The sequence below is a fragment of the Paenibacillus sp. J2R1T-4 genome, assembly GCF_059692235.1.
Map to the genome: position 1 here is coordinate 173,014 of NZ_JCAUBA010000012.1, position 57,671 is coordinate 230,684.

Below are 57,671 nucleotides of genomic sequence, written 5' to 3' on the forward strand. Positions count from 1 at the left end.
GAAATGTGGAACCGCAAATACTATTGGAAAGAACCCGACTCAAATGCGCGGGTTCTTTCCTGTTACAAGACAACCGTACAATCCCCTAGAATCATTTGAAAATATAATGATGAGGAATCCAGAAAGGATGATGGTGTGGTGAAGCCCAAAATATACTTAGTAAATTTCGCAACCTCCAAATTTCATAAATCGCAGGAGAAATTAACCCGCTCAGCTCTTCGGTTTGGAGTGAATAAGGTCATCTCTTATCGGGAGAAGGATCTGAAAGAAACAGCCTTTTACGATAAAAACCGAAAGATTTTGGATCAACCCAGAGGGGCTGGGTATTGGATTTGGAAGCCTTATTTTATTCTTGAAGTCATGTCGCAAGTTGAACCAAATGATATCATCATTTATTGCGATTCCGGAATTGAAATTATTGACCGATTAGATCCCCTTATGGAAATTTGCCTTCAGCAGGATGGGATCATGCTTTTCCAAACCCACAAGCAACGCAATAGAATGTGGACCAAAAGAGACTGCTTTGTTCTCATGAATTGTGATGCGCCCGCATTTTGGGATGCGGACCAGTTGATGGCTTCATTTTCTATCTACATGAATAATGTAAGAAACAGGGATTTTGTAAAGGAGTGGCTTCACTTTTGCAGAAATAAACACATTGTAACCGATACTCCCAATATATGCGGTTTGAAAAATTTGCCGGAATTTAGAGATCATCGGCATGATCAATCCGTTCTTTCCCTCTTGGCTGTGAAGCATGGCATAGAGATCTATAGGAATCCAAGCCAGAGAGGAGATAGCCACAAAAAGGCTTATTCTTCTAATTCGCCCTATGGTACACTATTGAATCACCATCGAGAAAAGGAGAGGAAGAGTTGATAACTCCTCCTCTTCCGACGATTGGTACGAGGATTTTCTAAGTTAAGTTCATAGCCAAACTTCCGCTTAAAGCGGTTTTTTTTATTTTCTCTTGCTTGACCTAAAATTCAATTTGACTGTGCTACCCCATGGATCATAGGGGACGATCTTTTGATCAGGGTGGGGGCGCAGGAAAGTATTACAGTTTTTGTTTAATAAACTGGCGGAAAAAGAGAAAGAGCTGTTGGAGATGGCTAACAAGTCGCATTGGGTCAATAGATAGAAGTCGGGGTAGAAGGAGGTGTCGGGCCGGTATGAGGTATCTTTTGGGAAATTGTTTATTACATCAGCGGATGTAATCGGATGAAAGGATTTGAAATCCGGCAAAACGCTGTCGAGATCATCGCTTGCTACGAATAATAGCGGTTTTTCCAAGGTTGGCCATACTTGATCGAGCCATTTCCTGTACCAGCTTGTGGGAATCGCAACAAAACGTGGATGGTTACGATGTTTTAGATAGTCTCCTCTTCGGATATGAATGCCAATGATCGTTCTCCCTCCGCTGCGCAGGTTGTCCACTCCAGCCTTCACTTTTAAAAGGATTTCTGGAGTTGGCTGGAATAAAGAACGGAAAAACGGCTTGTATGGTTTATAAAGTCCGGTATGAAACATATATTGCCCATAAAGATCTACATTGTAATACGGAGGATGATCATAAGAGAAAAGACGGTTTCGAACACTTCCTCTAAAGATAGTATCGGTTTCCAGGACGGGAAATTGGTGAGTCACCGGCGGATCCCGGTGGCCGAATAAGAATTGGCCAACCCATTTACCTGTTTCTATTCCAAGAGAATAGCGGGAAGCATATATTTTTAAAAAGGCGTATTGAAAGACCTGATTTCCAAACCGTCCATATTTCCCAAGGGCACTCATAGCGATCCACCGTTCGGGGGGATTGGGCATCTCATCTTCCTCCTACCGTATCATATTGTTTCTGAAACCAGTCAAATCGGATATCTCCTGAATTGCCTACGATCCGTTTGACCAACAAAGCCAATTCTTTAATAGTCAAAGAGCAAACCAAAATGGAATAAATCTTCTCGCATCAAAAGGTTCAATCTGCTGATAAGGCCATGTGCAAATAAACTGTACAACCCATCATGTCTTAATATTTATACTATGATCTTTTTTTAACTGTGTCATGAGCAAAAGACTATATTATTGAATATAGGCAAGAAAAAACCTGTCGTTGGGTAACAGCCACCAAAGGGGTAATTCGCCCTTTCGGTCTCATGAAAACTGGAACTTTGAATGGTGTCGGGCTTTTATCTAGATTCCTTTTTCTATCTATTGTTTATCCTGTGCCCCCTGAAAATAGTTTTGTTTCTCGTATATCTTATTAACAGCTGCAGCTAGAATACATAAATAAGGTGGTAACAATCTTGACATTCATGTTAACAAAAGAATCTAAATGGTCCAAGCTACTCGCCAAGAGTGCCTTGGTCAGCGTACTGGCTTTTAGCGCGGGGTCTGGCAGCGCGTTAGCTTCTGGGAGCACAACGACACCTGCGCCCGTAAGCGTCACCCAGAATACGACTTCGTCTTCTCAGGCAGTCACAACTTTGAATGTAACGGAGACGGAAACTCCGGAACTTTTACCAGGAGACTTCTTCTACTTTGTAAAGACCATTTTCGAAAACATCCAATTGGCCCTAACTGTCAAGGACGTGAAAGAGGCGAGACTGCTTACCGCATTTGCCCAAGAGCGTCTTGCCGAGGCGAACGCTTTATTAGCACAAGGAAAAATAGAAGAGGCCAAGCAATCGCTCCAGAAGTCGCTAGAAACTCAGCAAAAAGCGGTTATTAAAACAGATCAGGCTTCTGGAACGTCGCCAACAGCAACGCCAACAGCAACAGCAACACCGACAGCAACACCAACAACAACACCGACAGCAACAGCAACACCAACAGCAATACTTCAACTTAGCGGCGAGCAGACAGACGATCCTGAGCAATCCGAAGCTGAAGATGAGATTATCCCTGTAAATGAAGTGAAAAATCCAGAGAAGGTACTGAAGGTAAAGACCGATTTGCAGCACAACATTCTAGCCTTGTCCTCGGCATTGGAAAAGGTAAAAAATCCGAAAGCCCAATTAGCTTTAATGAAAAATATTGAAAAGTCGTTTGCTCATCTGGACAAAAAACTTTCCAAAATCGAAAGTAAAAACAAAGCAAAGCTTAAGCAGACGAATGAAAATGTAGCCGCTGAGGAAGAGCATGTCCCGAATGCATTGCTAGTTCCTGCTGTTCCAGCTCAAGTTCCAACACCAGCTCCAAGCGCGCCTGCCTCCGTTAAAGTTGAGCAGGAAGAATCGGTTGTGGTTGTGGAAAAGGAAAATCACACGAAGCAGAGTGAAGACAAACCGAACACGAATAAATCCGATAAAGTAAAAGAGGAAAAGAACGATAATCAACGCAACGGTGTTGGAAAAGAAAAGCATTACGGACAAATAAATAAAGGCAGCAAACAAGAATAATTCGCTGTCCCTAATACAGGGCACTAATAAGATCAGGCGATCATGCGATTGCCTGATTTTTATTTTGTTAGAATAGAAAAAAGGCTACTAGAAGGGGCTGTACTGGGGATGGCAGGCGAAGCCTTGAGCAACCATAACTGGATCCTGATTAAGGCAGGAGACCGACAGATGTCCGCGCAGTACAACAATAATCATGTGGCGGTCGGCGGAGCTAACAATGGTTTGAGCCATCTTGCTGGATTCGACCTGCTCGAATAACGGAATCATGGTAACGAGTTGTTGAAAACTCATGATGGTACAGTCCTCTCTCTTCAAGTCGTAAGCTTGGTTTCTTCTTACATATAGTGAAACCCTGATTGGCTCACCTTATCTTTATGTAAAACCAAGTATACCAAAGTGATCCTCTACCAAGCATTTTACAGTATAAAACAATGGAATGACTAATGACCCATTTCATATACTGCCGTACACTAATGTGAAATTTAAGATATGTCCTTCTCTATATAAAAAATGGCACACCACGCAGCCCCATTTATTTTAGAATGGGGATAGAACTGATTTGGAGGAGACGGCTGAATGCATAACCTATTGATTGAAGAATACCGCGGAGGCGTGTTGGAATGCTCGCACTCAGGACATATTTGCGGCGTGGACGAAACCGGGACCATCCGGTATACATCAGGCAATCCTCAGCATGTGACGTTTTTGCGGTCCGCCGCGAAACCTTTTCAAGCTATTCCGGCGCTTATGCATGGAATCGAGAACAAGTTCGGTTTCACCGACAAGGAAACCGCCATCATGGCCGGGTCGCACCGGGGGGAACCGTTCCATATCTAAGCAGTAGAATCGATGCTTCACAAAATTGGGATCAACGAAGAATCACTCGTATGCGCCTCGACTTACCCACTCAATGCTGGCGCGCGAGACGACGTCGTTCGGGTTAACAGCCCCAAGCGGCGTGTTTATCACAATTGTTCTGGCAAGCATACGGGTGTACTGGCGTTATGCAAAGGGCTGGGATACGACTTGGACTCTTACTTCGAGTCGGAGCATCCCGCTCAACGTGAAATATTGCGTGTACTTTCCATGCTTTCTGAAGTCAAGGAAGAGCATATACCGATCGGCGTAGACGGTTGCGGCTTCCCAGTGTTCGCACTCTCTCTAGACGCGATAGCAAGAGCATACCTTAAGCTCGCTTGTCCGGACTTGATACAGGATATGGAACTGAGATCGGCTGTAGAGAAGCTGGTCACGCTAATGAATAAACACGGTGAAATGGTCGCCGGCACCGACTTTGTATGCTCCGTGCTGCTGCGTGACCCGAACATCGTGGCCAAGGGAGGAGCGAAAGGGGTATACGGATTCGCTCTGAGGAAGGAACGCACGGCGTTTGCGCTTAAGGTGACGGACGGTTCGGAGGAGGAGTGGCCGCTTATTATTGCCGCTATTCTCGAACAGATCGGGTATTCGAACCGTGAAACGATAGAGGACTTATACCGGATCTCATTGGCGCAAATCCGCAACGACGCAAACCGGCCGGTCGGACACAGCCAGGCGGTATTCCATCTTGAAGAGGCGGGCGGATCACAAGTCGAGGGGATTCAAACGATTCAAGAGTAAAAACAATCGTTTTGAACAACTAAGTAGGTTTTATTTTACAAAGCATTTCGAATGTTGTGGAGTTATGATGAAAAAGAAAAACAAGAGAGATAGATAGAATAGAAAGGTGGAGCTTCGTTGATGAATTCAGGAAATGAGCGTTCGCTGCCGGATTTGAGCGTGAATTATCCGCTTAGCGAAGAGCAAACCCAATATTATAGGGAAAAAGGCCACATCTTGTTAAAGGGTGTAGCGGAGCCCGATGAAGTTGCGGCTTACCGGGAGCCAATCAAGGAATGGGTTCGGAAGCTGAACCCCCATACGAAATCTTTGGAAGACAGAGATACGTACGGCAAAGCATTCATTCAAGTTGGTAACCTGTGGAGGCACAGCAAGGAAGTGGAGCGGTTCGTACTGGCACGCCGTTTTGCCAAAATCGCCGCCGATTTGATGGGGGTGAGCGGTGTGCGTATTTATCATGATCAAGCATTATTCAAAGAACCAGGCGGCGGGCATACGCCGTGGCATCAGGACCAAATATATTGGCCGCTCGATACCAGAAATACGGTTACATTGTGGATGCCGCTAGTCCCGATCAACGAGGAAGTCGGCTCCATGACCTTCGCCTCGGGGACCCACAAGGAAGGATTTATAAGCAAACAGGTCATTTCGGACGAATCCCACAAAACGCTGCAACAGTACATCAATTCCAAAGGATTCGAACAGTTCCAGTATGGCGCGATGGCCGCCGGCGACGCTACGTTCCATTCCGGGTGGACCGCTCACTGCGCGCCAGGCAATCCTACCGATACGATGCGGGAAGTAATGACCATTATTTATATGGCGGATGGCATCCGTATCGCCGAACCAGAGAGCTCGGCCCAAAAAAATGATATGGAAGCCGTATTCCCTGGACTGAAACCAGGCGATCTTGCAGCAAGTGAAATTAACCCGTTGGTTTATAAAAAAGAGTAATGGGCTAATAAGCTCATCCCGTCCACACGTGAAATATGTTGTAATAAAGTCCTTGTGCATCAAGGGCTTTTTCGTTATGCACCGGCTTTGAATCCTTTCTAGCTTCCTCCATCTTTGCCACTGTCAACGCAAATTCCATTTAACAAATTATGCAATATATATCTTGTTTAATTATTTATTAACTGATATGATTCTAGTAGGAAATAAATTCTAAATACCTTCTTGTTATAAAGAAACAATGCAACGAAACCGTAATCAGGAGGAATTATAGTGAGCTTGAATGTAGAACAACTATCAGAAACTCGTCGGACGATTGTGCTTTCCCTTAAACGTAACGGTGCGGCAACGATTGCTGAACTAGCGTCCCGACTCGAGATGACGCGGGAGGCGATTAGACAACATCTTTTACAGCTTGAAGGTGAAGGGTGGATTGAAAAGCATACCAAACGTGATTCAGGCAATGGCGGAGGACGCCCGTCCATGCACTATACTATCACTTCAAAAGGCGAGCACTTATTCCCTAAGTATTATGATTCTCTTACTGTGGAAGTAATGGATACCGTTGCTGAGCAACTTGGAGCGGAGGCGTTAAACCAAATATTGATCACCATGACAGAGGCTCGGGTGCGTGAATGGGAACCGCGTCTACAGGGCTTAAACCTGGCTGAGCGTGTCGAGGCTTTGAAGGAAATATACATGGCGGATGATGCTTTTATGGATGTCGAACATTCAGGGGATCATCTCCGTTTAATCGAACGCAATTGCCCTTTTTTGAACGTAGCCAAACGGCGTCCAGTCCTTTGCAGTGTGACAGTTTCGATGCTAAGTCGATTGCTAGGGTATCGCGTGATTCGAGAGGAACGGTTTCAAAATGGAGATGGGCGCTGTGTCTTCCGCGTGCTGCTAGACCAACCGATGGATGGCAGTGCTTCTAATTTTGCTCTAGAGGCTTCGTGTTGAAGTGAAATGGGCACTTGATATACCGTTGTCTATACAGAATATAGGAGGCGAACAAATTGGCAGTTGATACTCAGACGTTAATCATTAGGAAATTTCCCGAAGTATCTGATATAAATAAAAAAAACAATCAGGCGAGTCGATTTATGGAGGGTGTAAAAGAACTGATTGAATTGTGCGGTGAAGATCCTGAACGTGATGGTCTGCAAGAAACTCCTTACCGGGTCCTAAAGGCATTCCTTGAGTATACAGAAGGTTATCGGGAAAATCCTAAAGCGCATCTTGAAAAAACCTTTGATGTCGACCATCAAGAACTTGTACTAGTGAAGGATATCGAATTTCATTCTTTATGTGAGCATCATTTTGCACCCTTTTTTGGTGTCGCTCACGTCGGATATATCCCAAATAAGAGAATCACTGGCCTGTCTAAAATTGCACGCATGGTAGAGGGGTACGCCAACAGATTTCAGGTTCAAGAACGCCTAACAACGCAGATTGTTGAGGCAATTGAAGAAGTTCTTGAGCCTCAAGGAACGATGATAGTCATCGAAGCGAAACATATGTGCATGTGTGGCAGAGGTGTCAAAAAATCAAGCGCCTCAACAACAACTTCATCCGTGCGTGGAGTTTTTGCTACTCAATCTGATGCACGCGCAGAGTTTCTCTCCTTGCTTAATAAATGATCCGGAAGCAACAGTCTGCACGTGATCAGACCCACCAAGAACAATAACGAAGCCGGTAATCTTTAACCTAGAGGATATCGGCTTTTTTTGTTGTGCCGCATAGATTGCAGAATAAAAATAAAAGGGGAATGAAGGAAAAGTAATAAACCCGATGAATTGTTTAATTATGTAAAATTGAAAGGGATCAGAGCCTATTCAAACGCGGTTAAATCCGAGCAGTCAATCTAATCTAAGGGAGTGTAATTATCAATGGAAGAGAACAGCAGCAAGAAAGCAACATTTTACGACGGCTTACAGGTAAGACTCGTATCAGACTTCGAGAAATCTCGTGCTTATTATCGGGATGTGCTTGGCTGCGAGACCAGCGGTTGGGGGCATGCGAATAGAGGCGGAATGAAATTAATTCTTCAGCAGGCAAAGGACAAGAGTGATATCAGGCCCAATCAAGCATCAGCGAAGCGTAATACTTATCCAACAGATTGGACAGGACCTGAATTGGGTTGGGATACCTTTGTTCATGTTGATTATAATGAGTTTGATTCGTTGGTAGAAGAAATGAGAGCGAATGGGGCTAATATTATATTGGGACCTCTAGAAGCCACTCATAGCAACGGTATGCATTTCAAAAATCTCTATATCCAAGACCCCGATGGTTACATAATTGTGTTTGGATGATGATTGTGCAGAGACAGAATTACGACGTGTAACGAGAGTTTTATATAATCAAGCAAAAGACAGCTGCCCCGATGGAATCAGCTGTCTTTGCTGCAAGCGGGCGGTAAGCGGTATTCATCCTTTTAATCGGCGTATTTAACAATCCCCTTTTTGACCAGATAATCCATCTCGGCATCCAAAATATTCTCAACCTTCAATTCGTCTAATTTCACATCGGGGCGGCTAAGCACATAGTCAACTACATCGTCGCCATCAATGCTCACTTCCCCTTTGGCTTCTTTGGTTGCTTTGTCGATAAATATTTGTTCATGTTTAAGCACTAGCATAATATGGTTGGCGTCAATCTTGGTCCGGTCTGCTATGTATTTCACTAGCTCTTGTTCGTTCACTTGGGCGCTCATCTATGGTCATCTCCTAATCGGTTTCGTACTGACATTGTACCATAAGCAACTCGAAAGACAATATTTACATAGGAACAAACGTGCGGTATGAGGTGGAGGTTCAGGATGGGACATGATGTTTTATGACCTTAGCGGGAACCGCTTCTGGGCGATCACGGATTCCAGGTAAGTCGGGAACGAGCTATCAGGTTGGAGGACTGTAGATTTATAAGCAGGAATGATTTATGATTCATTCATACTACATTTATTAGGAGGCGTGTGCTCGTGAGAGAAGAATATGTATTGGCAACGTTGGATAAGCATCGCAGTCGATTGCTTGTATTAGTAGAAGGATGTCCGGAGGATAAGCGTAATGTTGTGCCTACAGGGTTTAACAATAGTATTCATTGGCAGATCGGGCATGTGCTCACTGTTACTGAGCGTTTGATATTCGGTATTGCTGATCAGACTGTGTCGCTTCCAGAGAACTATGTAGCTCTATTCGGGAATGGGACGAAACCCGCGGATTGGAAGGATGAACCCCCAGCTTGGGACATCATAATTGCCCAGTTAAAGGATCAACCTAGTCGAATTCGCGAATCTTTGTCGGGTAAACTAGAAACTCTTGTAAAAGAGAACTTCCTGAAAGCTGAGAACATCGGGGAATTAATCAACTCCAGCACCATTCATGAGGCCAATCACGCGGGAACGATCTCTGCTATGTTGAAGGTACTGAAGTAGATGTATAAAATTTCGACACAGATGAGCAAAAATGGCTCTATCCGAGTGTCAGATGTCGAAGAAATGTACAACTACCACCCAGTATATGGAAAATATCGGGTTATTTGATGCCAATAAGCCCTACTAACCACCTTAGATGTCGAAATTTTATACAACTGGAGGCCAAATCACGATAAAAAAGCCCTTCTGTGTATAAAATTTCGACATCTGGTGTTTGTAGGAAGAAAAAGCTCTCAAGAAGAAGTAACCACACACTACAGCCAAGCTCAAGCCTTAGGCCAGCTTAGCTCCACACCGCGCGAGACCAGCTTGTGCTGGAAGCGTGCCAACTCTGCCTTATTGCTCCATACATCACGAGGCGAAAGCTCGTTCTCCACACAATAAGCCGCCAGAGCACCTGCGGACTCGCCGATGTTCCATTCTACAGGGTGAAGCCGATAACAGCCGTTCGTAATATGAGTGGTACCGATGTTCTTACAAGCAGGCAGCATATTCTTGAGACGCACAGGAATCATGGCCCCCAAAGGGATCTGGAACGGCAGAGAAGGGACGTCGATGTAGTTACGATTCTCCGTACTCGGGTGCAGATCGATATGATAGTAGCCTATTCCTACAGTATCTTCGAACTGCTCAGCACCAGCGTCTCCGCGCGTTGTAGGGCTAATATGCTGCTCCCGCACGGTGAACTCAGCACGAATGCGGCGGGACTCGCGAATATACGGCATCTTGGCTAGCCCATCCTCTGTGCCGACGACATCCTTGCGTAATCGAAGCCCCGGATATCCGATTCCTCCATCAGGGCGCGGAGCCTCAGTCTGCATCCAGTACAGCAGCGATAAGCTTAGTTGCTTGGCGCCTTCCAAATGCTTCTGGCGTTCTTCCGGACTTACATCGATGACTGGCCCTAGCCAATAGTCATTCTGCGGCCAATTCACAACAGTAATATCGCTCTTATAGAAACCAGGCGCATAATGTGCTTGATCAGCGATCCGGCGATAGTTCCACAAGGAGAACATTTGCCCGCGCGGGAATAAGGTGTATTCCACAGGCTGCAGCGTACGAGGACTCGGCGAGAACCAGCTGAGCTGAGGCGCCGGCCAGAAATCCGCCTGGTAGGAACGCCAGAACTCATATTGCTCGGGACGCTCAATCGTATGATCCTCACCCTCTATATAATCCATGGCGAAACAATAGGTGATAGCTTGCATATCGGATGGCATAGCATCCCCGTCAACCGCATTCGGCTCGCCTGTCTCGGCAATGGACTCGGCCCCGGTAACATATTCCGCTCCAACTAGCGGAAGAAGGTCGCCGCACTCCGTCGCGTCCAGGAAATAAGGTCCAGTCAGCGTCAGCTCATGACCGCTTTCCATATTCCTCACAGTCACAGCTACAACTGAATCGCTGCCGTCAGTTTCAGCCGATTCCAGCACGTAACCAGTCAGAATGTTCAGCTGTCCATTGCTCACATAAGGAGCCAGCATCCCTTGCAATACGGCCAACGCTACTCTCGGCTCGTGACTCACGCGGCTCACAATCGCGCTACCCGGATTGAAGAGAGGTTGAGTGGCGGCCGCTTCGGTCAAGGGAAAATGACGCTTGTAATAGCTGCGAACCCCTTCACGAAATTTACGATAAGACAGAGTGGAGCCGTGCTTCTCAATCATATGATGTTCATCCGGCGGAACCGCTTGACTGGTTAGTTGACCGCCAATCCAATCCGATTCCTCGGTCAAGATCACGGTACGTCCTGCCTCGGCAGCAGCCAGAGCAGCAGCACATCCTCCTACACCTCCGCCTATTATAATTACATCTGCTTTTAATGTTGACATTTCATATTCCGCCTTTCATATGTGTTGGAACATCTGTTATTTTTGGAAATCGGAAGGGCTTTTGCCGGTATACTTCTTGAAGATTCTAGCAAAATAACTAGGATCCTTATATCCTAACATATCCGTGACTTCATAGACCATGGCATCCTCTTCTTTCAGCAGTCGTATGGCTTTAATTCTCGATTCAATTCAGCAATTACATTCTAGAATGAATATAATAGAGAGTAATGATATAGCGAGGAAAGGCTACAAACTTTTCTACTCATCCGATACTGAAAGAAAGAATGCATCAGATGACGCTTTTAATATAGGTGACTATATTGAGTCTATTGACGGAAAAACTGGGAAATTTATAGATTACGTCGGTTTGGATATGATAGCTTTTCAAACTAAGGACGGAAATGTTGAAGTAGTAACGATGGATAGAGTGAAAAAATTAAGAAGAGTGGCCATAAAATTATAAAAAAAACCTTTTTATAGCTAGAGAAATCCGTAGTAACATCGTAAATTATTACTTAAAGAGAAAGCGTCAATTAGTCTTCGGACGGAGTTGACGCTTTTGTTTTGACATTCGGGGCATACATGGTTGTACCTTATGAGCATATTATGACACCTATGATTGAGAGTGTGGCGATAAAAAGATCATAAGATTCATTGGATATCCTGATATAAGGGGTAAAGTGAGCATAATATACAGAAGTTTATTCTAGTCCATGTTTGTCCCTTCCAACTCGCAATAGCATGAATAATATAAACTATAACCTCAAATATACGAAAAAGGTGACCTAAAGAATGTCCACTATTATATGTGCTCCGATAATACTAACGAACGTCAGCGGAACGGTAGTTTTCGGGGACGTAAAGAAGATCGCGCCTCAGTCATCAAGCACAACCATCAGTGGCCCAGAAGGCGGTGATTCCACTGCCAGCGCCTCCAATACTAAAGAAAAAAAGAAAAAACCAAGTCCCCCTCAACGTAAACGTTCCTCTAATAGGAGATAACGGTGGCTATCTGAAAGAATGAATGAAATGATGAAACATTTCAACTCACTCAATCCAGATGACGCTCTAGTCCATTGGGACAGTGTAAAGGTGGAATACCTAAAGGGTACTTCAGGTCCTATGGTAGATATCAAGAAATTGATCGACATCATTGATACTCAGATGGCCACATCACTTAAGATATTGCTTACCATCCTATCAAGGCACCAAGGATCAACTGAGACATATAGCTCCGTTAATACCCAGATGTGCAGCTCTAGTAGCATTGAAGTCCCTTAGATATTCAATGATAAATATTCTTTGCTTCGGTGTTAGCCCTTCATCATCAGGTATTTCAGGCTCCGGTTCTTCTACTTCAACTGGTTGTAGGTTAATCGGTACGACTTGATAAATTCGACTCCAGGATTCATATTTAAATACATGTATAAATATGAGAGATGGGCAGGAGGACTGGGGATCAGATGGAGCCATTTACAAAAAGGGTCGTTGAGATTATTAAAGGTATCCCTTCAGGATATGTCATGACATATGGACAGATTGCGGCGGAGGCAGGAAGTCCACGGGCTGCCAGACAAGTAGTGCGGATTCTTCACTCGTTAAGCCGCGCGCATGATTTGCCATGGCATAGAGTCGTGAACGCTCAGGGTGAAGTCGCGATTAAGGATGACGAATCCCGGTTTCTTCAGATCCAATCCCTCGAGGATGAGGGTGTAGAGTTAGTTGGCGCAGGCCGAGTAGATCTGGAGCTGTATCGGTTTCATCCAGAATAATAAAACATTGAAACATTTGAGAAAATTTGTAATTATGAAAAAGGCATGATGTATTAACGATAAAGGTTGTAAAGTGTTTAAGTATTACATTGGACATAAAGGCAGAAGAATCGGAGAGCCAATGACCAAAGAGGACGCACTCCGAGAGTTATTCGAACTTCGAAAAACCTTTAAGCATTTGTGTATCTTAATATATGATGAGAATGATCAATTGAAGGGACAAATTCCTAAGAAGCCTAAATAACTATCGTACTACCAAACCGAAAGGAAGAACTCCATGTATAAAGCGATCATCTTCGACTTGGACAATACGCTTATAAACTATACACAATGTGAATTAGAATCGATGAAGAGAACGTGTAATGATCATAGTCTTTTTAATCAGGATGCTGTGCAATGGGAGCTATTCTGGCAAACTTACTTGGTACATAACGAGCGTTATTGGATCGATTTCGTGACGGGCGGCAGTATTAAGACCATCAATGACGTCCTGAAGTTTTCCTTCCGGGACACCCTTAATTTGGAGGAGATTCTGCACAGCAAGCTATCGGATACGTATTGGAACTACTTTTGTAATACTTGTTTTTTCGAGAATGGGGCGGAGCAATTGCTTGAACATACAAGGGAGAAGTATCAGCTTGGGATTATTACCAACGGAATTAGTTCATCCCAACGAACGCGTCTACGAGCAGGCAATATTGACTCTCTGTTTCAGTCTATTGTCATTTCAGATGAAGTGGGGATAAGGAAACCGAAGAAAGAAATATTCGAAATGGCTTTGAATGAGCTTAACGTAAGTCATAAGGAAGCTTTGTTCGTAGGGGACTCCTTACAGGATGATTATCAGGGCTCTATTAATTCGGGCATTGACTTCTGTTATTACAATAGGCAGAATGTGTCGTTATCGGCGGATGTTAGGCCCAAATACGTAGTCAATGATCTGCTGGATCTGGTTCGGGTTATGGGATTGTAATCAAAACCATGAAAACTTGATTGTTATTCTAAGCTAAACATCATTTGCTCTTAGGAGGGCATATTCCATGGCAAGCTATAATCAGTTCGCAGAACAGTATCACAATATGGTCAAATCGGGAGCGCCGGACAATTCCTACCGTTATATTTTACAACAATTGCAGCAGAATAGTTCGGATCTTAATCATGCCCGAATACTTGATATCGGCTGCGGTCCAGGGGAACTAAGTTATCGGATATCTTTACATGGGGCAGAGGTAACAGGGATTGATCTCAGTTATAAATTGTTGGAATACGCGCGGGAACGTTCGGATCAAGTTACTTGGATACAAGACGATGCTATGCATCTGCATCACATACAGGATTCCACTTACGACTTCGTCGTGTCTAGTGTAATGTTGATGGATGTCCCCGACCACCGAGCTGTTTTCAACTCTGCCTATCGGGTATTGAAGCCTAACGGCATTATGATCTGGGTCATCATGCATCCTTGTTTCCAGTCTCCATTCAGCCATCCTCTGGGTGATGGTTCGAGAAAGGTGATGCAGTATGAAGCTCAATTCTGGAAATCTGAAGGAGTTGGCACGATTCGTTCTACGTTAGGTGCTTATCATCGCACTCTATCTCAATATTTGAATGACTTCATGACGGCGGGGTTCTCTCTGCTTCGGGTGGATGAGCCAGAACGGGATAACAAGACCGTTGATGGGTTACCCTCTCTATTCGCTGCTGTTGGAAGGAAAATTTGAACGGCACGTAGTGGATAAGGAGGACATGTACCGAGCAATCCCCGGGTTCTAATAAATTCCATCCTTTAGAATGGTTTATTATCGTGCAAGGTGGGTAATAACAGTCATGTAGGGAAGCAACATATGAATCTTAAATTAAACCTGAGAGGGGAAGTTGCAGATGGGATTGTTATGGACATTAATTATCGGTGGACTAATCGGTTGGGTAGCAGGAATGTTGATTGGACGTAACGTTCCTGGAGGTATTATCGGTAACATCATTGCCGGTATTGTCGGAGCGTGGCTGGGAACATGGATTCTTGGCGATTTTGGACCTAGCTTAGGCGGATTCTTCATAGTGCCTGCCCTACTCGGAGCTATTGTAGTCGTTCTTATCTTGAGTGCTTTAATGCGAGGCACCAGAAGAGCATAGATTATGGATCGTTTAAAAGACCTGTGAGTCTGCTTAAGAAGCAGACTTGCAGGTCTTTTTTACACTTCAGAGAGTTTAAGTTCTTTACCGTAAGTTTTCTATAAGGGTTCCTCAGTCTGGTGATGGAGGAATGCTTCTTTTATCAAAACCTTTTTCATGACATTTGACAATACCTGGAGCCTACCCTTAGAATAAATGTGTAACCGATACCACAGAGGAATGACCAAACAATTTTACACACAATTATCGCGGAATAAGGGTGGACTAATGGCAACGATTAGGGACGTGGCAAAGCTTGCGGGAGTATCCGTTGCAACGGTGTCCCGGGTACTGAACAAGAACGGTTACGTCAATCAGGACACGAAAGAAAAGGTGCAGCAGGCGATCAAGATGCTGCAATACGAACCAAATACGATGGCCAAAGGATTGGCAAGTCGAAAGACAGAAACGTTAGCGCTCATTCTTCCCAATATTTCCAACCCGTTCTTCGCCGAATTGGGTAGAGCGGTGGAGGATGTCGCACAAACATACGGCTATACAGTGGTGCTCTGCAATTCCGACAACGATACGGATAAAGAGCAGAAATACATCAAGATAATGAAAAGCCGATATGTGGATGGCATTTTATTTGCGAGTCATACATTGCGTACAATTGACGTTGTCGAGTTGAACAAATCAGCAATCCCGCTCGTCGTGTTGGACAGGGCGCCTCTGAACGCCCCCTGTTTGGTTGTACGATCGAAAAACAATGAGGGCGCGAAGCTAGCTGTCCGACACTTGCTGGACAGCGGATGCACAAAAATAGGACACATATACGGTCCTCAGGAAACGGCGACGGCCAAAGAACGGTTAATCGGATACGAGGAGGCCGTTCGCGCGTACCATTGGTATTCGCCTACACTTATGGAACCGGGGCATTTCACGATCAAGGGAGGGATGGCGGCGGCAGAAAAGCTTATTCAACGTCATCCGGATATCGACGGGATATTCGCAGGGAATGACCTGATGGCTTTGGGGGTCTTGAAAAAGCTTCAGCAAATGGGCGTTTCCGTTCCGAATCAAGTTGCGCTTGTCGGGTTCGATGGAATCGATCTGACAACCATCACAGAGCCGGAAATTACAACGGTCGCACAGCCAATCTACGAGCTGGGCGCCTTGTCTACAAGACTTCTTATCAAGAAGATTGAAGGAGCTAGTGTCGATAACGATACTTACGAATGCGACGTTATGCTCATCCCTAGAGGGTCAACAAACAGAACAAGAGTCTAAGAGATTCATGAATAGAGCGTGATGTTCCATGCGATGGAACAGCACGCTTTTTTTATCGGGAGAGCTTTCGCGTCCATACAGCACATGCCGCCAGTAGCAGGCCCGACACTATAAAGACGCCTCGGACTGATATCCATTCGGATGCGAATCCTCCCATAAGCGGCCCGAGCATGCTCCCGAGCGCATACATGCTTGAATTGAGGCTAAATACTCGACTCTCTGCATTCAAAGGTGCATATTTGCCTATCAGTACATTAACGGATGGCAGCAACCCACCCATAAAAATGCCGAGTGCGAACCGAATGGCGATCAACTGCCCAATGTTCTGTACGAAGGCTTGAGGGATACAAACGATTGCGGATCCGAGTAGTGAGAAGAACAAGATGCGTTCTGCACCGACTTTATCTCCGAGTTTACCGAGCAGCGGCGCCGTGATCATGTTAGACACTCCGTTTATGGAACTGATGAGTCCGGCGTAGAAAGCCAACATTCCCACCTGCTGGTTCAGTTGTTGCACGAACAACGGAATGAGCGCAACAGGGCTAAGAAGGGCAAATTGGATCACAACAGTAGTCGAATTCAGCATAAACAGCTCAGGAATTTTAAAGAGCGGACGAAAACCTCCGAGCAAGGGGACTTTCGTCCGCTTTTTCGCATCCGACAAGACGAAATCCTCTTTCACAAAAAGAAGAGCAAGAATGGATGCGATAAACAGAAGCGCTCCTGTGATGTAGAAGATAGGGCGATACCCAAAGTAATCAGCCATCATTCCTCCGAAGAACGGGCCAAGGATCGTTCCTGCTACGATGCTCGACTGCAGTGTGCCCATGGAGAATCCGATTTTTTCCCGCGGTGTGTTCGCCGATAGGAGTGCGATGGATGCTGGGGCAAATCCTGAAACGATCCCATTGACGATGCGCAATAGAAGAAGTTGCCAAGCTCCGCCTGCGAATCCCATCAGTGACATGGCTATGGCCATACCAAAGCCGGAACGGAGCACCATCATTTTGCGTCCGTAGCGGTCAGCCAAATTCCCCCAAATAGGTTGAAATATAAAGGCAGTGAAGAAGTTGGCTGCGAATATGACGCTTGCCCAGATTGCGATTGAATGCTCATTGTGAATGCCCAGCTCCTGCAAATACAAAGGCAGAAAAGGGATAATCATCGTCATTCCGGCATTTGTGAAAAAAAGTCCGATTCCAAGCACTATTAAATTGATTTGCCATCTTGCCATTTCAAGCATCACCCTTGTCATTCAATTGTTCAGTTTTAGTGTTTTTTTTTGCCATTGACAAGCTTTGTTTCAGGACATTATTATATATGTAACCGTTACCTTATTTCAACTACATTGCCTTTTAAATCGATGTATATTGATATGTAACTGGTTACATTTTATATTTTATGTGAGTCTGAGTACGGCTGTGGAAGAAGAACAATGGGGTTTTCAAGAAGAAGTGAAAAGGGTTGGGAGGGGTTCGACAAAAAGTTTTTTATTGGATAGAGAGTAAATGATGACTGTACAGGGAAACTTTTGTAAAAGACATAATTCACTAACAGGAGGTAAGCTTCATGAAAAAAATTTGGGCAATGCCCCTGGCGGCAACGATACTACTGACAACGGTTTTAGCTGGTTGTGCATCCAAAACAGAGGATGGCGGAGCTGGAACACAGGCGGGGAGCGGCCAACCGAAAGAGCTAATCGTGTCAACCTGGGGCTTCAGTGAAGACTTGCTGAGGAAGAACGTATTTGAACCGTTCGAGAAAGCGAACAATGTGAAAATCAAGCTAGAAGTAGGTAACAATGCCGATCGGCTTGGTAAGGTGCGGATGAAAGCGCATCAGATTGACGTTATTATGTTAGCCGAAGGATACTCCGCGCAAGGAATTCAAGAAGGTTTGTTTGAGAAAATCGACCGATCAAAAATTCCGAATATTAACAACCTATACGAAATCGCCCAAGCGCCGAACGGCACCGATTATGGTCCGGCCTTTACAATCGGAAGTTCAGGTATCGTTTACGACAAAACGGTAGCCAAGTCACCGGTAACGTCTTACGCGGATTTGTGGAGAGACGAGTTCAAAGGCAAATTATCGTTGCCCGACATTACGACAACAGACGGTCCGTTTGTCATCGACTTCGCGTCTAAGGTTGCGGGTGCATCAGCGATTGACGCTGACAAAGCGTTCCCGAAGCTTAAAGCAGTTTCTCCTAATGTAGTGAAGTTTTATATGAAGAGCTCCGACCTCGCAAATATGTTCACCCAGAAGGAAGTTGCGATTGCGCCTGTACAGAACTTCGTACTGGCAACAATTAAAAAAGCTAACCCGAATGTAGAATGGGTTATCCCGAAAGAAGGCGGATACGCCGTTCTCAATACAATGAACCTTGTAAAAGGAACCAAGAACAAGGAGCTGGGCGAGAAGTTCATTGATTGGTGGTTAAGTGAGGAAGTGCAGAAGGCGAATGCGCTTGACAAGGTCGACTCTCCTTCCAACAAGAACGTCAAGCTAACGGACCAGCAAGCAGAAGGTCTTACTTATGGCCCTGATTTTATCGGCAAGCTGAATAAGCTGGACTGGAATACAGTCAACAAAAACATGAAATCGTGGATCGATCGCTGGAACCGTGAAGTCATTTCGCAGTAGAGAGATTATCCGTGAGGCGGTCCCTGACGGGCCGCTTCACTAAATTAACGGGTCTTTCTTGAGTTTGAAAAAAGGAAGGTTCGAAGTCAAAGCGAGGTACGAATGAATTGAAACCTGTAACGATCGAATGGGTGGCAGAGAAGCTGGGAGTTTATTTATTCGATACTTTCCAATATTTACATCAGAATCCAGAATTGAGCGGCAATGAATTTGCTACACAGTCGTTCTTGAAGAAGGAATTGGAGCGACTTGGTGTTTCCTATAAAGTAATGGCAGGGACGGGATTATGCGCGGAGATTCGCGGTGCAGCACCTGGGAAGACGATATTGTTGCGTGCGGATATCGATGCGCTGCCGATCCGAGAGCAAACAGAACTTCCGTATGCATCCCTTAACGATGGAGTGATGCATGCCTGCGGACATGACGCGCATATGACAGTGGTCCTGGGTGTAGCCGAAATGCTGCAGGAAACGAAAGATGAATGGAACGGCGTCGTTAAACTAATGTTTCAGCCATCGGAAGAAAAGCATCCCGGCGGGGCAAAACCTATGATTAAGGAAGGCATTCTGCTGAACCCACAGGTCGACGCCGCTATCGGCATTCATACGAACCCATACTTGCCGGCAGGCAAATTCGGGATGAAGGACGGATTCATACTAGCGAATGCGGATCGGTTCTACATTAATTTGATCGGCAAAGGCGGTCATGCGGCAGCTCCTCATGAAGGAGCTGATGCCATTGCAATGGCTGGACAATTCATTGTGTCATTGCAAAATATCGTTTCGCGCCAAGTATCGCCTTACGATAACGCGGTCGTTACTGTCGGTGAAATCAAGGGTGGTTATGCTCCTAATACACTTGCGGATCAGGTATATTTGTCCGGTACGGTACGGACGATGAAGCCTGAAACTCAGAATCTGGCGGAGGAGAGAATTAATCTGCTTTTGGAAGGAATCGCTAATTATTGGGGAGGAACGTTTACTTACGATTATGTGCGAGGATATCCGACCACATGGAATGACAAGACTATGACTGATCTTGTGCGTGCTGCGGCTGTGCAATGTCTCGGCGCGGAGAGCGTGATCGAGTTTCAGTACGGTTATATGAGTGCGGATGACTTCTCTTATATCGCTCAAGCCGTTCCATCCGTGTTTATCGAGTGGGGAACCGGAGAGCAATCGGATGAAGCGATAAACTCTGCCGTTCCTTGGCATAATCCGAATTTTCGCGTCAATCCGGATGCACTGAAATACGGGGTTGCCGTTGTCTCGCAATCGATTCTGAATTATTTGCAAAGGGGACAATAACGATGCAAAAAGTGATTATTGATGTAGATACAGGCATCGATGATGCTCTTGCGCTAATGCTGGCGGTAAAGAGCAATAAACTTGACATCCTCGGCGTGACCACGGTGAGCGGCAATGTTTCACTCGACCTGGCAACCGTCAACACGATGAAGGTGTTAAAGCTGCTGGGCAAAGATAAGGAAATTCCTGTCGTACGTGGGGCAAGCCGGCCACTTGTACGTGATGTGCACTACGAAACGAATGTGCATGGCTCTGACGGGTTGGGCGGAGCTCTTGGTGATCTGGAGGCAAATGCTGCAAGCGTAGGGTTTGCGCCTGACTTCATTATCGAGAAGGCCCGCAAGCATAAGGGAGAGCTCTCACTCATCCTGCTAACGCCGCTAACGAATATGGCTCTTGCGCTGCTCAAGGAGCCGGAGCTCGCGCAATGGGTGCAGGAATTGATTATTATGGGCGGCGTTGTATCCGGACCTGGCAATCTGACTCCGTCAGCTGAATATAACATTTACGTTGATCCGGAAGCGGCGAGGATCGTGTTCCATTCGGGTATCCCAATTACGCTCGTCGGCTTGGACGTCACCCGTAAGGCGCTGCTTCATGAAAGTCATATCGAACAATTGAAAGGAACGGATGTCGGGGAATTCGTACAGGTAAGCACCACGCACTACATCGACCGCTACAGCAAGGTCAACGGTGTCCGGGCATGTGCGCTGCACGATCCGCTCGCTGTTGGCGTGGCTATCGACAAGAGCATCGTGCAGACCCGTAAGCTGTACGTTGATGTGGAAACGCGAAGCGAGCTGTGTGATGGGCAGACGGTTTGCGATTTCCAAAACCGTCTTAACCGCAAGCCGAATGTTGATGTGTGTCTACAGGTGGATCAGGACAAGTTTTTGGACATGTTTGTTCGTAGTTTGCAGCAACAATGATTATATTTAATCGAGGAGAATTAGTGATGAAGAAAGGGTCTGTCTTAGTAGTCGGTAGTCTGAATATGGATTTGGTGACGCAAGTCCGTAACATGCCGCGAATAGGCGAAACGATAAAAGGACATAGCTTTGATAAGATGATTGGAGGAAAGGGCACGAATCAGGCAGTCACAGCCGCAAGGCTTGGTGCAAAGGTTGCCATGATTGGATGCATTGGAAGAGATCAATTCGGCAGCGAAATGCGGATGAATCTGGAACGGGAACGAATCCCAACCGATGGAATCCGAGTTGTTGAGAACGTCTCGTCAGGTACAGCCATGATCATAGTCGATCAGAATGGAGACAATTCGATCATCGTAGCACCTGGCGCAAATCATCATCTTGAGGAGCAGGACATCGAACGGCACCTAGAGATGTTCGAGGGCAGTGATGTAGTCGTGCTGCAGTTGGAAATTCCGCTGAATGCGGTACGTTACAGCATCTCCGCTGCCAAGGGCCTCGGCAAAACAGTCATCTTTAATCCGGCACCCATGCAGCAATTACCTGAGGATTTACTTCGGGATGTTGACTTCCTAATCTTGAATGAAGTCGAAGCCGAAGAGTTGACAGGTATAGCCACCGACGACTTCGATAAGCTTGCCGCTGGGCTCGGTGCGCTCCCATGCAAGCATGTTGTGCTGACGCTCGGTGCGGATGGCGCCGCATATATTCACGAATCTGAATGGAAGCAGTTTCCCGCCATTCGGGTCAAAGCGGTCGATACGACAGGAGCAGGCGATTCGTTCATCGGTGCCTTCGCTAGGTGCATTTCACGGGGTGAGGCTGTGGAAGAGGCTGTCCGTTATGCGATTAAGGTGGCTGCTATTACAGTGACTAAGCTTGGCGCACAAGCTGCACTTCCTACGGAAGAAGAAACGAGGCATTTTGAACCATTATGGGGGGCAGAAAGTCCATGAAGAAACCCGCTTATTTGCTAGTTTTACCTGGAGCGCTGTTCCTGACCATCTTTATGGTCATACCAATAGCCATGATTATTTTTTCTACATTTAACGATGGCGGTCAGTTTAGCTTGGCTGGGTATATTTCCTTCTTTACCGATTCCTACACACTTGGCATCTTATTTACGACTTTGAAGTTGAGCTTGATTTCAACTGTAATTTGCATCCTGCTAGGGTATCCAACAGCCTACTACATTTCACGAACCAAAGCTAGCCGGCGGGGCATTTACCTGGCGCTCGCCATTTTTCCGCTGCTTACAAGCGCGGTCGTTCGTTCGTTCAGTTGGATGGTTACACTCGGCAAGAACGGGTTAATCAACAACTTGCTGATGGACATGCATCTGATTAGCAAGCCCATTCAAATTTTGTATACCGAAACGTCGATCATCATCGGTTTTGTGCATTTGTTCCTGCCACTCATGATCATTTCACTCATAGGAGTTATGGAGAACATTGATGCTGATTTAGTTAAGGCGGCTGCTAGTCTCGGCGCTTCCCGCTTCAAAGCGTTCGTCAAGGTAATTTTGCCGCTAAGTGTTCCGGGCCTTTTGGTTGGGAGTACACTCGTGTTGGTAGGAAGCTTGACCGCATATGCTACCCCGCAATTGCTTGGCGGGAAGAAGAGAGTGTTGGCGACGCTGCTGTTTCAGAATACGATGACGCTCGGTGATTGGAAAACGGCATCGGTCATCGCTACGATTATGATCGTTCTTACATTTGTTTTGATCGGCGTTATTAATTCATTAGCAAAAAAACTGAATCCGAACGGTTAGGGGAGGGTAGAAATGAAGGAAAAACAAACACTTCTCGGTATATTCACGTTTTTTATTTATTTGTTTCTGCTCGGTCCATTGGTCATCATTATCGGAGCATCGTTTGGGCCAGACAATTTCCTGGCTTTTCCTCCTAGTGGTTTCTCGCTCAAGTGGTACGAGAACATTTTTCAGGTAGAGATGTTTTGGAACTCATTCAAGGTCAGTATTGTTGTTGCCTTGATTGGTATATTTATCTCGTTTCTGCTCGGCATTCCGGCGGCCTATGCGCTTAGTCGATTCAAGTTTAAGGGGAAGCAATTTTTCAGTTCCTTCTTCATTTCCCCGATCATCATACCTGGGATCGTATTCGGTTACGGACTGTTGAAATATCTTGTGATCACGTACAAGATTCCGATTTTCCCTGGAGTATTGATTGGGCATGTGGTCATTATGATTCCATATGTAATTCGGGTCATTTCATCCAGTCTGATGAATTTCGATTATTCTGCCGAGGAAGCGGCTATGAGCTTGGGAGCGAGCCGTTTGAAGACGTTTTTTGTCGTCGTGCTTCCGAATATCCGCTCTGGGATTATCGCAGGTATTCTGCTCGCTTTTCTGGAATCGTTCAACAACGTGGATGTCTCGGTGTTCATGACCGGCCCTGGCGTCAGTACGCTGCCGATCAGCATGCTCAACTACGTGGAATATTATTTTGATCCCACTATTGCTGCGATTTCGGTGCTGCTTATGATTATGACTGGCCTGCTCATTGGGGCGATCGAACGGACGCTCGGATTGAGATTTTTCACGAAGTAAAACAAAGGGACGAATCCTTATTAACTGGAGGTATGGACATGCCGCTCATTGAATTGAAGAATATATCGGTCGCATACGACCAGAAAAACCATATCTTGAAAAACTTCAACTTGTCTGTAGAAAAGGGTGAATTTCTGTCGCTGCTTGGCCCTAGCGGCTGTGGAAAAACGACGACTCTACGTCTCATCGCCGGCTTCAACGAGGCAAAGGATGGACAATTCCTGTTCAACGGGAACGATTATACAAAAATCCCCGTTCACAAGCGGAATTTCGGCTTTGTATTTCAAGGCCACGCACTCTTTCCGCATCTTAACGTATTCGATAATGTCGCTTTCGGGCTCAAGCTGAGAAAAACAGATGCTAAGGAAGCAAAGAAGAAAGTGCATGATATTCTGGAAGTCGTCAATTTGAAAGGCTTCGAGGATCGATATCCGGCACAATTGTCAGGCGGTCAACGCCAGCGTGTAGCGATCGCCCGAAGTCTCGTCATTCAGCCCGACCTGCTGTTGTTCGACGAACCCCTCAGCAGTCTCGACGCCAATCTGAAGGTACAGATGCGCATGGAAATTCGCCGCATTCAGAAGGAACTCAAAGTCACAACCGTATACGTGTCCCACGACCAGGAAGAGTGCTTCTCGATTTCGGATAAAGTCGCAATTATGAATAAAGGTGTCATCGAGCAGTTGGATACGCCTCCCGTCATCTATAAGAAACCGCGAACGGAGTTTGTGGCGCGTTTCGTTGGATTCGAGAACATTATTGATATGAAGGCGGCTGAATCTTCCTTCGTTGTAAATGGAGAGGGGAATGAAAAGAAAACAGGTAAGTGTGCGATCCGGCCGGACGATATTGTTGTCGCCCAGCATGACGCAGGGAATAGTGCAGAGAACATAACAGTGGGGAGAGTGAAAGTGACTACCTACCTGGGCCGTCAATATCAGTACGTAGTAGAGACGCCGCTTGGCGAGTTCATTGTCAATCACAGAAGTGAGCAGCCATACGAGCACGGAGAGTCTATCAAGCTCAGCTTTCCCAAGGATAAGCTGGTACCCGTGCTATAACCACACAAGAAGGTGAAATCATTCATGAATGCGGACAAGCTGATCGTTAACGTAAGGGTTTATAACAGTGCGCTGAAAACATTCCGCACAGGCAATGTCGCCATCATGGACGGCAAGTTTTCTTATATTGGGGATAAGGGAACGGAAACGTTTCAAGCTGCAAAGGTGATCGATGGCGAGGGTCGAACTATGATACCGGGCCTGATCGATATTCATCTGCATATCGAAAGCACAATGGTAACTCCGCGTACGTTCTCGCATGGGATCATCCGCTGCGGGGTCACGACCATCGTAGCGGATCCCCACGAGATGGCCAATGTGTTCGGCATCCGTGGCATTCGTGAAATGATTGAGGCCGGCCGAGACTGTACGGTCGATATGTTCTGGGGAATCCCGAGCTCGGTGCCTGCAACCGGTCTGGAAACGACAGGTGGGTCAGTAGATGTAGCGGAAATCGACGAACTGATGCGGTTCAACAATGTGATTTGTCTGGGCGAAGTGATGGACTATGCTGATATGGTAGCTAATCCAGAAGGGAGAACGAATCGGATATTGCGACATTTTCGTACGCATTACCCCCATCTTCCGATCGAAGGGCACTGTCCCAAGCTGGTTGACCTTGAGCTGAGCCAATTCGTATTCGCAGGCATTGATTCCGACCATACTCAGCAGACGGTAGAGGAATTCGAGGAGCGCATCCGAGCAGGCATGTTTATCGAGATTCAGGAGAAATCGATGTCGCCGGAGCTGATCGAACATCTTATTGCGAATGACCGAAGCGAGCATTTTTGTTTCGTAACCGACGATGTCATGCCCGATACGTTCGTGGCGCATGGTCACTTGAATCATCTGGTGCGTAAGGCGATTCGTATGGGTATGAAACCGGAAGCGGCTGTATACGCGGCTACAATGACCCCAGCCAAACGGATGAACCTGCACGATCGAGGGCGGATTGCGCCGAAACGGGTCGCGGATTTCATATTACTAGACGACGTCGAAGGGTTTATCGTTGGGGAAGTGTATAAGAATGGCGAGAAGGTATATGACGCGCGTGAGCCTTACGAGGAAAAATCGGTTGAAATGCAGTTTCCGGCTGATTTCTACCAGAGCGTCAAGCTGAAGAAAGCGGATGCGGCCGATTTCAAGGTTTCCGCACCTCGTGAAAACGGAGAGCTGAAATGCCGCGTTATCATGGTAGGGGACGGGTCGACATTTACGCGAGAGCAAGTTGACGTCTTGCCAGTAAATGAGCGCGAATTGATGTGGGAGCAAAGCCCGTATGCCTTAATTGCAATCATGGAAAGGTATGGGAAGAATGGAAATCGGGCCTACGGCCTTGTTGGCGGAGACGCAATCAAGCGGGGCGCCATTGCAACCACATATGCGCATGACAACCACAATTTGCTTGTAATCGGGCAAAACAAAGCAGATATGGTGCTGGCTGCGAATTTGGTCATCGAACGCCAAGGCGGCTATTGCGTGGTAGAGAACGGAGAAGTACTATCCTTTCTCCCGCTTCCGGTCGGCGGCATCCTGTCTGAGGCTCCACTCGATGAGCTTGCGGAAGCGACCGGCCAGCTGCGGGAAGCAATGAAACGGCTCGGCTACCGTCACTACAACCCCATCATGTCGCTTAGCACGTTGTCCTTGCCCGTAAGTCCAGCCTTCAAGATCACCGACTTCGGCTTGATCCGTACGAAGGAAGGAAAGGTTGTGGATTTGTATGTACAGGAATGAACAAGGCGGCCTCGGCCGCCTTCCTCGCGTTAAAGTACTCGCTCTCGGCGGCACGATAGCTGGGAAAGGAGCCGACACCGGCCAATTAACGCAATACGAGGCTGGGGTGATCGGCATTGAACAGTTGTTGGAAGCGGTACCGCAAATCACCAAGCTGGCGGATATTAGTTGGTCCCAGATCGTCAATATTCCCAGTTTTGCTATTACGGACGATATTTGGCTCGCCCTATCCGAACAAGTGAACGAGGAATTGAGCAGCAAGGCGTGCGATGGAATCGTCATTACGCACGGAACCGATACGTTGGAAGAAACAGCGTATTTCCTCAACCTTACAATAAACAGCGGGAAGCCCGTCGTAGTGACTGGGGCCATGCGGCCCGCTACGGCATTAAGTGCAGACGGCCCGCTGAATTTGTACAATGCAGTCGCCCTTGCAGCAAGCGCTGAGGCAACCGGAAGGGGCGTCATGATTACTCTGAACGACTCGATAGGCTCTGCCCGAGACATGTCCAAACAACATGCGACTGCAGCTGACGCTTTCGGTTCGCGTGATTTCGGACTGCTCGGGTACATGGTGGACGGCCTTCCGCGTTTTTATTACAATAGCACTCGGAGGCATACGACGTCTGCGGACTTTAACACTATAGGGCATCAATGCCTGCCGCGGGTCAATATTTTGTACGGACATTCTAGCCACAGCATACGGGATTTGGTTAAAGCTGCTGTTGCGGCTGGTGCGAAAGGCATCGTGCACGCGGGAATGGGCAACGGCGGCATGTTTCCAGAGTCCCGCGAGGCACTGGCGGAAGCAGCCGATAGCGGTGTAGTGGTAGTAAGCGCATCCCGTACTGGAAGCGGTCTTGTAACGGCCAAGTCTGCCGATCTGCAGAGCCGTTTCGTTACAGCTGATAATTTGAACCCGCATAAAGCCCGAGTTTTACTGATGCTCGCCTTGACACAAACGAGTGATCCTGCACTCGTACAAGCCATGTTCGACATCTATTAAGATTCGAATCCAAATACTTAGCAGGGTGGGAATATTGTGAACAAATGGACCTCAGCCTCGTTTTGGCTCGCAGGTATACAATGGTTGTTTTTTCTGTTTGCCAATACGGTCGTCGTGCCGCTTTCCATAAGCGCTGCGTTCGGTTTTTCTCCTGAGCTCGTCGCATCCATTGTGAAGGTCACGTTCGTCGTAACTGGTATTGCAAGTATGCTGCAAGCATGCTTCGGGCATCGTTACGCTTTGATGGAAGGGCCTGCAGGCCTTTGGTGGGGACTCATATTAAGCCTTGTTGCGGCAGCTCCTTCAATGGGGATGAGTCTCGGTGAGCTGGGTGGTGCGCTATCGGTTGGGATTATAGCAGCCGGGGCGGTTACTTCGCTGCTAGGAGCGCTTGGTTTCGGCACTTTCTTGAAAAAAGTGTTTACACCGATTGTCATGTTCGTGTACTTATTCCTTCTTTCCTCTCAATTGATAATCGTCTTCTTCCGAAGTATGACCGGCCTTTCCGAGGGGGGCCGAATTGACATGCCGGTCACTGTACTGTCGATAGCGATCGCTCTGCTTGTCGGCTGGATCGGCATTAAAGGAAAGGGCAAGCTTGGCAACTTCTCGATTTTGATTGGTATGGTGGCCGGTTGGGCAGCTTACATGATCCTGTTTCCTGAACCTTCCGGCGGTGCCTCCATTCAGGGGACAGGTTTTGAGTTGAAGCTATTCCCATGGGGGGCACCGAATTTGGAGATCGGGATTATCATCGCGGCCTTGCTAGCCGGCTTGATCAACATGACCAATACTACTGTAGCCTTGAACGCGGCGGACAAACTGTACGGCAAGGTCATCTCGGATTCGCAGTATAAACGGTCTTATCATTTGACCGCCTTCCATTCAGTATTGTCAGGACTGCTTGGTTTGGTCCCATACGGCCCTTATACATCGTCGATCGGTTTTCTGGAGAGCACCAAAATGCTGGACAGATGGGCTCTTGTGCTCGGAGGGGGGATGTTTGTAGTGCTTGGCTTCGTCCCAGCCTTAGGGACGTTTTTTGCCTCGATGCCGGTTAGCGTGGGAGGAGCGGTTCTCTTCATTGTTTATATGCAATTGTTCGGAACGGCGTTCCGGAATTTGCACGGCTTCTCATTCAATCCGAAAACCGTGTACCGGATGGCGTTACCCGCCATGCTGGGTATCTGCATTCTGAACGTGCCGCCGGATGCGTTTGCTACACTGCCTGATCTAGTTCGCCCCATTGTCGGAAATGGATTGTTGATGGGTGTTGTAGTGTCCCTCATTCTGGAGAATACAGTCCAATGGTCGCGGTACGAGTGAAGATAGAATTTCTCCGGACCATTGAAGGGAGCATCGGTGCAGATGCCGGTCAACAATAAACATTTACGCTTGCAAGTGCATATTCAACTATCTACAATGAAGCGTATAGCCTGATGATTCCGTGTGATAAGAATGTAGGAGGACCTGATGATGGTGAAACGATTTTTTCGGCAGACGACCTTCAGAAAAAAACTGTTTTATTACTCACTCCTCATCAGTATTGTCCCTGTTCTTATTTTGGGCTCTATCTCCTCATGGATTTCATCCCGCACGGTTCAAAATGAAGTCAACAATAATCATCAAATTATTCTGAAGCAGGTGCAGGAGCAGGTCGATCAAATTCTGAATTCGTTAGATAAAGCTTCCGTTCAGATTGCAACCCATCTATCCGTTGTCAAATCAGTTGAGATTGGCCCGTCGGTTCAGAACCTCAACGAGACGATGGACATGATCAATGCGCTTCAAATTCAAAGAAGCCTTTCCGATTTTCACTACGACGCCTCTCTTTTATTCAGCCATTATGATAAAGTATACTCCACACGCTATGGGTTTATTGACGTAGCTGAATTTCCCTATAAAGATGTAATTAAACTCATACAAATCCGTTATAACTCTACGGTGTTTATTCCTCCAGATACATTTCCGAATCAGCATGAATTTCTATTGCTTCGTCCTGTTCCGATCTTGTTCGACGATGTGGTTAACGGAATTATTGTCCTTCACTTGGATTCTTCCCGATTTACATCTTTATTGAATCAGGTTCAGTTGGGGAATGACCGGAAGCTATTTATTTTGAATGAACAAGGCGTTATTATTGCGGGTCAGGAATCAGCGGAAATTGGAGAGAAATTGGCGACAACATCGGAGCTCTACCAGATTTGGAACGAATCCGATAACCGACTGAAATCACTGCAGATGGACAAAGTCAATTACAGCTTATCCGTGCAGAAATCGGACTATAATGATTGGACTTACATTGCGTTGGTCCCTATCGCTCAATTAGAGCAGCAAGCCTACTTCATCCGCAACGTTACATGGGCGATCGTCAGCATCATTATTTTATTATGGTTGTTCGTTGCAATGATTGGCTCGAATCAGTTGTATAACCCGGTTCGAAGGCTGTTGGGAAAAATATCGGACGGCAAAGAAGTAGACGGACTGGAAGCGATCGATTCCTTTATTCAAAAAATAGTCGTTACCAACGAACAGCTTCGCTCCAAGTTAGGCGAGCAGCTGCCCTATATCAAGGACTCGTTCTCTCTTCAGCTTATGAGAGGAGAACTGTCCAACAGTGAGATTATGCAAAAGTCGGCGGCGCATCACATTACACTGCAAAATCCATACGTTTGCGTGTTGTTAGTGGATATGGACGGATTTTACGTGTTTCAGAAGCAATATGACGAGAAAGACCGATCTTTGCTCATGTATGCTCTTCGCAAGATGGTGGAAGAAATTGTTGAAGAAAGGCTATCTATAGTCACAGTTACAAGTACGCTCGGTCAAATCGCAATTGTGACGGAATCCGGCAATCCCGCCCTCGAACCTGAACTGCACGATGCTGCTGTGGAAATATTGGCAAGAGTGCGGCAATATTTCACATTTACCGTAACCGTATCCTTGAGCTTGAAACGGCAAGGATTGACAGGTATTCCGATCGCATTCCGAGAATCCTCGGAGCTGCTCGGGTACCGGCTGCTGTTGGGAGATGACCGACTGATTACACAGGATGATATTAAGCCTTCCGTGCAGCAGTCCAGAATGACGCTTGTCCGTTGGCAGAAGCAGATTGTATCCAGTCTGGTCAACGGCCAGCAGGAAGAAGCGGAAGCCGTATTGAAGGAACTGGTCAAGTCGTTGCCGCAGTATATTCATAGTTCAGAGACTGTACTAGGTTTATTCGCTTACTTAATCGGAGAGCTGGAATTCTTAATCGTAGACTCCGGCGGGGAAACGAGCCATTTATTAGATGACGATCCCTACAAGCAATTGTATGGAATGGATACGCTAGGGCAAATTACCGAGTGGCTGACTGAATCCGTCTTTCCCTCCATCATCGGGTATATGCAGGGAATGGACAAACAGAAGAGGATGGTCCAGCAGGCTTTGCTGTATACGAAGGAGCACTATCAGACCGATCTATCCTTGCAGCAGACAGCCGATCACTTGAACGTGCCGCATTATCAATTGAGCAAGGCGTTTAAAGAAGTGACGGGCATCAATTTCAGCGACTATGTGATTCGCCTGCGCATCGAGAAAGCGAAGGAATGGCTTGTTCATACCGATATGGAGCTGAAGGAGATTTCTGAGAAACTGTCTTACGCTACTGTCCAAAATTTATCTCGTATTTTCAAACAAATGGTCGGGGTTCCTCCCGGTCAATATCGAAAGCAGAACCGGATTTAATCCGTTGTATAGGCACAAACAGCCTTTGCAGCGAATCCATTCATTTTATCTCCTTCGGGACCCCTCCAGACTACGGTCTGGAGGGTTTTTTTCTTTATTTACCGATTTGTATCTTTTGTAGCAGGGTGCTCAACAAGTGAGCATTGCCCCTGTAAGCGGTAGGCCGTAGATTAAATAGCAAGCCAAGGTTACGGGAACCTACAGGGGGGCGACGGGGTAAGTCGTTTAAAGAATCAGAAAGGAACTATTGAACTTATTGAACTATTGGAGTGAACATTTTGCAAACGCATTCTTGGGAAATGGAGGAGGATATATGGCCTACTTGCTGCAAGACTTGAATGAGAATGGAATTCCACCGTTGCTGAAAGACGTGACTTCAGCCGAACAATGGAATCAGAGACACGAATCTATTCGGCGCACATGGTTGGATTATATTAGAGAGCCAACCGAACGGTCGTCGCCTTCATACGAAGTGATGTCGACAACGACCTTCGAGGATCACACTCGTCTTCACATTCGCTACCTTACGGCTAATGACGATGGAGTGACCGCATTGCTGCTGCTTCCGAACGAAGAGGTGCGGAACGCTCAGCCTAATCGTCGACTTCCAGCTATCATGGCGCTGCATCCGACTTCTTCAAATGGCAAGGAAGATGTTGCGACAGCGGAAGGGCGTGATAATCGCCGATACGGCCTGGAGCTCGTCCAACGAGGTTACGTTGTACTGGCACCTGATACGATCACAGCCGGAGAACGGATTACGACGAAAGCATTTCACACGGCTGACTTTTATGAGCGTAATCCCGGTTGGACGGCAGTAGGTAAAATGCTTGTTGATCATCTGTATGGCGTTGATCTTCTATGTTCGCTTACTCAAGTCGATCCTTCGCGAATCGGGGCCATCGGACATTCGCTTGGAGGCTATAACAGCTTTTTCTTAGCAGGTCTTGACTCCCGGATCGGTGCCTATGTATCCTGCTGCGGGTTTTGTACCTTCACGGGGGACCCGACACCTGAGAGATGGGGGAAACGGGACTGGTTTTCGCATATTCCGCGACTGTCCGAGGATCTGGATAAGGGAGAAGTCCCTTTCGAATATCATGAAATCGCAGCTTTGGCCGCTCCGATTCCTGCTTTTTTTTATAGCGGCCAACAGGACAACATCTTTCCTAATTGGAAGTCGTACTCCGAAGGAATGGAAGATTTGTTCCGGTTGTATCAATTTCTTGGAGTGGAAACGTCCTTCCGATATGTGTTAACGAACGGCGCTCACGATTTCCCAAGTGATGTCCGTGAGATGGCGTACCAGTTCCTGGATCGTCACCTGCAAAATCAATAATTAATAGGGGGCAACTGTCTGCAATGAAAGAATCGCATGTTCAGACACAAGGAATCAAATTGGTTCCCGGACGATGGGATCGATTAAAACGGAGGATGTTGCGAGAGCGGTTCATCTATCTTTTGATGCTGCCGGGCGTGCTTTATTACATCATCTACCGCTATGTTCCAATGGCGGGTTTAATCATAGCTTTTCAAGACTTCAATCCTTTTAACGAGAGTATTTGGACGAATGAATGGGTGGGCTTCAAATATTTTATAAGGATTTTTGAAGACGCTGAGGTTATCAAAGTCATATGGAATACGCTGCAAATTTCTTTCCTTCAAATATTTATGGCCTTTCCGATTTCGATCATATTGGCTTTGATGCTTAACGAAGTGAGAAATGAGGCGTATAAGCGCATCATACAGTCCATGGTTTATTTGCCTCACTTTTTATCATGGGTCGTCGTCGCTGGTATATTTATCGTCTTTTTACGGGGCGAGGGCTTAATCAACAAGTTCCTTGTCGATTACTTAGGAGTTAGCGCCATCCCTTTTCTAACGGACCCGGCCCTTTTCAAGCCTGTCATTATTTTGCAGGTGATTTGGAAGGAATCAGGCTGGAGCACAATCATTTTCCTGGCGGCACTCGCCGGGGTCAATCCTTCGCTTTATGAAGCGGCTGTAATCGATGGAGCTAATCGCTGGCGTCTCCTGTGGCATGTGACGCTGCCTGCCATTCGAAGTGTCATTATCATCTTGTTTATTCTTCGTCTTGGCAATGTCATGGATACAGGTTTCGAACAAATCTTTCTCATGCTGAATCCATTCACGATGGAAACAGGGAACGTGTTGGATACTTACGTGTACTACAAAGGCATTCAGCAGGGCGATGTAAGCTTTGCTACGGCTGTAGGCATGTTTAAAGGATTAGTAGGACTAGTGCTGGTTATGCTCGCGAACCGAATCGCCAAAAAATTCGGTGAAGATGGCTTATATTAGGAAAAGGTGTGACTTCATACATGATAAAACGAACTCTTTCCGACCGATTCATCGATGGTATTAACGTAGTTATCTTGTTTATCGTGGCCGCTACGATGTTGTTTCCATTCCTGCACATATTCGCAGTTTCCTTTTCTTCGCTTAGGGATGTGCTTGAGAGGGACCTGATTATGTGGCCGCGTGAGTGGGTGAACGATGCCTATCAAACGATTCTTGCCTCCAAAAGCTTCACTCGCTCGCTCGGTGTAACGGCATATGTAACGATCGTAGGAACGATAGTTAATCTGTTTTTTACCGCTACCATAGCTTATGGACTCACTCGTAACGTGTTGGGTCAGCGTGTCATCATGCTGATGGTGGTATTCACGATCTTGTTCTCTGCAGGGATGATTCCGACTTACCTGATCGTAAAAGAAACGGGACTTATTAACTCCCTATGGGCATTGATCATTCCCACGGCCATCAGTTCCTTCAACCTGATTGTCATCAGACAATTTTTTCTAAGCATCCCGAACGAGCTGAACGAAGCTGCCTTAATCGATGGTGCAAATGAATTGAGAACATTTTGGTCCATTATTTTGCCCCTCTCCAAGCCTTCACTGGCTGCTTTCAGTTTGTTTTATGCCGTAGGCCATTGGAACACTTATTTTGCAGGTATTCTCTATTTGAACGATCCTTCGAAATGGCCCATTCAGGTTATTCTCAGGCAGATCGTAATTGTCAACGAACCTACAGCAGCACTAGGCCAGGAAGTCATGTTAATGATGGAAAATCCGCCTCCGCCTATCACCATTCAGATGGCAGCGATCCTGCTTGCTACACTTCCGATTCTTATCGTGTATCCATTCCTGCAAAAACATTTTGCCAAGGGGGTGATGCTCGGTTCGGTTAAAGGATAGCAGTCTGAACTACTGTAAGGAGCAATCCATGCAATTCAGGGAAACAAACGATGTAAATTTAACTTTTTGGAGGGTGTCACTATGAAAGGGAAAAAACTGGTCGTTTTAACTATGGCTACATCCATGGTGTTAGCTGCATGCAGCTCAGGAAACAGCAAAGATCCGAAGGATACAGCAAGCGGAAGCAGTCCAACACCAGCAGCAAGTCCAACTGCCAAGGTTGATAAAAAGCACGTGATCACCGGTATCACATACGTATTCGGTAATCCGGCTCCAGTAAACGGGGTTGGCCAAAAAGCTCTAAACGAAAAATTTAACGTAGATTACAAGGTAGATAAGGTCCCACAGGAAAATTTTGTAGAGAAGCTTACTGCCGTAGTCGCTGGCGGCGACATACCGGACATGATCGGTTTCCGTCCGAACGATTTGACTTTATTCCAGAAATGGGCGAAGCAAGGCGCATTCCTGCCGATTGACGATGCCATCATTAATAAATACGAATCCTTCAAAGCCGTTCCAAAAGAAGTGTGGGACCAATTCAAAGTAAACGGTAAAATATACGGTATCCCTTCGTGGGCGCCAATGGAAGGAAATTCCTTTATTATCCGGAAGGACTGGCTCGATAGCCTTGGACTCAAGGTGCCGACAAGCTACGAGGAATTGAAGCAGGTATCTATTGCTTTCACGACTAAAGATCCAGACAAGAATGGCAAGCAGGATACGTATGGTCTTGCAATGGGTCAGAACATTAACCCGGACTTTGCTATGGGACCTTATTGGCAAGCCGGAACTTGGTATCACAAGGATAAGGATGGAAACTTTATCCCAGGCATTATGTCCCAAGGGCGCAAGGAGCTCGTTCAATTTTTTGCTGATTTGAATAAGGAAAAGGCGATCACCCCTGACTTCGCAGTGTTGAACTGGGCGGATACGAACAAAGAATTCTACTCCGGTAAAGCCGGCGTGTTCTTAGTCGCTCCGCGCGGGATGTCGCAAGCTTACATGGAAAGCTTGCTAGCCTTAAATCCGGGTGCGCAATTCGCAGTTCTAGCCCCGTTCAAGCAGCCAGACGGTCACCAAGGCTTCCTCTCAGGTACAGGTTATGCCCGCTTCAATGCACTCAGTGCCAAGCTGTCCAAAGATACGGATAAGCTGGCTAAAGTTCTGGAAATGCATGATTTCACAAGAAAGTTCTATCCAGCTGCTCAACAAAACGCGAAGAATAAAGATCATGACTTTTTCTATGGCGGAGAAGGTGTTGGGTATAAGGTGGAGGGCGGCAAGCGCGTCATGTTGAAGCCGCAGGATGGTCTGGATCCTTCTGTGTACTTCCAGGACCCGACGAATTGGGTGCCAACAGGCACGGATCCGGAATTCGAGGCAGCCTACACAGAGCCGAAGCTGATTCAAGCAACTAAAGACTTAATGGCGCTTAATAAGCAAATGAAGCATTACTACCCGCCGAACTATGGCATTATTTCGGAGACGGAAACTACGAAGGGCGCAGAATTGAATACCTTTATGCTCAACGAACAAACGAAGATGATCGCCGGCCAACGCCCAATCTCTGACTGGGATGCCTTGGTACAGGAGTACCTGAAACGTGGAGGAACACAGATTATCAAGGAAGTGAACGACGGCATCAAAGAGCGCGGCTATAAAGATCTGGTCTGGAAATAAACACTTGCATGGATAGAAGCGGATCGGGCTAATACATTTAGCCTGGTCTTCTTCTATGTTATTGCCGCGTCTCGATTCGATCAAAGCTTCATGATATGATTAAGTGGTGCTAAGTGATCTGAGTTTAGGAGGTAGCTTTAGCAGTTTTTCAAACATGGAGAGGGGTATATGCAGTGATATATTCGAAATGGGGTAAGGTAGTCATAAGCACACTATTATGCTCGAGCCTTATTGCCTGCTCGTTAAGTTCCAAATCAACTCCACCGGCAGATTCAAAAACTCAGCCGGAGCCGGGTAAACAGAATAAAATGACCGTCTCCTCGATCGCATTCATCTTCGGCAATGTTCCGCCTGCGGACGGAGTTGGCTTAAAGATGATTAATGAGAAATTTAATATCGATTATAAGCCGAATCTGGTCGTGCATTCCGATTATTTACAGAAGTTAAGCGCTACGATCGCATCAGGCGATCTTCCAGATATTATTGCCTTGCAGAATGCGGACTCGAACTTCTACAAGTGGGCCAAACAAGGCGCTTTTCTACCTATTGACGAGTTCATTAACAAATATCCTACTTTAAAGGCCGTGCCCGACAATGTATGGAATGCGCTTAAAGTGAACGGCAAAACGTACGCCATGCCGCGTTATTACCCGATGAACTACTCGCTTACCCCTGTCATTCGCAAGGATTGGCTCGACAAACTGGGACTGCCGGTTCCGACCAATTACGAAGAGTTGAAAAAAGCTGCGCTTGCCTTTACGAAGAACGATCCGGACGGAAACGGGAAGAATGACACCTACGGCATTGCGATTGGTCAGAGCATTAATCCTTCTTTTGCAATGGGGGCCTATTGGGATACGGCGTTTTATCATAAAAACAGTCAAGGTCAATATATAAATGGGCTTGTAGGAAAAGGACGTGAGCAACTAGTCGGTTGGCTTGCTGACCTTTACAAGGAAGGGGCAATTACGAAGGATTTTGCCTTTTATAACTGGACGCAAACGAACAAGGAGTTTTATTCGGGGAAAGCGGGCATCTTTATTGGCGCAGCGAGCGGCATGAGCGAAGCGTATATGCAGACACTGCTTGATATAAGCCCGAATGCCCAAATTGTTCCGATTCCTCCATTTCAGGCGCCGGACGGCTCAAAAGGCTTTACATCAGGAACAGCCTATCAGGGTATTGTAGCCCTGAATGCGAAGCTTGCGAACGAACCGGAAAAGCTGAAGCGGGTATTGGAGATGAGCGAATTTGGCCGTCAGTTTTATCCATTTGAACAACGAAATGCAGGGAATAAGGACTTTGACTGGTACCGCGGGAAAAGCGGCTTAGGGTACTCTGTTAACAACGGTGTAATCGAATATCAGCTTCAAGAAAAAGGGATGGCCCCCTTCGATTATTTTGCCGACAGACAAATGTGGGCTCCGAATGATAAAGCCAATGGATATTCGAAATCGTATAAAAATCCGAATTTACGGGAGCTGACCGGCGCGTTAGAGAAAATGCATGACGAAACCAAACACTACTACAATCCCTTTAACGGTGTATTCTCCCCGACCCAGGCGACCAAAGGAACTGAATTGGAGAACAAGCTGTTAGCAACGCAAACGAGAATGATTGTAGGCGATATTCCAATGTCAGATTGGAATAAAATGGTGGAAGAATACATGGACAACGGCGGAATGCAGCTCACAAATGAGATTAACAGCGCATTGAAGGAAGCGAAGCTGATGGGATATTGGCAATAGACCACTAGGATGAAGAAAAGCTCTTGCGCTAGGCAAGAGCTTTTTGTCCTGGGGTTCCCGCAAAGGGGCTTCGTCGTGGTATAAGCTTCGAAAGCCTCATGTACTTTGTGGGGTGATTTTGGACTTGAGCGTGAAGATGTATGTGGACTGCCTAAAGGAAATTAGTGGGTAAATACATGACGATCAATTGTAATCATCATGGGACGTTTCTTGCTCCAAGACGATGTGGCTATCTTGGGATTATAATAGTAGAGTGCGCCGTTCGTGGGATCAGATCCATTCAATGCGGCTTTTGCCGCTTCGTATGCAGACTGATTGGGCGTCAAATAATATTGTCCGTCTTTGACTGCTGAGAACTGTCCTGGTTGGAAAATAACTTCCGATATTGAATCGGGAAACTTTCCAGATTGAACCCTGTTCAGCACAACCGCGCCAACCGCAACCTGTCCCTGGAACGATTCCCCTCTGGCTTCCGAGTGAATGATTCGCGCCATTTGCTCCAGTTCATCATTTTTTGGATCTGGGGCAGCCGCTTGTTGCAATAATGCTATCGTATTACTGTCCGCTTTGCCGTTCACCGGTAAGCCGGAATTTTTCTGAAACTTCTTAACTGCGTTGTAGGTTACAGAGCCGTAGTAGCCTGTTATTCCTACTTTGAATAATCCAAGGGTGCTTAGACGCTGCTGCAGATCCAACACATGCTCGCTTTTTGAACCCTTTTCTAATGTTAGGGCATGCGCAGAGTTGGATGTAGCCGTAAGACCGAAGGAACAAATTAATAACATGATGAGTACGGAGCCTTTCTTCATCGTTGTGAGACAACCTCCTCTTTCTTCTACTGGCCGTATTGAAACTTACGGCATAATAAATTGAAGGACGTTCATCCTACCCGGGAAGTCACCGTACACGCTCAAGCCTAAATGGGGGACAGCACTTGGCTGTTCTAATACTGTTCGCATATACAAGCTAATTTGGGACCGTAGACGCGGATGGTAAGGACTGGGGGACTAGAATTTTGCATGTCCGAGTTGCATAAGTTAGACTTAAATTGAGGTGGGCTTATGCGAAAAGGTTGGATATTTGGAATAGCGGTGCTCGTATGGTGCTCTCTGATTTATAACGTTACAGCCTCACCAGCGGCCACTAGCAAGAACACGAGCTCCATCATAAGATCAGAAATTAACGTCTCGCCAGTAACGATTCGGAAGATTAATATCGTGGTCCGCAAAGCGGCCCATGTGACATTATTTGGAGTGCTTGCTGTGCTCGTGCAATTAGCTCTCTGGAAGAGGCCGCAAGCTGCGCTCATCTCTTGGTTATTTGCTACTCTATGTGGAGCAGCGGATGAAATTCATCAAGTGTTTGTGCCTAATCGTACTCCGTCATTGATCGATGTGGGGATTGACTCGTTGGGTGCTTGCGCGGCCTTATTATTGTTTCATCTGGTATTTAAACTGGGTACTAGTATAATACGAAAGTCCGATGCGGATTTTTGAGAAAATGGTACAATTCTACCTATAGGACTAACACATCACCATACGATAACGGCAAAATCGCTGAAAAGCGGTGACGCAAAGCTAGAGGGGCTTCATTGGTGCAACCAATATGCCAGCCAGCTACCGAAAATCGTAACCTCGCGAATAGGTCAATGTGAAAAGAGGAGGCATCTAGATGATTCAAATGTGGCATTCATTTTGGATGAATTACAATGGAGTATTGCTGGATAGCTGTAATTGTGAGAAAGAACGAGCAAGATTAGTCGATAAAATTATGTATCACCGCATGAAAGTCCATATTTGAACAAAAAAGCACCCTTCGAAGGGTGCTTTTTTGTTACGGTGTTACAATGGACTCCGCGAGCCCGCAACTCTCATAAGAAAAGTAGAACAAGAGAGGGCAGGAAGATGGAGTGGAGAAACGAAGTGTTTGCCTTTGTACTTTGATTCTTTACTCCTTCAGCGATCCAAGCATTGCTCCTTTGACAAAATACTTCTGCAGGAACGGATAGACGAGCAGAATCGGAATCGTCCCGAACAAAATGATGCCTGCTTTCAACATTTCAGGGGTAGCTGGCCGAGACAGATCAACGGTGCCGACCTGAGAGAAGGTGCCCAGGTTGTCCTCGATAACCAAATTACGAAGCAGCACCTGAATAGGGAGCAATGATTTCGTATGAATATAGATCAGCGCGCTAAAGTAAGAGTTCCATTGTCCAACTGCGTGGAATAAGGCAATTGTAGCAATGACAGGCATGGACAGGGGGATCGCGATCCGCAAATAAATACTGGCTTCCCCGCAGCCGTCAATCTTACCAGCATCGAAGAGCTCACTCGATATACCTTGGAAGAAGGTTTTCATGATAATGACGTTAAACGCTGTAAGAGCACCAGGAACCATAAGCGCCCATAACGTATTATCCATCTGCAGAGAGCGGACCACAAGGTAGCTTGGGATCAAAGGTACGGAGAAGACGAAGGTAACAATTATCCCTTTTAGGACCAGACGGCGGAAGGGCATTCTGGATCGGGAGAGGGAGTAAGCGATCGTCGATGTTAGAATAAGCGCGATGACGGTTCCGAATACCGTGATGTACACACTCACACCCAATGCACGCCAAAGGGAATCCGTAGCAAATATAGTTTTGTATACTTGTACATTCCAGTCTTTCGGCCAGAAATACACAAGCTTGGCTCCCACATACTTCGGCCCGCTTAACGAAACGGCTATAAGATGCACGAGTGGAGCAACCATGGATAAACTCACGACAATTAGCAGCATATTATTCGACCAATTGAACAGCCGATCTGACTTGAAGGATGGCATACCCGGCCCCTCCCAATCCATAATTTTAGTCCACCAGCACTCTCGATTTATTCAATCAATAGATGCTTTCACCTGTCGTTTTTTTGCTTAACTGATTGAGACCAATTATAAGGGCAAGGCCTATCACCGATTTGAAAATACCTATGGCGGTCGTATAGCTGAATTGTGCTCCTAACAGACCGACCCTGTATACATATGTGTCAATCACCTCACCCACATTACGGACCAACGGATTGATGAATATGAGCACTTGCTCCACATTCGTATCCAACACACTTCCGATGCGAAGGAGGAACAGCACTACGATGGCGGGTAACAGCGAAGGGAGCGTAATAGACCACATCTGCCGCCAGCGTCCTGCTCCGTCGACCATAGCTGCCTCGTACAAATTCGGATTGATGCCTGCGAGCGCTGCCAAATAAATAATCATGCCCCAACCCGCTTCCTTCCAGATACCGATTGACACCAATATGCCTAGGAAATTGTCAGGGTTCGTCAAAAAGTCTTGAGGGTTCAAGCCGAAATTTTTCAGGATGGTGTTCACAAACCCGTCCATTGCCAACAGATTAATAAAGATCCCGCCAACGATGACCCAGGATAAGAAGTGAGGCAAATACAGCAGCGTCTGTACGGAACGTTTCAACCACATTCTGCGCATTTCATTCAGCAGCAAGGCTAGCAGGAGCGGTGCGGGAAAGCCGAATACAATCGAGAGGAGGCTAAGGATAAGCGTATTGCGAAGGATCTGGAAAAACTCTGCGAACTGGAACATGTTCTTGAAGTGGAGGAAACCAGCCCATGGACTTTCCCATATCCCCATAAACATGTTGTAATTTTTAAAAGCAATAATGTTGCCGCCGATCGGAACATACTTGAACACAATGAAGTGTATGATGCCTGGAAGCGCAATTAGGAACAACACGAGCGCATCTCGTTTGGAGGCATTTCGGAACATGCGGATCTACCCCTTTCCCCACAAAATCGTGCTAAGTCAAACGGAGCCGTCCGATTAAGGACGGCTCCGTTTATTCAGACTGTTACATTACAAGGCTTACGATCCGTCGCTGTTACTTTTTGTTATGGAATTTGTTGTACCAGGCGGTTGCTTCTTCGATGGCCTGATCGCCGCCGCGTCTCTTCCATTCTTTGACGAACTCGTCGAAGGAAGCATCCAAGTCTGCCTTGCCTGTGATAACCTTGGCGAACATATCCATGAACAAGGTTCCTCCGCCAAAGGCAAGCTCCGGGCGGGTTTTCAGAGCTTCGAGCACCGGCATATGCAAGCCGTCATTTTTATAAATCGATTGATTAGCTGCATCCAGGCCTTTGGTCAGTAATTCTGCGTTCGGGTCGACAGCAAGGACAAGGGGATCCAGTCGGCCGTCTTTACGAGGGTTTCCGGTTGCACGGAAGAATTCATTCGCGTCATTCTCGGTATTCGCTTTGCTGTTGGCATCGTATTTCACTTTGCCATTCTCCATCGTGTAATTGTATCCTTCGATGCCGTAGGCAAAAAACTTCTCCGCTTTTTCATCCGACCAAGCCCAATCCAGAAACTTGATTACATTAATAGCATTTTTACTGGAAGAAGGAATGACCCATACGAAGCCGATTTGATCGCTGACAGGAGACAACCCTTTGCCTTTAGGTCCTTCAGGTCCCGGAAGCATAGATATTTTGACGTTTTTCTCATTTACGAATAAGCTTGGCTGCCAATCGGCTGCATAATTGGGAACGTCGTGCATCCAGGAGCCGCCTTTGCCTTGTTTGATGCCGGCGCGCCAATCGCTGCTTTTGTTCGTGAAGAGGTTCGGGTTAATGTAACCCTTTTCATATAAGTTTTTCCAAAATTTCAAGCCTTCCTTGATCTCGGGCTGGATAAGTCCAGCTTGAAGCTTGCCGTCTCTGAGAATCCATTCTCTGGGATGAACGCCGAATTCCTTGAAAAAGATATCTCCATAATCCAAATTTTCTCTTACATAGAAACCATATTCATCATTGGGATCGCCATTTCCGTTCATGTCCTGCACTTTGACTGCTTCAAAATATTTCAAGTAATCGTCCAATGTTTTGGGCTGCTGCATATTTAATTTATCCAGCCAGTCTTGCCTCATGTAGATGACTCTGTACGCTGGAACTGCTGCAAGGGAAGGGATGCCGTATATTTTACCGTCTTTTGAGATTTTCGGACTGTCCCATTGCTCTTTTGCTATTTTTTTCTTAATGTTCGGTCCGTATTTATCTAGAAGTTCGTTGAGTGGGGTAAATACGTTTTGTTCCACAGCGCCCGGGTGGATGGTGGATAGAATACTATCTGTCCTTACCAGATCGGGTAAGTCTTTGGAGGCGAAGCGGACTGTCATCTGCTGCACAAAATCTGCATTATGTCCTACAAATTCATACTTGAGATTAAATCCAGACAGCTTGGATAATTCCTTGGTGTAGATATCGTCCTCCTTGTACTGCATGGCGTACTTAGCCAGGGTGTGTGAGAGCAGGATGCTGACATTCTTCGGGCCATCTGTGCTGGTTTCCTTGGATTCGTCCTTGCTGCTGCATGCTGAAATTACCGTAACGGCTAGCAGGGAGACTGCCATCATACCGGCAACTCGCTTCTTCTCAAATACGTTTTTCATAACATACCCCTTTCTGGCCCCAACTGGATTGTGTTCAAAATCAATATAGGTTGCCAAGGGTTTGATAAGCAATTATCAAATGATAAGAAGCGGTTTGCTATAATGATAAGGAAATGAGCGATACTGATAACTGCTCGAAAGCCCTAGTCCGACAAGGATTGTTCACGGAATTTCCCAGGTGAGGTGCCGAAGAACTGCTTATAGGCTCGAGTGAAGTTGGTCACGTTCGTATAGCGAAGCTGATCCGCAATTTCCTTGATGGGTTTGTTAGAATGGCATAACCATTCCTTGGCTTTCTGCATGCGGTGTTCCATCAAATACTCGCTGAATGATTTGTTCGTCTCTTCTTTGAATAGCCGCCTCAAATGGGAGGGGGACACACGGAACTCTTCCGCTAGCTGCTGTAAAGTCAAGTCGGTTTGATAATGCTCTTCCAAATAATGCAGAACCTGGTTGATCAGTTTCGTTTGCCGGCTTATCGACAGATCGTTGATTCGCAGCTGCACAGCTGGAAAAACGGTGCCTGATAACCAGTTCTGAACCTCAAGAATGGTTGGCTGAGCATGCAGCTCCTTGTAAGGATCTACTCCTAACGCTTCTTGCAGATTACCTCCATAACGATGCAGCATATTTTCCAGTTCACCAAGCAGATAGGCAAATGAACCGATCACGGCTTCCGCACTGTGAATATACTTTGGAAGCTCTAAGATGAGCGAGGACAAATCGCTCTCGGCTTCTTCGAGATTTCCATTCATGACCTGGTACACGATCGTTTTCTGAATTTCACTGAAATTATGGGTCATCTCTATGTCTTGTTCATCGATGCGGCTATGGCTTATGGTGACATTCGGCCCCAGTAAGAGGCGGTGACGCAGAAGTGCCAATGCATCTTGGTGACAATCATGAATATTCGTATACCCTGTTCGAAACGGACTTACAGCGATACTCACCGTGAACTGGAAATACTGACTTATATACTTGCGAATATCGTCCATCAAATGATTCAGATGGTTCGCGGAGGCTGCATCAAGTGCAGCTTCTGCGTTAATCATGACGGCCAAGAGTCCCGGTTGAGTGGCTGTTGTCAGGCACGGAAATGCTTCTCCGAGAATTTCTTCAATTATTTTGCGCATGGAGTAGTGGATCAGGGTTCGGTCCTTCTCTTTGTACTTGTGACTGAAATTCACGAACTGGTCAACGGCAACAACCGCTACGCAGAAGTGGTTCCCTTTCATCGGGAGCTGGAAACGTGTTACATGCTGGGCCATTTGCGACTCCGACATTTCTCCTAGCAGAAGCTGCTGAATAATACTTTGCTGCAAATAAGGGGATTGCTCGTGGAGCTCCTTTTTAAGCTGACTGTTGGCCCTAACCATGTTCTCGATCCAAGTATCCAATGCCTTCAATCCGTCTGTAATTAAATGCGGACCCTCCAGCGGAGAAATTGATTTTTGCAGGATTCGAGCAATCGGATTGTAGAGCCTATAAGAACCCAATAGTGCGACAAGGATCCATACAACTAGAATAATGGCTGCAGTTGCCCATGTAATGACACGTATGGAATCAGAGCGCGATGTCAACACCTTGGTGGGCGTCACGATAATATAGGTCCAGTCCGCAAACTGAGAGGTTTGAGCCGATACTGTGTAATCGATCCCATCAAGCTCATAATGACTAGGGAGCTTTCGTGTCGTCCCGTCTTGCCCTCCGAGAGAGTACAGATTCAATCGGGTACCGATGTCGTTCGTATCCTTGCTGACCACAATTTTCCCATTCTCGTCGACAATCAATATTTTACTGGCCATGCCCTCCGACAAAGAGGATAAAAACTTAATCAGCTCATGCACACTCACATGAAGAATAATCAGGCCGTCGGTATAGTTAGTCGATAAGGGAACCGGACGGAATAACAGCAGGTCTTCCCGATTTCGATTCGGGTCAGGAATCACCATGAAGGAAGAATTATAGAGAGGCTTTCCCTGAGTTACAATGTCCTTGATCTGCACGTCCGTCAGTTTATTGGAATCGGTAGTATTGGTATAGGTGTAATTGTATTTGAGATAAGCAAGCGTGACATGAAATTTGATTGTGGACAGACTGCTTTCCCTGCGAATCACTTCGGAAACCTCGAGGGTTTCATTCAGATGATCGATAGTGGGGCCCAATTGGATAGATTTCTCCAACGAGAGGTTAGTAGCGAGACGGATCGAGGTAATATGTAGGCTTTTAATCAGATTGTTCATTTGGAACTGGATTTGATTGAGTGCGGCTGTATGGTTCGCATTCACTTCGTTCTGCATGCTGCGTGCGGTCAAATAAGAAGAAGATAGTCCTACGATAAGAACAGGCGCAATACTAAGAAGCAGGGAAAAGAGAGTTAGCTTGCGTTTAAAGGACAATTTACTGAAGAATGAGGAAAGCGTTTTCACGTTAAATTCCACCGCCTTCTTAATCATCTTACCTATGATCATAGGACCCATTCCGTCTTTTGTCCACCCTCAAATAGGATCCAAAGCATGTCTATACTCGCTTGGTGTTTGCCCTCGAATTTCACGGAATACACGCAGAAAGGTACGATAAGATTCGAACCCGACCTCAGCGGCAATGTCCGCCATAGACATCTCTGTAGAGACGAGCAAGCTGGCGGCACTCTTGATTCGCAAACCGTGCAGATAGGTTAGAAAGCTTTGGCCGACGTGTTCTTTGAACAAGCGGCTAATGTAAGGGGTGCTCACACGAAATTGCCGCGATACCGATTCCAACGTGAGCTTCTCCCGATAATGAACATGCAGATACTGAAGCACCTTCCAGAAATTAATCTTGTTGTCTGTTGGTTCCACAGGAATGGTTGGGGCAGCGACCTGCTGAGAGGCGCGAACGAATAACAGCATCGCTTCTGTCAGCTTGACACGAATGAGGCTGCTTCGACCGACGGAATCAAGATGGTTGTACTCCTCATGTAATATTTCCAATATACTTCTCATACGTTCAGCCTGAGGTGGAGAGAAATTGACGAATGGAGGTATACTCGAGCCAATTTGAAAAAGCAGGCTGGACAGCTCTGATTCGTACGAAGAGCCGAGCAGCATGTTGATATCGAACATACAGCAATATTTGGTTACCGACATGCCGCTCTCGCATTCGATTTGATGCATATGGTGCGGAAGCAGGAAGGAAGAAGCGCCATCCTGGAGCTGATGCCTGGTGCCGTTAATGATCTCGACTCCTCGCCCTTCCAGTACGAAGGTCAGCTCCACTACATCGTGATGATGAAGAGGCGTCTTACGGACGTTATGGATAGAGATATAGAAAGGGAGATTCCCTTTAAAAATAGTTCGATTAGCCACAATATCCTCATATAGCGGATAAACGGTCATGCGAGATTCCCCCGGTTGTGATTTGACAGAACCCATTTCGGTTTTGGCGCACGAGCTCATTGGTTCTATTATAACATGAAATACAGGATTGATTGATTCCTATCTCAGGAGGATGAGAACTATGAGTGACAGTAAGCTCGCATTATTAGGTGGAACCAAAGCAGTAACTTTAGAGCAAGGCAATCTTTTTACATGGCCTATTATTACGCAAGAAGATGAGGATGCAGCATTAGACGTCTTGCGCAGAGGGGCTATGTCTGGTACGGATGTGACCCTGCAGTTCGAGGATGACTTCCGCAAGTGGCTGGATGTAGACTATGCCCTGGGCTTCCATAATGGAACGTCCTCCCTGCAAGCAGCTATGTATGGATGCGGCATTGGGGTCGGGGATGAAGTCATCTGTCCGAGCGTCACCTATTGGGCTTCTTGTACGCCTGCCTACACACTTGGAGCTACCGTTGTATTCGCGGACATTGATCCCGTCACATTGTGTATAGATCCTAAGGATATTGAGCATCGCATCGGCGAACGCACGAAGGCGATTATTGTTGTTCATTATTTTGGCTATCCCGCTGATATGGATGAGATCATGGCGATTGCCCGGAAGCATAATTTGAAGGTTATTGAAGACGTCTCCCATGCACATGGAGGAATCTATAAAGGCAAGAAGCTAGGGACGATAGGCGATGTGGGAGCTATGTCGCTTATGTCTGGTAAAGCGTTGGCTATCGGTGAAGCAGGGATGCTGGTTACTAATAATAGGGAAATTTATGAACGCTCTATTGCGTTAGGACATTACGAACGGAACAATAGTCAGATTATACAAAGTGAAGCGCTCTTGCCTTATATCGGGCTGCCTCTGGGCGGATATAAATTCCGTATGCACCAGATGAGCTCTGCGGTCGGCCGTGTTCAGCTTAAGCACTACGATGAGCGGAATGAGGAAATCGGTCGCGCTATGAATTATTTCTGGGATTTGCTTGAAGGCGTTCCAGGGCTAAGAGCGCATCGTCCTGCGAAAGGGTCCGGCAGCTATATGGGAGGCTGGTACGCAGCGCATGGCCACTACAAGCCGGAGGAGCTCGGCGGGCTGTCGGTTACTCGGTTTACTGAAGCTGTCCGGGCAGAAGGTGTAGAGAATTGTAATCCAGGTTGTAATATTCCGCTGCACCAGCATCTTTTGTTTAAGGAAGCGGATGTGTACAACCACGGTAAACCTACCCGGATCGCCAACGCAGGAAGGGATGTAAGACAATTGGACGGAGATTTGCCGGCGAGCGAAGCGGTCTCGACACATTTGTACAGCATACCTTGGTTCAAGCATTTCCGGAAAGCTGAGATTGAGCAGCACGCTCTCGCATTCCGCAAAGCAGCGGAGAACTATAAGGAGCTGCTGGCTAGCGATAAAGGGAATCCTGTTACCCTTGGCGGATGGAGCATGTTTGCACGGAGATAATCAGAGAAGAGTAAAGAGGCAGTGCCGTCATTCAGGACCGGCACTGTCTCTTTGATTTTCCTGCTTTATCCTTTATAGTGGGATCAGAAGAGCAAGTGAGTTGATTTAGGAGGAATAGTCAGAATGGATAAAGTGATGTTCATAGAAATCGGAACAGGAATTGACCTTCATGGTCAGAACGTAACCAAAGCAGCAGTTAGAGCGGTGCAGAATGCGATCCATCATAACTCGATGCCAGGGATCCGATCCGTGCTTCCTGGAAATGACCTGAATAACATGAAAGTAAACGTTCGTCTGGCAGTACCTGTTGATCGGGATAAACTGGACTTGGCGTTGGTGAAGGCAGAGCTTCCTTACGGTCAAGTTACCTTTGATGTTGTGGATGGGGGCATGCTTACAAGCAGCGGAATTGTCCTCGCGGATAAAGAAGATCAGAACGATCTGGTGTATGTGGTCATTGCTTCGGTGGAAGTGGGTTACTAAGTTAATATGGTTATGGTCTGGGTAAGCGTTGTGATCGCAGTTGCAGCGGTAAGCTATTTGCTGTGTGAAACATTGTTGGTGCGACGCACGGAACATTGGCTTGGCACTCCGGATCTCTCGAAATTTACTTAGGAAGCACTTCTACATTAATCGTGGATTGGGCACAGTGAAGCTTCCTGTCAGGTTCGCTTGTCCGCCGGAGATTGCTGTTTTTCATATTGGCGGCAAAGTATAGACGAAGGAGATAACTTGTGGAGCATATGGATAGGCTTAAGAGGGCTCTACCTGCATTTGGATTAAACCCCGAGACATTGATAATAGAGAAAAGGCTTCAACCCGATAGCTGGCATGGGGATCTGCATTTCAAGATTAAAATTAACGATCAGGCATTCTCGGCGAGATTCATCGGCAGGAAGCGATATGAACATCAAGTATATGCCGAGTTAACAGATGAGGTTCTGTCCGAGCAGATTAGATTTAGCATCTACCTCTGGGAGTCTGGGATACCGTTTATGAAGCATAGGCCGACAGCAGCGGGGGAGCTTTTTCATCGGGTCAAGGTTGGTGAGGAGGATTGGAGGTTCGTTCTGTTCGAATGGCTTGAGGGCGAACATTTGACGCACGGATCGGTAACGGTTGCGGAGAGATTTGGCAGGATGGCAAGGGAAATAAATGATTTCTCATCCGGCTATAGAAGTGAGATCTTTACTAAACAATCTCATGTTCAAGGCTCAGAGCAGTTTCTGACAATGATCCGTAATCAGTGGGAACTAACAAGTCTTTCACCTGACTCCAACGACCTTCTCCAGCACTACGTGACTTTAATACAATATCATATTGAACAGGCAAGATCGGATTTGCTCGAGTTCGTCATTCAGTCCGATCTCAATCCGCTTAATGTTCTTTGGAACAAGAATGAGGAAATATGCGGAATTGTTGATTTTGAATCCATTACTTATACAGATCGGGTTGAAGGATTGGCCTGGTTGATCAAATGGTACTCCAGAACGGGCGGGGTCGGCTCACATGAAATGTCACCCGTTCTTGCTGAGACTGTATTGCGCGGATATGGTGCAGACAATCTGTTAACGCGAAAGGAGCTTCAGAGGCTTCCGTCACTGCTATGGCTAAGCGGCTGTTTGAACTGGAATTTCACGGCGAGAACAATTGAATTGCTTAAGAATGGGGATGACTTTCAGTTACAAGAGCAGTTGAAGAAATATTTGAAGCGCGGAGAGAAGCTTGTTGGGCTTGTGTGAAGCTTGCGCGAGCAGCGTACGAACAGTCATGTTCAATGCGCTATGTTGACTATGGAAGGAAAAGGGTGCCGATGCAGACTATCTAACTAACGTGTGATGAGTAACTGCAGAACCTGCAGTTAATATCATTTAAACGTAACCTATTTGAAAGATAACTGCAAAACCTGCAGCTAATTATTAGACTTTTATCGAAATGAGCAGGATAGGATAAAATTAACAGTACGAAATGCAGTTAATTTGGTGAATGGCCTCAATCCCAAAAAATTAACTGCAGCTTTTGCAGTAAAAGGGGAGTCGTCGCGAACACACACTTTTAAGCAAGGTAAACACATGAGCTTTATGCAGTCAACTTACTACTTGAAAAACACGAACAAATGTGCGATATATAAGGTGATGGGGATAATTACCATTAACTATTACGATAGACATGTGAGGGCGACCAACCATGATAGTACATGATCATCGGAGATTATTAAGAAGCTATTATGAAATGAAACCGAATTCAATTGAAGTATTACGAGTGCCGAGTCTTCAGTTCATATCACTGGAGGGCAAATGCAAGTTGAATGGCCTAGGATTGCCAGAGGATACAGGCTGGCCGATTTTCAAGATCGTTAATCAACTGAAGAGGATTGCCAAATTCAGGTTGGGCTATCCATTCAAGCTGATGCCTCATGAGTATGTTTGGCATGAACAACAGGAGGACGGTCAATGGTCCTATACTCAGTTGATGCAAGTTCCGGATCTTATTGATTATGACATGTATGAGGAAGCACGAAGGTTGGTAGAGAGAAATCATAAAAACGAACATGTAGCCCCAACGAAGCTGCATCGGGCGGAGCAAGGGAGTTCCATCCAGAAGCTGCATAAAGGACATCATAGAAACATGTCCCGAACACATGAGGAAATTCAAACATTCGCTAGCAACAATGGATACACCGTAAGCGGTAGTCCGAGAATGATTCTAGTCCATTGGTGTGCACACGATCCAGATAAATGGGAGTCCATCATAAGAGTTCCTATTCAATAAGCTTTCTAGATAGACCCTGCAACAGCGATTGGAGCCCATCTTTTTGCCCTTCAACGCGTCTAACTGAACTCAACCACCAAAAACCGTTGGAGTGATCTTCTCCAACGGTATTTCTTATTTGTAAGCCTCCACGAAGTATGTAAGAAAAAGGGTATTTCACAGCTGTCACGAAAGTATTAGAAAATCTTTTTGGATCGGTATGATTTGAGCTCAGAATTCCATCACTTCATGCATCTATTCAATCAGGAGGGATAACGATGGAACAGGCCATTACGGATGGCGACTTGATTGAGCGGGCACGCAGCGGAGATAGCGATGCATTCGGGGAACTCGTAAGGAGGCATCGATCAAAAGCATTCGATTGGGCGCGGAATTTGGCGCGTGATCCGCATCTGGCTGAGGATATCGTTCAGGAGGCGCTGCTGCGGGCATTTATGCATCTGGGGTCGCTGGCAGATCTAGACCGTTTCTTGCCGTGGTTGTATCGCATTGTTCGCAATGAAGCGTTAATGAAGCTGCGTAAAAGTGAGAATTCCGGGAGGGAGCGCACGCTTACAGGTTTTGTGCCAATCGGGAAAGAGGAGAATGAAGTTAATTGGTTTGATTTGGACAGCATTCTACTTTACATGCGTATTACGAGAAACCCTTCGGACGATCCTGGAGATCCATCCGCAAGGTTAGCTCACAAGGAGTTCTTAGAGACGATGCATCATCTCTTACGATGCCTAACTGCAAAGGAGCGCTCTGTTTTTGAAGCTCATTTCTTCAAGCAGCTTTCCCCCGCTGAGATTGCGGACCTATTTCGCACGACGACAGACAACGTATACCAGTCGTTAGCACGCGCCAGAATCAAGGTCCGAGAGGAGCGGGTGCGTGTGAAGCTTCGCGAATACATACTGGAACGGAAAGATGCGAGTGTGTTAGAGAAGGCGGTGCTCTTTCTAAGGAAGGGATCCTGCGCAAAAGAGTGGAAATCCTGCAAAAATTCGTTTGCAGGCGCGGTATCCGCTATGTTATGTCACATGGGACGCGACGAGTACTCCTTAGCCGATGTAATGGGACTTACAGGTCAGGCGTTTCGGCTTACGATAGAGGAGGAATGCATTGACGTAACAGGTCCCATGATGTATTTCTGGGAGCCGAAGTTTCGGGATGGCTTATTGAATTTGGGCTACGAGAGCAAACACAGCGGAGATGGAGGAATGCCTCCAACACCGTTCATGTTAGGTAAAGGTATTACGCATATTCGGCATTCCATTATGCGTGGGGTGCCCGTTGTTGCCTGGGATTTGTTCACACCGGAATTTGGGATCATCTACGGGTACGACGATGCCGAGCAACTCCTGTACGCAGAGGACAAACGGGCGAAGAAAACAATCCGTTACGATCAGTTCGGAAGAGGTGCTTCAGGAGGTTTGTTCGTAATATCAGTAACGGAAGAAGCTTCAATCTCCTACTGGACCGCTGTCAAAAATGCACTCCATATGGCAATCCGACACATGCATGGTGAACTGACTTTCGTTGGTTATGTATGCGGCTTGGATGCTTATGACTGTTGGATCACAGCTTATCGAAGGCGCAGTGTTGATCCACTAGGGAATGCATACACCGCTGAGATCGCGGCAGACGCGAGGGAGCATGCGGCTTCGTTCTTGCGCAAGCTGGAGCAGCAGTTGGCGAGCGCGGGTTATACGGATAGCTCCGCAATCGCCGCAGAGGCTGCACGATGGTACGAGAATATTGCTGCTGCGTTAGGAGAGTTATGTGGGTTATTCCCTTTTCCTGCTGGCGGCTCACCGAACGATCCGGTGCAGGCCGAGATGGCGATTCAGATACTTGAACGAGTGAAGCAGGAAGAGGAAGCAGCGATCTCGGAGTTAATTAAGCTAAGTAAAGGTATGGATTGGATTTAAGCCAGGATAGGACTACACCTTATTATTGGAGGCGATGAAATGAACGCGCAAACTGCAAAAGTAATTGAAGGCTGCAAATACAACGGAAGCAGGAGTAATCTATCCATAATAAATGCTTACAGCGCGTGTTTTAAGTACTGGAACAGACCTCATGTGCACACCCCATGGTTGTATGGGGCAATAGCTATCCCTTTTCTTTTTCGCGTTGGTAAAGATGTGAACACCGGCCCGATACTACACGAGCTGCCTTACAACCGCATCGTTGATTTGTTGAACAACCTCGGTGTGAGGGTAGAGGGTATAAGCGGAACAGCAGCCGGGAATGAACTCGATTCCCTTCGCAAGAAAGCTTGGGATGCGGCAAGATCGGCCATTGATGCAGGATATCCATGCTTCGGGCAAGGGGTATATTTCAATTACGGGGAGACCAGCGTCATACAGGGCTACGATGCAGCGGAGGCTGTGTATATATCCAGCTGCTGGCATGACACTCAATTGATCTCTTGGAAGTCGCTTGGTGAACGGGATGGACTTATTGACCTTCACTGGATGATGCTTGATGGCGTGGCGGAAAATGACGTTCGGACCATAAGGGACGCACTCGTGCTTGCTGTGCAATTTGCAGAGGGAAGTCTGACCGGGCCCGAGACGCTTGTAGCAGCCGCAGCTTATGAGCACTGGGTGACTGCGCTCAGAAATGGCATTGTAGACGGCTGGTACTTCGCATACAATACGCATGAATGGGATACTTGCCGAACGAACGGATACAAATTTTTGATAGAAGCCAAAGGACGTCTTGGAGATCACTCACCTGCAGCACTTGATGATGCTATTGCCTGCTTCAAGAAGGTTAGTGAGAAGTTTAATCAAATCTATCAATTGTTCCCATGGGAACAGCCGCGTGGATTAATTGAAGACACCGAACGTCGATTGGAAGCGGCCAAGCTTCTTGACGATGCCAAATATCATGACGCTGAGGCGATCGATGCATTCCGCAGAGTCATTGATGCCTTGTAATCTATATGATGAAACTAATCAGGAGGCGATCGTATCATTAAAGTAAGCTTGGAAGACTATCGATTCAAAGGTTTCCATAAATCACACATAGGGGCATTGAAGTCGTCCTTAGACTACTTTAATATTCCATGCTCCTCCTCTTGGATATATGGCATGACAGGAAGCGCCTTCGTTACCGTTGTGGATGAGCGCATGTCAGCGCCCAATACCGGAGAACCTGAGGCAGAGATGTTCCAGCTCGCCGCTCACTTAGGGCTTGATGTTGCAGGATTTCATACTTTTGCGGATATAGAAACGTTCAACAGGCTGCAGCAAGAATGCTGGAATGCGGCCAGGGCTTCCCTTGATCGCGGACTGCCTGTCTTTGCCAAGGAATTGGACTTGGGGAATGAGACGTCTCTTGTATATGGTTATAACGATACGGGGTACTTCACACACTCCTGGCATGCCGGCACCGGACATGAAGGCTATGACGATGTCATCCCGTGGACCATGCTGGGGCGTAATTATTGTCCATGTTTCTCCTGTCGAACACGTGCACTAGAAGGGAGTTGGTCCAGGGACGATGTCTTTACTGGCAAGCAAGAGGAAGGCGGTTTCATCTCTATGCATTGGGTATCGCCAATAACCCCATCTGATGATCTAACTGCACTCCGCGCAGCCATGAAATTCTATGTGGAATTCGCCAAGCTTGGGACTTTCGAGTGGGGCGGGCGCATTTACTACAATGGTATTGCAGCCTACGATCAATGGATTGGAGCACTGAGAAACAATACCATTCTCGCTTTTTACATGGGTTACTATGCTGACATCATGCATGAAAGCCGACGATATGCACGGTTGTTCCTGAGTGAGGCAAGTGTGAAGTTTGGCGGTGCGCTAGCGAATGACCTTGCCCGCATGGCCGAGCATTATAAAAATATCGAAGAAGAGTTCCGATTACTGAACAACATGTTTCCGTGGAGCCAGCCGCACACCCCCATTGATGATCCGGATCGTAGGCAGGAAGCGGTGAAGCTCTTGTCACGAATTCGAGAGTTAGAGGCGGAAGGGATCCGAATGATAGAAAAGCTTGAAGAATCAACAAGGCAGCATTCTGCAGTGCGCGCTCCAAACTGAACATTATGTTTCTAAGACCTGGTCAGAGGGGATTTTGTCACCGCTAGGCCAGGTTTTTCAATTTTATTTTTTGAGCTGAGCTGGCTAGTTTTCTATTTGGATCCTTATTTCAATTTCGATGTTTAACGCTTGCGGGTGATGCGGTAGATCTCGGAAATTATTAAGTAACCGAGCCAAATCATAAGCACAATTCCAACAAGGTTCAAAATGAGTGAGACATAACCCGACACGCCGGATCCAAATATACTCGGCACATCAGATTGTTTAATGCTTGTGAAGATAAAGCCTACAATGAACCCTATGAATATCTTGATCATTTTCTCCATCTTTTCATCACCTTTCAAAAATATAATTTCCAATATATGAAACTATACCATTATTATACTTGTTTTAAGGGGATAAGTTAGTAATTAAAAAACGAGGAGGATCAACTCATTGCAAAATATGGGCAGGAATATCTAGACTACATGTCAAAGACACGCTATCGGCTTTATGCGATTTTTCATTGTATTTTCCGGATCTGCAGCCCTGGTGGTTATTTCCGTAAGAAGCTATATGACATATTACTAAGCTGTTCCGACCCGTCTGCAGATAAGCCACTTTACTACTGCCTATTTTAGCCATTCTGGCATTCCAGCATCATTTAGCCAATCCAACTATCCTCTATTCCGCGTGAACCCTGCCCAATACCTCTGAAACCAGCTCAATAACCAATAGTAAAATTTGCTATCTCAGCAAAGCCCACCTCTCCCGCTCAATTAACCTATACTATCACTGACTAAACCGTTCTCAACGCGAGGTCTTAGCTCAACCACCAAGAACCTTATCGAATGTCTGGTAGGGTTTTTCGTGTTATAGCAAATTATGGTAAGCAGCTCAGCCTTTCCATATAAATTGTTTACATGCATTTGATACTAGGATAATAATTCACCTGTAATCTGATAGCAGTCCCCTTAATCACAGCGTAATCCACCACAATAAATGGAGGTAATGACAATGCGGATCAATCTACTAGGAGATTTTCATTATTCGCGGATGGAGAACGGTACAGAAGAGATGCTGCAGGCAAGAGATAAAGCATTCCAGGCCATGCTTAGCAGCTTTCTGGAAATGGAAGGACAATTCCATATTTCATTGGGTGATCTCACACATGAGGGATATCCGGAAGAATTCCAATATGTATTCGACCAAGTTGACGCAAGCGGCCGCAATTTCATCCATGTGCTGGGCAACCACGATACGTATTCCATCCCCAAGGCAGACATACTGGGTATTACCAGGCAACAACGATATAGCGCAGTCGACACCGATGAAGTACTGCTGATCTTCCTGGATTCCACGAAAGAGATGGATCATGATGATTGGGGCGGAGAGATGGATGCCGAGCAGCTGGAATGGTTGCAAGCTCAACTCGAACGCTCAGGGGATAAGCCGGTATTCGTGTTCGCCCACCATCCGATATATGAAACAACTACAAGATCAACAATGGATAAATTATCAATTCACCCTCAGTTCGATATGAAATCGATATTGAGTCAAAAGAAAGGGCTTGGGTTTTACTTTTGCGGCCACAATCATGCAAACTCGATCTTTCAGGAGAACGGTTGGCATTATATTCAGACGGCGGCATGCCTCGATATTCCTGCAATTCGCACCGTTGAGCTTAAGGACGGTCAAGTACGGACACAATTGCTGACGATGGATCACGAGGAGTTAATGACTCATATTGCCTGCTTTAATACCCGGATGAAGGGATTCGCTCCTGTTCTGGATGCGCGCGGAGCCGACACGGACTGGGTTCTAGAGGTTAACCTGCTGGAAGCTGTTAAATAACAGGCTCTCGTTTGACCATACTCGAACAGAAAGCAAAGGTGAATTTCATTGGCACAGATTACATTAAAGCATATTGAGAAAAGCTTTGGTCAAGAGAGTGTCGTGAAGGACTTGAATCTGACTATTCAGGATGGATCATTCACAGTCCTGGTAGGCCCATCGGGTTGCGGCAAGTCGACAACACTCCGGATGATAGCGGGACTAGAGCAGCAATCTGGCGGTGAAATCTGGATTGGGGACCGCTGCGTCAATCAAGTGGAGCCAGGTAAAAGGAACGTCGCTATGGTGTTCCAGAATTACGCGCTGTACCCCATGATGACAGTCAAGGAAAATATTGAATTCGGGCTCGTTAACCGTAAAGTTCCTAGAGCAGAACGAGATCGACTAATCCAAGAGATTACCGAGATCGTGGGGTTAACCGAGTATTTGAACAAAAAGCCGCAGGCTCTCTCTGGCGGACAGAGACAACGGGTGGCATTAGCTCGGGCGATGGTCAAGAGTCCTGCGGTATTCCTGATGGATGAGCCTTTGTCCAATCTCGATGCGAAGCTTAGAAGCCAGATGCGGACAGAGCTGATTCAGCTTCACAAACGACTCGGTGCCACATTCGTATATGTCACGCATGATCAAGTGGAGGCTATGTCGATGGGGGATCAGATCATTATTATGGACAAGGGCCGC

The 57,671-nt window shown here is 46.5% G+C and carries 54 protein-coding genes, 1 pseudogene and 1 riboswitch (1 of these 56 running past the window's edge); of the genes and pseudogenes, 42 read left to right on the forward strand and 13 right to left on the reverse strand.

Going from position 1 to position 57,671, the window contains the following annotated elements; all coding sequences use genetic code 11:
- Positions 1-138 precede the first annotated feature (138 nt).
- On the forward strand, positions 139-879 hold the full coding sequence (locus tag AC58QD_RS20310; protein ID WP_497336624.1) for a hypothetical protein: 741 nt from the start codon (positions 139-141) through the stop codon (positions 877-879).
- 81 nt (positions 880-960) lie between these two features.
- Here the strand turns inward: AC58QD_RS20310 and AC58QD_RS20315 are convergent, their stop codons facing one another.
- Complete coding sequence (locus AC58QD_RS20315; RefSeq protein ID WP_497336626.1) at positions 961-1,821, reverse strand: alpha-1,2-fucosyltransferase; 861 nt, start codon at positions 1,819-1,821, stop codon at positions 961-963.
- Positions 1,822-2,309: 488 nt separating this feature from the next.
- Between AC58QD_RS20315 and AC58QD_RS20320 the strand changes: the two genes are divergently transcribed.
- The 7 genes and pseudogenes from AC58QD_RS20320 to AC58QD_RS20350 all read left to right on the forward strand — a co-directional run bounded on the left by AC58QD_RS20320 (position 2,310) and on the right by AC58QD_RS20350 (position 8,284).
- Positions 2,310-3,395: a DUF5667 domain-containing protein gene (locus AC58QD_RS20320; RefSeq protein ID WP_497336740.1), complete on the forward strand. Its 1,086-nt coding sequence runs from the start codon at positions 2,310-2,312 to the stop codon at positions 3,393-3,395.
- A 108-nt stretch (positions 3,396-3,503) separates the two neighbouring features.
- Positions 3,504-3,653 (forward strand): hypothetical protein, encoded by a 150-nt coding sequence (locus AC58QD_RS20325; protein ID WP_497336628.1) that lies wholly within the window; start codon positions 3,504-3,506, stop codon positions 3,651-3,653.
- 318 nt (positions 3,654-3,971) lie between these two features.
- Positions 3,972-5,015: pseudogene (locus AC58QD_RS20330) on the forward strand (asparaginase).
- A gap of 120 nt (positions 5,016-5,135) precedes the next feature.
- The gene (locus tag AC58QD_RS20335; RefSeq protein ID WP_497336630.1) at positions 5,136-5,969 is read left to right on the forward strand and encodes a phytanoyl-CoA dioxygenase family protein; all 834 of its coding nucleotides are present in this window, start codon (positions 5,136-5,138) and stop codon (positions 5,967-5,969) included.
- 270 nt (positions 5,970-6,239) lie between these two features.
- Positions 6,240-6,929 carry a helix-turn-helix transcriptional regulator gene (locus AC58QD_RS20340; RefSeq protein ID WP_497336632.1) on the forward strand — a complete coding sequence of 230 codons (690 nt, stop codon included), beginning with the start codon at positions 6,240-6,242 and terminating at the stop codon, positions 6,927-6,929.
- Positions 6,930-6,985: 56 nt separating this feature from the next.
- Positions 6,986-7,609, forward strand: a complete 624-nt coding sequence (folE, locus tag AC58QD_RS20345) for a GTP cyclohydrolase I FolE (protein WP_497336634.1) — start codon at positions 6,986-6,988, stop codon at positions 7,607-7,609.
- 249 nt (positions 7,610-7,858) lie between these two features.
- Entirely contained in the window at positions 7,859-8,284 is a 426-nt protein-coding gene (locus tag AC58QD_RS20350; RefSeq protein ID WP_497336636.1) for a VOC family protein, read from the forward strand.
- 122 nt (positions 8,285-8,406) lie between these two features.
- Here AC58QD_RS20350 and AC58QD_RS20355 read toward each other — a convergent pair whose 3' ends face one another.
- Complete coding sequence (locus tag AC58QD_RS20355; RefSeq protein ID WP_497336638.1) at positions 8,407-8,685, reverse strand: hypothetical protein; 279 nt, start codon at positions 8,683-8,685, stop codon at positions 8,407-8,409.
- Between the two features lie 264 nt (positions 8,686-8,949).
- On the opposite strand from AC58QD_RS20355, the gene AC58QD_RS20360 reads away from it, so the two are divergent.
- Entirely contained in the window at positions 8,950-9,405 is a 456-nt protein-coding gene (locus tag AC58QD_RS20360; protein ID WP_497336640.1) for a DinB family protein, read from the forward strand.
- A 266-nt stretch (positions 9,406-9,671) separates the two neighbouring features.
- Here AC58QD_RS20360 and AC58QD_RS20365 read toward each other — a convergent pair whose 3' ends face one another.
- Positions 9,672-11,237, reverse strand: coding sequence for an FAD-dependent oxidoreductase (locus tag AC58QD_RS20365; RefSeq protein WP_497336642.1), 1,566 nt, complete (start codon positions 11,235-11,237; stop codon positions 9,672-9,674).
- 36 nt (positions 11,238-11,273) lie between these two features.
- Complete coding sequence (locus tag AC58QD_RS20370) at positions 11,274-11,426, reverse strand: helix-turn-helix domain-containing protein (RefSeq protein ID WP_497336742.1); 153 nt, start codon at positions 11,424-11,426, stop codon at positions 11,274-11,276.
- A gap of 19 nt (positions 11,427-11,445) precedes the next feature.
- On the opposite strand from AC58QD_RS20370, the gene AC58QD_RS20375 reads away from it, so the two are divergent.
- Positions 11,446-11,700 carry a hypothetical protein gene (locus AC58QD_RS20375; RefSeq protein ID WP_497336644.1) on the forward strand — a complete coding sequence of 85 codons (255 nt, stop codon included), beginning with the start codon at positions 11,446-11,448 and terminating at the stop codon, positions 11,698-11,700.
- 752 nt (positions 11,701-12,452) lie between these two features.
- On the opposite strand, the gene AC58QD_RS20380 is transcribed toward AC58QD_RS20375, so the two are convergent.
- A complete protein-coding gene (locus tag AC58QD_RS20380; protein ID WP_497336646.1) occupies positions 12,453-12,710 on the reverse strand; it encodes a terminase small subunit in 258 nt (85 codons plus the stop codon).
- Between AC58QD_RS20380 and AC58QD_RS20385 the strand changes: the two genes are divergently transcribed.
- The 5 genes from AC58QD_RS20385 (at position 12,701) to AC58QD_RS20405 (ending at position 16,411) form a co-directional block, all read left to right on the forward strand.
- Positions 12,701-13,009 (forward strand): MGMT family protein, encoded by a 309-nt coding sequence (locus tag AC58QD_RS20385; RefSeq protein ID WP_497336648.1) that lies wholly within the window; start codon positions 12,701-12,703, stop codon positions 13,007-13,009. The two genes, AC58QD_RS20380 and AC58QD_RS20385, sit on opposite strands and share 10 nt — an antisense overlap.
- Positions 13,010-13,286: 277 nt before the next feature.
- Positions 13,287-13,982, forward strand: a complete 696-nt coding sequence (locus tag AC58QD_RS20390) for an HAD family hydrolase (RefSeq protein ID WP_497336650.1) — start codon at positions 13,287-13,289, stop codon at positions 13,980-13,982.
- A gap of 67 nt (positions 13,983-14,049) precedes the next feature.
- Positions 14,050-14,730, forward strand: a complete 681-nt coding sequence (locus AC58QD_RS20395) for a class I SAM-dependent methyltransferase (protein WP_497336652.1) — start codon at positions 14,050-14,052, stop codon at positions 14,728-14,730.
- Between the two features lie 160 nt (positions 14,731-14,890).
- Positions 14,891-15,142 carry a GlsB/YeaQ/YmgE family stress response membrane protein gene (locus AC58QD_RS20400; protein ID WP_497336654.1) on the forward strand — a complete coding sequence of 84 codons (252 nt, stop codon included), beginning with the start codon at positions 14,891-14,893 and terminating at the stop codon, positions 15,140-15,142.
- Between the two features lie 267 nt (positions 15,143-15,409).
- The gene (locus AC58QD_RS20405; RefSeq protein WP_497336656.1) at positions 15,410-16,411 is read left to right on the forward strand and encodes a LacI family DNA-binding transcriptional regulator; all 1,002 of its coding nucleotides are present in this window, start codon (positions 15,410-15,412) and stop codon (positions 16,409-16,411) included.
- A gap of 52 nt (positions 16,412-16,463) precedes the next feature.
- Here the strand turns inward: AC58QD_RS20405 and AC58QD_RS20410 are convergent, their stop codons facing one another.
- Positions 16,464-17,645 (reverse strand): MFS transporter, encoded by a 1,182-nt coding sequence (locus tag AC58QD_RS20410; RefSeq protein WP_497336658.1) that lies wholly within the window; start codon positions 17,643-17,645, stop codon positions 16,464-16,466.
- 335 nt (positions 17,646-17,980) lie between these two features.
- On the opposite strand from AC58QD_RS20410, the gene AC58QD_RS20415 reads away from it, so the two are divergent.
- The 16 genes from AC58QD_RS20415 to AC58QD_RS20490 all read left to right on the forward strand — a co-directional run bounded on the left by AC58QD_RS20415 (position 17,981) and on the right by AC58QD_RS20490 (position 38,044).
- Complete coding sequence (locus AC58QD_RS20415) at positions 17,981-19,057, forward strand: ABC transporter substrate-binding protein (RefSeq protein ID WP_497336660.1); 1,077 nt, start codon at positions 17,981-17,983, stop codon at positions 19,055-19,057.
- 107 nt (positions 19,058-19,164) lie between these two features.
- A complete protein-coding gene (locus tag AC58QD_RS20420) occupies positions 19,165-20,364 on the forward strand; it encodes a M20 metallopeptidase family protein (RefSeq protein WP_497336662.1) in 1,200 nt (399 codons plus the stop codon).
- Positions 20,365-20,366: 2 nt separating this feature from the next.
- Entirely contained in the window at positions 20,367-21,293 is a 927-nt protein-coding gene (locus tag AC58QD_RS20425; RefSeq protein ID WP_497336664.1) for a nucleoside hydrolase, read from the forward strand.
- A 26-nt stretch (positions 21,294-21,319) separates the two neighbouring features.
- Positions 21,320-22,249 (forward strand): ribokinase, encoded by a 930-nt coding sequence (gene rbsK / locus AC58QD_RS20430; RefSeq protein ID WP_497336666.1) that lies wholly within the window; start codon positions 21,320-21,322, stop codon positions 22,247-22,249.
- Positions 22,246-23,064 carry an ABC transporter permease gene (locus AC58QD_RS20435; RefSeq protein WP_497336668.1) on the forward strand — a complete coding sequence of 273 codons (819 nt, stop codon included), beginning with the start codon at positions 22,246-22,248 and terminating at the stop codon, positions 23,062-23,064. Before rbsK ends, AC58QD_RS20435 begins: the two co-directional genes overlap by 4 nt.
- A 12-nt stretch (positions 23,065-23,076) precedes the next feature.
- Entirely contained in the window at positions 23,077-23,862 is a 786-nt protein-coding gene (locus AC58QD_RS20440) for an ABC transporter permease (RefSeq protein WP_497336670.1), read from the forward strand.
- Between the two features lie 38 nt (positions 23,863-23,900).
- Positions 23,901-24,923 carry an ABC transporter ATP-binding protein gene (locus AC58QD_RS20445; protein WP_497336672.1) on the forward strand — a complete coding sequence of 341 codons (1,023 nt, stop codon included), beginning with the start codon at positions 23,901-23,903 and terminating at the stop codon, positions 24,921-24,923.
- Positions 24,924-24,947: 24 nt separating this feature from the next.
- Positions 24,948-26,660, forward strand: a complete 1,713-nt coding sequence (locus AC58QD_RS20450) for an adenine deaminase (RefSeq protein WP_497336674.1) — start codon at positions 24,948-24,950, stop codon at positions 26,658-26,660.
- Positions 26,647-27,666: an asparaginase gene (locus tag AC58QD_RS20455; RefSeq protein WP_497336676.1), complete on the forward strand. Its 1,020-nt coding sequence runs from the start codon at positions 26,647-26,649 to the stop codon at positions 27,664-27,666. Before AC58QD_RS20450 ends, AC58QD_RS20455 begins: the two co-directional genes overlap by 14 nt.
- A gap of 36 nt (positions 27,667-27,702) precedes the next feature.
- Positions 27,703-28,992, forward strand: a complete 1,290-nt coding sequence (locus tag AC58QD_RS20460) for a uracil/xanthine transporter (RefSeq protein ID WP_497336678.1) — start codon at positions 27,703-27,705, stop codon at positions 28,990-28,992.
- Between the two features lie 147 nt (positions 28,993-29,139).
- Complete coding sequence (locus AC58QD_RS20465; RefSeq protein ID WP_497336680.1) at positions 29,140-31,395, forward strand: helix-turn-helix domain-containing protein; 2,256 nt, start codon at positions 29,140-29,142, stop codon at positions 31,393-31,395.
- Positions 31,396-31,708: 313 nt separating this feature from the next.
- A complete protein-coding gene (locus tag AC58QD_RS20470) occupies positions 31,709-32,734 on the forward strand; it encodes an alpha/beta hydrolase family protein (RefSeq protein WP_497336682.1) in 1,026 nt (341 codons plus the stop codon).
- 23 nt (positions 32,735-32,757) lie between these two features.
- A complete protein-coding gene (locus AC58QD_RS20475; protein WP_497336684.1) occupies positions 32,758-33,717 on the forward strand; it encodes an ABC transporter permease in 960 nt (319 codons plus the stop codon).
- A gap of 20 nt (positions 33,718-33,737) precedes the next feature.
- Positions 33,738-34,616: a carbohydrate ABC transporter permease gene (locus tag AC58QD_RS20480; protein ID WP_497336686.1), complete on the forward strand. Its 879-nt coding sequence runs from the start codon at positions 33,738-33,740 to the stop codon at positions 34,614-34,616.
- A gap of 81 nt (positions 34,617-34,697) precedes the next feature.
- Entirely contained in the window at positions 34,698-36,296 is a 1,599-nt protein-coding gene (locus AC58QD_RS20485; protein ID WP_497336688.1) for an extracellular solute-binding protein, read from the forward strand.
- A 173-nt stretch (positions 36,297-36,469) separates the two neighbouring features.
- Entirely contained in the window at positions 36,470-38,044 is a 1,575-nt protein-coding gene (locus AC58QD_RS20490) for an extracellular solute-binding protein (RefSeq protein WP_497336690.1), read from the forward strand.
- Positions 38,045-38,205: 161 nt separating this feature from the next.
- On the opposite strand, the gene AC58QD_RS20495 is transcribed toward AC58QD_RS20490, so the two are convergent.
- Positions 38,206-38,853, reverse strand: coding sequence for a cell wall hydrolase (locus tag AC58QD_RS20495; protein ID WP_497336692.1), 648 nt, complete (start codon positions 38,851-38,853; stop codon positions 38,206-38,208).
- A gap of 252 nt (positions 38,854-39,105) precedes the next feature.
- On the opposite strand from AC58QD_RS20495, the gene AC58QD_RS20500 reads away from it, so the two are divergent.
- A complete protein-coding gene (locus tag AC58QD_RS20500) occupies positions 39,106-39,540 on the forward strand; it encodes a VanZ family protein (RefSeq protein ID WP_497336694.1) in 435 nt (144 codons plus the stop codon).
- 40 nt (positions 39,541-39,580) lie between these two features.
- A riboswitch (cyclic di-GMP riboswitch) is annotated at positions 39,581-39,668 on the forward strand.
- Positions 39,669-39,715: 47 nt separating this feature from the next.
- Positions 39,716-39,844, forward strand: coding sequence for a hypothetical protein (locus AC58QD_RS20505; protein ID WP_497336696.1), 129 nt, complete (start codon positions 39,716-39,718; stop codon positions 39,842-39,844).
- Between the two features lie 147 nt (positions 39,845-39,991).
- Here the strand turns inward: AC58QD_RS20505 and AC58QD_RS20510 are convergent, their stop codons facing one another.
- The 5 genes from AC58QD_RS20510 to AC58QD_RS20530 all read right to left on the reverse strand — a co-directional run bounded on the left by AC58QD_RS20510 (position 39,992) and on the right by AC58QD_RS20530 (position 46,880).
- On the reverse strand, positions 39,992-40,867 hold the full coding sequence (locus AC58QD_RS20510; RefSeq protein WP_497336698.1) for a carbohydrate ABC transporter permease: 876 nt from the start codon (positions 40,865-40,867) through the stop codon (positions 39,992-39,994).
- A 55-nt stretch (positions 40,868-40,922) separates the two neighbouring features.
- Entirely contained in the window at positions 40,923-41,822 is a 900-nt protein-coding gene (locus AC58QD_RS20515) for an ABC transporter permease (RefSeq protein WP_497336700.1), read from the reverse strand.
- A gap of 112 nt (positions 41,823-41,934) precedes the next feature.
- The gene (locus tag AC58QD_RS20520; RefSeq protein WP_497336702.1) at positions 41,935-43,503 is read right to left on the reverse strand and encodes a type 2 periplasmic-binding domain-containing protein; all 1,569 of its coding nucleotides are present in this window, start codon (positions 43,501-43,503) and stop codon (positions 41,935-41,937) included.
- Between the two features lie 143 nt (positions 43,504-43,646).
- A complete protein-coding gene (locus AC58QD_RS20525; RefSeq protein ID WP_497336704.1) occupies positions 43,647-45,983 on the reverse strand; it encodes an AraC family transcriptional regulator in 2,337 nt (778 codons plus the stop codon).
- An 18-nt stretch (positions 45,984-46,001) separates the two neighbouring features.
- Positions 46,002-46,880: an AraC family transcriptional regulator gene (locus AC58QD_RS20530; protein ID WP_497336706.1), complete on the reverse strand. Its 879-nt coding sequence runs from the start codon at positions 46,878-46,880 to the stop codon at positions 46,002-46,004.
- A 121-nt stretch (positions 46,881-47,001) separates the two neighbouring features.
- On the opposite strand from AC58QD_RS20530, the gene AC58QD_RS20535 reads away from it, so the two are divergent.
- From AC58QD_RS20535 to AC58QD_RS20565, 7 genes are all read left to right on the forward strand, one after another.
- Entirely contained in the window at positions 47,002-48,336 is a 1,335-nt protein-coding gene (locus tag AC58QD_RS20535; protein ID WP_497336708.1) for a DegT/DnrJ/EryC1/StrS family aminotransferase, read from the forward strand.
- Between the two features lie 123 nt (positions 48,337-48,459).
- Positions 48,460-48,819: a Lin0512 family protein gene (locus tag AC58QD_RS20540; RefSeq protein ID WP_497336710.1), complete on the forward strand. Its 360-nt coding sequence runs from the start codon at positions 48,460-48,462 to the stop codon at positions 48,817-48,819.
- A 260-nt stretch (positions 48,820-49,079) separates the two neighbouring features.
- Complete coding sequence (locus AC58QD_RS20545) at positions 49,080-50,078, forward strand: phosphotransferase enzyme family protein (protein ID WP_497336744.1); 999 nt, start codon at positions 49,080-49,082, stop codon at positions 50,076-50,078.
- Positions 50,079-50,568: 490 nt separating this feature from the next.
- Positions 50,569-51,108, forward strand: coding sequence for a hypothetical protein (locus AC58QD_RS20550; RefSeq protein ID WP_497336712.1), 540 nt, complete (start codon positions 50,569-50,571; stop codon positions 51,106-51,108).
- A gap of 257 nt (positions 51,109-51,365) precedes the next feature.
- A complete protein-coding gene (locus tag AC58QD_RS20555; protein WP_497336714.1) occupies positions 51,366-53,021 on the forward strand; it encodes an RNA polymerase sigma factor in 1,656 nt (551 codons plus the stop codon).
- Between the two features lie 39 nt (positions 53,022-53,060).
- Complete coding sequence (locus AC58QD_RS20560) at positions 53,061-54,038, forward strand: hypothetical protein (protein WP_497336716.1); 978 nt, start codon at positions 53,061-53,063, stop codon at positions 54,036-54,038.
- Between the two features lie 153 nt (positions 54,039-54,191).
- On the forward strand, positions 54,192-55,157 hold the full coding sequence (locus AC58QD_RS20565; protein ID WP_497336718.1) for a hypothetical protein: 966 nt from the start codon (positions 54,192-54,194) through the stop codon (positions 55,155-55,157).
- A gap of 122 nt (positions 55,158-55,279) precedes the next feature.
- Here AC58QD_RS20565 and AC58QD_RS20570 read toward each other — a convergent pair whose 3' ends face one another.
- Positions 55,280-55,483 carry a hypothetical protein gene (locus tag AC58QD_RS20570; RefSeq protein ID WP_497336720.1) on the reverse strand — a complete coding sequence of 68 codons (204 nt, stop codon included), beginning with the start codon at positions 55,481-55,483 and terminating at the stop codon, positions 55,280-55,282.
- A 670-nt stretch (positions 55,484-56,153) separates the two neighbouring features.
- On the opposite strand from AC58QD_RS20570, the gene AC58QD_RS20575 reads away from it, so the two are divergent.
- Together AC58QD_RS20575 and AC58QD_RS20580 are read left to right on the forward strand one after the other, a co-directional pair.
- Positions 56,154-56,990: a metallophosphoesterase family protein gene (locus AC58QD_RS20575; RefSeq protein WP_497336722.1), complete on the forward strand. Its 837-nt coding sequence runs from the start codon at positions 56,154-56,156 to the stop codon at positions 56,988-56,990.
- A 48-nt stretch (positions 56,991-57,038) separates the two neighbouring features.
- Positions 57,039-57,671, forward strand: partial view of an ABC transporter ATP-binding protein gene (locus tag AC58QD_RS20580; RefSeq protein WP_497336724.1) — the 5' portion only. 447 nt of this gene lie beyond the right edge of the window; 633 of the gene's 1,080 nt are visible here — the first part of the coding sequence; its start codon is at positions 57,039-57,041; its stop codon lies beyond the right edge, outside the window.

What these genes read in the sequence shown, in the direction of transcription:
- AC58QD_RS20315 (WP_497336626.1), bottom strand. Translation starts at nt 1,821, where the DNA reads ATGCCCAATCCCCCCGAACGGTGGATCGCTATGAGTGCCCTTGGGAAA.
- AC58QD_RS20320 (WP_497336740.1), top strand. Translation starts at nt 2,310, where the DNA reads ATGTTAACAAAAGAATCTAAATGGTCCAAGCTACTCGCCAAGAGTGCC.
- AC58QD_RS20325 (WP_497336628.1), top strand. Translation starts at nt 3,504, where the DNA reads ATGGCAGGCGAAGCCTTGAGCAACCATAACTGGATCCTGATTAAGGCA.
- AC58QD_RS20335 (WP_497336630.1), top strand. Translation starts at nt 5,136, where the DNA reads ATGAATTCAGGAAATGAGCGTTCGCTGCCGGATTTGAGCGTGAATTAT.
- AC58QD_RS20350 (WP_497336636.1), top strand. Translation starts at nt 7,859, where the DNA reads ATGGAAGAGAACAGCAGCAAGAAAGCAACATTTTACGACGGCTTACAG.
- AC58QD_RS20355 (WP_497336638.1), bottom strand. Translation starts at nt 8,685, where the DNA reads ATGAGCGCCCAAGTGAACGAACAAGAGCTAGTGAAATACATAGCAGAC.
- AC58QD_RS20365 (WP_497336642.1), bottom strand. Translation starts at nt 11,237, where the DNA reads ATGTCAACATTAAAAGCAGATGTAATTATAATAGGCGGAGGTGTAGGA.
- AC58QD_RS20375 (WP_497336644.1), top strand. Translation starts at nt 11,446, where the DNA reads ATGAATATAATAGAGAGTAATGATATAGCGAGGAAAGGCTACAAACTT.
- AC58QD_RS20385 (WP_497336648.1), top strand. Translation starts at nt 12,701, where the DNA reads ATGGAGCCATTTACAAAAAGGGTCGTTGAGATTATTAAAGGTATCCCT.
- AC58QD_RS20380 (WP_497336646.1), bottom strand. Translation starts at nt 12,710, where the DNA reads ATGGCTCCATCTGATCCCCAGTCCTCCTGCCCATCTCTCATATTTATA.
- AC58QD_RS20390 (WP_497336650.1), top strand. Translation starts at nt 13,287, where the DNA reads ATGTATAAAGCGATCATCTTCGACTTGGACAATACGCTTATAAACTAT.
- AC58QD_RS20395 (WP_497336652.1), top strand. Translation starts at nt 14,050, where the DNA reads ATGGCAAGCTATAATCAGTTCGCAGAACAGTATCACAATATGGTCAAA.
- AC58QD_RS20400 (WP_497336654.1), top strand. Translation starts at nt 14,891, where the DNA reads ATGGGATTGTTATGGACATTAATTATCGGTGGACTAATCGGTTGGGTA.
- AC58QD_RS20405 (WP_497336656.1), top strand. Translation starts at nt 15,410, where the DNA reads ATGGCAACGATTAGGGACGTGGCAAAGCTTGCGGGAGTATCCGTTGCA.
- AC58QD_RS20410 (WP_497336658.1), bottom strand. Translation starts at nt 17,645, where the DNA reads ATGGCAAGATGGCAAATCAATTTAATAGTGCTTGGAATCGGACTTTTT.
- AC58QD_RS20415 (WP_497336660.1), top strand. Translation starts at nt 17,981, where the DNA reads ATGAAAAAAATTTGGGCAATGCCCCTGGCGGCAACGATACTACTGACA.
- AC58QD_RS20425 (WP_497336664.1), top strand. Translation starts at nt 20,367, where the DNA reads ATGCAAAAAGTGATTATTGATGTAGATACAGGCATCGATGATGCTCTT.
- rbsK (WP_497336666.1), top strand. Translation starts at nt 21,320, where the DNA reads ATGAAGAAAGGGTCTGTCTTAGTAGTCGGTAGTCTGAATATGGATTTG.
- AC58QD_RS20435 (WP_497336668.1), top strand. Translation starts at nt 22,246, where the DNA reads ATGAAGAAACCCGCTTATTTGCTAGTTTTACCTGGAGCGCTGTTCCTG.
- AC58QD_RS20440 (WP_497336670.1), top strand. Translation starts at nt 23,077, where the DNA reads ATGAAGGAAAAACAAACACTTCTCGGTATATTCACGTTTTTTATTTAT.
- AC58QD_RS20445 (WP_497336672.1), top strand. Translation starts at nt 23,901, where the DNA reads ATGCCGCTCATTGAATTGAAGAATATATCGGTCGCATACGACCAGAAA.
- AC58QD_RS20450 (WP_497336674.1), top strand. Translation starts at nt 24,948, where the DNA reads ATGAATGCGGACAAGCTGATCGTTAACGTAAGGGTTTATAACAGTGCG.
- AC58QD_RS20455 (WP_497336676.1), top strand. Translation starts at nt 26,647, where the DNA reads ATGTACAGGAATGAACAAGGCGGCCTCGGCCGCCTTCCTCGCGTTAAA.
- AC58QD_RS20465 (WP_497336680.1), top strand. Translation starts at nt 29,140, where the DNA reads ATGATGGTGAAACGATTTTTTCGGCAGACGACCTTCAGAAAAAAACTG.
- AC58QD_RS20470 (WP_497336682.1), top strand. Translation starts at nt 31,709, where the DNA reads ATGGCCTACTTGCTGCAAGACTTGAATGAGAATGGAATTCCACCGTTG.
- AC58QD_RS20475 (WP_497336684.1), top strand. Translation starts at nt 32,758, where the DNA reads ATGAAAGAATCGCATGTTCAGACACAAGGAATCAAATTGGTTCCCGGA.
- AC58QD_RS20480 (WP_497336686.1), top strand. Translation starts at nt 33,738, where the DNA reads ATGATAAAACGAACTCTTTCCGACCGATTCATCGATGGTATTAACGTA.
- AC58QD_RS20485 (WP_497336688.1), top strand. Translation starts at nt 34,698, where the DNA reads ATGAAAGGGAAAAAACTGGTCGTTTTAACTATGGCTACATCCATGGTG.
- AC58QD_RS20495 (WP_497336692.1), bottom strand. Translation starts at nt 38,853, where the DNA reads ATGAAGAAAGGCTCCGTACTCATCATGTTATTAATTTGTTCCTTCGGT.
- AC58QD_RS20500 (WP_497336694.1), top strand. Translation starts at nt 39,106, where the DNA reads ATGCGAAAAGGTTGGATATTTGGAATAGCGGTGCTCGTATGGTGCTCT.
- AC58QD_RS20505 (WP_497336696.1), top strand. Translation starts at nt 39,716, where the DNA reads ATGATTCAAATGTGGCATTCATTTTGGATGAATTACAATGGAGTATTG.
- AC58QD_RS20510 (WP_497336698.1), bottom strand. Translation starts at nt 40,867, where the DNA reads ATGCCATCCTTCAAGTCAGATCGGCTGTTCAATTGGTCGAATAATATG.
- AC58QD_RS20515 (WP_497336700.1), bottom strand. Translation starts at nt 41,822, where the DNA reads ATGTTCCGAAATGCCTCCAAACGAGATGCGCTCGTGTTGTTCCTAATT.
- AC58QD_RS20520 (WP_497336702.1), bottom strand. Translation starts at nt 43,503, where the DNA reads ATGAAAAACGTATTTGAGAAGAAGCGAGTTGCCGGTATGATGGCAGTC.
- AC58QD_RS20525 (WP_497336704.1), bottom strand. Translation starts at nt 45,983, where the DNA reads ATGGGTCCTATGATCATAGGTAAGATGATTAAGAAGGCGGTGGAATTT.
- AC58QD_RS20530 (WP_497336706.1), bottom strand. Translation starts at nt 46,880, where the DNA reads ATGACCGTTTATCCGCTATATGAGGATATTGTGGCTAATCGAACTATT.
- AC58QD_RS20535 (WP_497336708.1), top strand. Translation starts at nt 47,002, where the DNA reads ATGAGTGACAGTAAGCTCGCATTATTAGGTGGAACCAAAGCAGTAACT.
- AC58QD_RS20540 (WP_497336710.1), top strand. Translation starts at nt 48,460, where the DNA reads ATGGATAAAGTGATGTTCATAGAAATCGGAACAGGAATTGACCTTCAT.
- AC58QD_RS20545 (WP_497336744.1), top strand. Translation starts at nt 49,080, where the DNA reads ATGGATAGGCTTAAGAGGGCTCTACCTGCATTTGGATTAAACCCCGAG.
- AC58QD_RS20550 (WP_497336712.1), top strand. Translation starts at nt 50,569, where the DNA reads ATGAAACCGAATTCAATTGAAGTATTACGAGTGCCGAGTCTTCAGTTC.
- AC58QD_RS20555 (WP_497336714.1), top strand. Translation starts at nt 51,366, where the DNA reads ATGGAACAGGCCATTACGGATGGCGACTTGATTGAGCGGGCACGCAGC.
- AC58QD_RS20560 (WP_497336716.1), top strand. Translation starts at nt 53,061, where the DNA reads ATGAACGCGCAAACTGCAAAAGTAATTGAAGGCTGCAAATACAACGGA.
- AC58QD_RS20565 (WP_497336718.1), top strand. Translation starts at nt 54,192, where the DNA reads ATGACAGGAAGCGCCTTCGTTACCGTTGTGGATGAGCGCATGTCAGCG.
- AC58QD_RS20570 (WP_497336720.1), bottom strand. Translation starts at nt 55,483, where the DNA reads ATGGAGAAAATGATCAAGATATTCATAGGGTTCATTGTAGGCTTTATC.
- AC58QD_RS20575 (WP_497336722.1), top strand. Translation starts at nt 56,154, where the DNA reads ATGCGGATCAATCTACTAGGAGATTTTCATTATTCGCGGATGGAGAAC.